Below are 56,079 nucleotides of genomic sequence, written 5' to 3'. Positions count from 1 at the left end.
GGGGCTTGTCTGCAGCCAGGAATGGCGCGCCGGACTTCGCCGCCGCCTTCTCGACCTCGTGCATCAAGGCATCATGACCCGATTGGGCCAGATGGCGGCGCAGGGCGGCGGAGTCAAGGGTCCGGCCCGAGAAACGCAGTCGAACCAGCTCCTGGGCCAGCCCGTCCAGGGCCGGATCGCCGAAGCCGTAGCGCGCCACCGCCTCCATGTGATCGTCCAGCCGCTCCGGGTCGTCGATGGCGCCGTGGGCCAGGGCGGCGGCGATCGGCTCGACCGATCGGAACAGGGCCTGCATGGCCTGCGCCCCCTCCACCGTCTGCCCCTGCAGGGGCGGCGGACCGCGCCAACGCCCGCCCGGCCCCGGCCGTCCGCCCGACTGCGGCGGCCGCTGCTGTTGCTGACGCGGGAACAGGGCGTCGAAGCGATCGAACAGGTCGCGCCTGTATTGCTCGGCCAGATCCTTGTCCTGCACCGCGTTGGCCGCCTGACGCAGACGCCCCTTCAGCCCCGCCTTGCGTTCGGGCGTGTCCAGCGGTTCGGCCTCCACCTCGCGGCGGAACAGCACCTCGGCGAAGGGCCGGGTCGTCGCCATCGCCTGACGCAGGGCGGGCGCCCCGCGATCGCGCAGGATGTCGTCCGGATCCTGCCCGCCTTCCAGCAGGGCGAAGCGGAACGATTTGCCCGGCTTCAACAGCGGCAGCGCCCGCTCGATCGAGCGATAGGCGGCGCGCAGGCCCGCCGCGTCGCCGTCGAAGCTCAGCACCGGCTCGGCCGAGACGCGCCACAGACGCTCCATCTGCTCCTCGGTCAGGGCCGTGCCCATCGGCGCGACCGCAGGCAGGCCCGCCCGCTGGCAGGCGATGACGTCCATATAGCCTTCGACGACGATGATGCCCTGCTCGCCCCGGCTCTCGGCGCCCATGATCCGCCGCGCCTCCGGCAGGCCGTACAGGGTCGCTCCCTTGTGAAACAGCGAGGTCTCCGGCCCGTTCAGATACTTCGCCCGGTCGTCCGGGTTCATCGCCCGGCCGCCGAAGCTGACGATGCGCCCGCGCGCGTCCAGGATCGGGAACATCAGCCGGTCGCGGAAACGGTCATAGGGCTGGCCGCCCCCTTCCGGCGCGATCAGCAGCCCCGCCTCGACCAGATCGCCCGGCCGCGCCCCGCGCTGGATCAGCGCCTGCTTCAGCCCCTCGCGGTCGTTGGGCGCATAGCCCAGGCCGAAGCGCTCCCACTGGTCCTCGGGCAGGCCGCGCTTTTCCATGTATTCGCGCGCCGCCTTGCCGACGCTGCGGCGCAGATTGGCGGCGAACCACTTCTGGGCCAGGTCCATCCAGTCGGCCAGCCCCTGACGCTTCTGTTCGCGCTCGGCGGCCTGGGGGTCTTCGGCCGGAAGCTGCATCCCCGCCTCGCCCGCCAGACGGCTGACCGCCTCGACGAAGCTGAGCCGCTCCGTCTCCTGCAGGAAGCTGATGACGTCGCCGTGCTTGCCCGAGCTGAAGTCGTGGAAGAAGCCCTTGTCGTCATTGACGAAGAAGCTGGGCGACTTCTCCTTCGAGAAGGGGCTCAGGCCGACGAACTCGCGTCCCTGACGCTTGAGCTTCACCGTCCGCCCGATGATGTCGGACGGCCGAAGGCGGGCCTTCAGCTCCTCGATGAACCGTTCGTCAAATCGCACGCCTGACCTATGCCGTCCGATGGCGGGCAAAGGCCAGCCCCCGTCCGCTCGCCGCCGCGACGGCCCCCGGCCAAAACGCCGCCTGGGGATAAGTCCGGGGACAACCGCCTGACTTCCTTCTGTCGCACGACTGGGCTTTAAGTCGTGCCAGCCTTGCCGGAGCCCTTGCGATCATGCGCCACCTTCGCCTGCTGATCCTGCTGCTGCCCGCCGTCTTCCTGACGCTCGGCGCCTGCCAGACGATCCCGCGCCCGGTCTTCGACGCCGCCGACCTGGCCGCCGCCAGTCCGCCCTGGCGCTATGATTTCCGCACCGAGGACGAGCGCGCCCGCTTCGTGCGCGAGACGATCAACGCCCAGAACGCCGCCCACGACGGAGCCTTCGACATCCTGGCCCTGTCCGGCGGCGGGGCCAATGGGGCCTATGGCGCGGGCGTCATGGTCGGGTGGAGCCAGGCCGGAAACCGGCCCGACTTCGAGGTGGTGACGGGGGTGTCGACCGGCGCCCTGATCGCGCCCTTCGTCTTTGCCGGCCAGCGTTTCGACCCGGCGCTGGAGCACGCCTATACCAGCGGCCAGACCGACCAGCTGCTGAAGTCGCGCGGCCTCTACGCCCTGCTGCTGCCCGGCGTGTTCAAGCCCGAGCCCCTGACCAATCTGGTGCTCAACAACATCTCGCCCGAGCTGCTGGCGGCCATCGCCGAGGAACACCGCAAGGGCCGCCGCCTCTATGTCTCGACCACCAGCCTGGACACCCAGACCCAGGTCGTCTGGGACATGGGCGCCATCGCCCAGCGCGACGACCCGGCCTCGCGCCTGCTGTTCGTCAATGTGCTGATCGCCTCGGCCAGCATCCCCGGCGCCTTCCCGCCCGTCCTGCTGGACGTCGAGCATCAGGGCCGCCGCATTCAGGAGCTGCACGTCGACGGCGGCACGGTGTCCAGCTTCCTGGTCGTGCCGCAGGCGCTGCTGCTCGACACCCCGTCCAACCGCCCCCTCGGCGACGCCCGGATATGGATCGTCGTCAACGGCCAGTGGGATCCTCGCTTCGAAGTGGCGCGCATCTCGGCGGTCAGCATCGCCGCGCGCAGCTTCGACACCATGATGAAGGCGCTGCAACGCTCGGATCTGACGGCCGTCACCCAGTTCGCGCACCGTCACGACATGACCCTGTCGGTCGCCGCCATTCCCGATGAGGTCGAGGCCAACACCCTGGACTTCACCCAGGCCCACATGACCGCCCTGTTCCAGGCGGGCGAGGCCCAGGCCATGGCCGGCCGCGCGTTCGAGCGGCGGGTCGATCCGTCAGAGGCGCGCCCCAGCCCCCGCCGTCGTACGGACCAGGCCCCCAGGGTGGTCCTCGGCCCGCCCGGCGGTTAGGATTTCATTAACCATATTGACCGGATTGCGACAACAACCATCTGATTACGAACAATATTTTTCGTATAACGGCGGAACTATCCACAGCTCCTGTGGATTCTTTCAGCGCCCCTGAGAAGCAGAGGCCGTTCCGACGGCGCCGCCGCAGACCGTGGCCGACGCCGTCCCAGATGAGTTTTCGCATGTTCATCGCCATCGCCCGCCCGGCGGTGGAGCCCCAAGGCCCCGACGCCGTCGCCGTCCCCGGCTCTCCCGCTGTCCCCACGCTCAAGCCGCGCGCGCTTCACGCCCGCCTGCTGGCCAACGCCGCGTTGAGGCGGCAGCGCGGCCGGCGGCGTCGGCAGGAGAATCGCAACGAGGACGCCGACTACTGGCTGCACGCCGCCTGCGTCGCCGTCGGCAAGGCGGCCGATCTGCGCCGCGCCGAGGCCGCGCCCCTGCCCTGAGCCTCAGCGCAGTTCGGGCAGACGCCGCGCCAGGGATTCCTTCAGCTTGCGCCCGCGCTCCGACAGGCTCTTGCCCCGCCGCCGCTCGCGCACCTCGAAGCCCCGCCCCCAGCGTTCGTGCATGGCGGCCATCAGGGCCGGGTGGCGGTCGTACTGGTGTACGATCGCGCTGATCCCCCCGTCCGGGTTGACGATCCGCCCCTCCGCCAGGGATAGGTCCGCGCTCGAGGTCAGGCCGATCGTGGCGATCCGGCCGTAGTTGGGGGACGCCTCCCCCTCGACCAGCCCCAGATGCAGGGCGATGTTGCAGGCCGCCTGATCCGCCCCGAAGGCGCCGCCGATCTCGGACCTCGGAATGGCCGCCAGCATCAGCAGGGTGCGGCAGAAGCGGATCATGCTCTCGCGCGGTCCCATCACCGTGCCGACGCAGACGCACGGCTTGTCGGCCAGCGCCCGCGCCACGTCCTCGCCGCCGACGCCGCGCAGATATTTCATATTGAAGGCGTGGCCCTTCAGCCCACCGTCATACTCGACGAAGAACTCGGACTTCAGCGGCGGCGGGTCGAAGGGCGGCGCCTGGAAGACCACGTCGCGCACATCGGTCATCAGCACGCTGCGCGCCCAGGGCCGCTCGCTCATAAGCCTGTCGAAGGCGGCGAACCGCTGCATCACCGGGTGCGGCCGCCAGGCGCCGTCGGGCAGGCGGGCGGGCGGGACCGACGCCACGTCGTGCTCGGCCAGAAAGGCCAGAAGCGCAGGCTCCTGATCCGTCACCAGCACCACCGGCCCAGCGTAGACCGCGCGCAGCGAGCGCACGAAGACCGCCACGTCGGCGGCCTCATACCCCGTGGCGTAGCCCAGGATCAGATCATGTTCGGCCGCCGCAATGGCTGGAGAAGCCCCCCTCTCCCCTGCGATCGCAGCAGAAACCCAGCCGAGATAAGCGGACTTCGCTGCGGGAGCCCCCATTTACGCCCTCATGGAATCCACGAAACGCTTGAACAGATAGAGGCTGTCGGTCGGACCCGACGAGGCCTCCGGGTGATGCTGCACGCTGAACACGGGTTTATCCTTCAGCGCAATCCCGCAGTTGGTGCCGTCGAACAGCGACACATGGGTTTCAACCACGGCCTCGGGCAGGCTGTCGCGGTCGACCGAGAACTCGTGGTTCATCGACACGATCTCGACCTTGCCCGTGGTCAGATCCTTGACCGGGTGGTTGGCGCCGTGGTGGCCCTGCTCCATCTTCAGCGTCTTGGCGCCCAGGGCGATGGCCAGCATCTGGTGGCCCAGGCAGATGCCCATCAGCGGCTTGCCGCTGTCCAGCAGCTTCCTGATCTCGGGCACGGCGTATTCGCCGGTCGCGGCCGGATCGCCCGGACCGTTCGACAGAACCACGCCGTCGGGGTTGCGGGCCAGAATCTCTTCCGCCGTGGTCGAGGCGGGGACCACGGTGATCTTCACCCCGGTCGAGGCCAGGGCGCGCAGGATGTTGCGCTTCACGCCGTAGTCGACGACCACCACCGACGTGTCGCCGGCCTCGGGCTGGGCGTAGCCGGTCGGCCATTCCCAGGCGCCCTCGGTCCATTCGAAGGCCTGGGTGGTCGAGGCGTCCTTGGCCAGGTCCAGACCGACCAGGCCCTTCCAGTCGCGCGCCTGGGCCGTCAGGGCCTCCAGGTCGAACTGGCCGTCGGGGGCGTGGGCGATGACGGCGTGCGGGGCGCCCTTCTCGCGGATCAGCTGGGTCAGGGCGCGGGTGTCGACGCCCGCCAGGCCGATGACGCCGCGCGACTTCATCCAGGCGTCCAGCCCGCCCGAGGCGCGCCAGTTGGCCGGATCGGTCGGCACGTCGCGCAGGATGACGCCGCGCGCCGCGCGCTCGGGCGCCTCGCCGATCTGCTCGACGTCTTCCAGGTTCACGCCGACGTTACCGATGTGCGGGAAGGTGAAGGCCAGGATCTGGCTCATGTACGACGGGTCGGTCAGGATTTCCTGATAGCCCGTCATCGAGGTGTTGAAGACCACTTCGCCCAGGGCCGAGCCGGTCGCCCCGACGCCGATCCCCGACAGGACCGTTCCATCTGCGAGCACGAGGACGCCGGTGGCGCCGGACAGGATTTGAGTCGTCATGGCGCAGGGCTCCTAGCAGTGAATACGGGCGGACAAACGGCGGCGTCGCTAAAGAGATGAAGGGGGCGTGTCAACACAGGCTTTCGACTATGCGCCCTGCGCGCGTCCCTGTCGCTTGCGAACCCACAGCCAGGCCAGGCTGGTCACGGCGAAGAAGCCGACGCTGGGCCAGATGTAGCCCCCCGCCGCCGCCGCAACCGCAAAGGCCGAGAACACCGCCCCGCCGACGGCCAGCAGACGCCAGCCCGGCTTGGTCGTCAGCTTCCACAGCGTCACCGAACACAGGGCGTAGAGGCACAGCGTCAACACGGAGGTCACGCCGATCAGCACGCCGAACTGCTGGCCCAGGGTCGGCTGGGCGCTGGCGATCACCATGGCGCTCATGATGACGCCGTTGATCAGGGGGTTGGACAGGGGCGTCTTGCCCTTCTGCGCCCCGCCGAACCAGCGCGGCAGCCAGCCCGCCTCGGCCGAGGCGCGGGCCGTCTCGCCCCCCATCATGGTCCAGCCCGCAATGGTGCCGGTCGCCTTGATGACGGCGCAGGCCGCCACCAGCCCGGCCACCGAGGCCCCCATGACCCGCGCCACCAGATCGGCGTAAGGGCTGGTCGAATGGGCCAGCACGTCGGCCGGGATGACGCCGAACACGGCCACGCTGGCCGCCACATAGACGATGAAGGCCAGCAGCACCCCGCCCAACGAGGCGCGGCCCACGTCGGTCGCCGGATTCTTGACCTGACTGGACAGGGCCGCCGCGCTCTCGACGCCCAGGAAGGCCCAGAAGATCACGGCCAGCGAGGCCGGAACCGTCTTCATCAGCGGCTCGCCCGCCGGGCTCCACGAGGCGGCGAAGGTCTCGCCGCTGAAGGCGATGACGCCGGCGATGATGGCCAGACCGATCGGGATCAGCCCCAGCACCAGGGTGATCGCCCCGAACCGCGCCGCCGTCTTCGACCCGGCCGCATAGGCCGCCGTGGTCAGCCAGATCAGCGCCAGATTGCTGAGCGCGCCCCACATCGGCTCCTTCAGCGCCGGAAAGAAGAAGGCCAGATAGCCGGTCCCCGCCACCGCCACGGCCACGTTGCCGGTCAGGCAGGCCGCCCAATAGGCCAGCCCCGTCTGATAGCCTAGAAACCGTCCTAGGCCGCGCCGGGCGAAGTCCGACAGGCCGTCGGCCTCCGGCTGCATCCGCCCCAGACCGCCGAACACCAGCGCCAGGGTCACGGCTCCGATCCCGCAGACGAGCCAGCCGATGACGCTCGAGCTGCCGGTCGGCGCCAGGGTGGCGGGCAACAGGTAGACGCCCGATCCGATCATGTTCCCCGCCACCACCAGGGCGGCCAGGCCCCAGCCTATGCGGTGCGAGGGTTCAGGCAGGATGTCGACTTGGCTCATGTCCGCCGCATAGACCGAAATGTCGCAGCCGTCGCCATGAAGATTGCGGCCTCTACTTCCTCCGTCATTCCCCGGCCAGCCGCGAAGCGGCGCAGACCGGGGAACCCAGCGGCGCCCGTCAGGGCGAAAACCCCGCGCTCAGCGCTTGCAGTGAAGATCGCCTCCGGCGCCGCTGGATCCCCCGGTCTCGCGATGCTCGCCGGAGGATGACGGAGTCGATTGCTCCAAGGCGTGCTAATCCCCCGCCGAAGTTCTGGAGTTCGCCCATGCCTGTCACCACGGTCGGCCTCGATGCCGACGACACCCTCTGGCACAATGAGACCATCTTCCGCCTGAGCCAGAAGCGGTTCGCCGAACTGCTGGCCGACCACGCCGAAGAGCCGGTGATGATGGACCGCCTGGCCCAGGTCGAGCGGCGCAACCTGCGGCTCTACGGCTACGGCGTGAAGGGCTTCACCCTGTCGATGCTGGAGACGGCGATGGAGCTGTGCGACGGCTCGGCCCCGCCCCACATCGTGCGCGAAATCCTGGCCGCCGGGCGCGAGATGCTGGTCCACCCGGTCGAGACCCTGCCCGGCGTCGACGAGACCCTGGCCGAACTGGCCGAGACCTACCGCCTGGTGCTCGTGACCAAGGGCGACCTGATGGACCAGGAGCGCAAGCTGGCGGCCTCGGGGCTGGGCGAGCTGTTCGCCGCCGTCGAGATCGTGTCGGAGAAGGACCGCTCGACCTATGACCGCGTCTTCGCCCGCCACGGCTCAGGCGCGGCCGAGGCGGTGATGGCCGGCAACTCCATGAAGTCCGACGTCCTGCCCGCCATCGAGGCCGGCGCCTGGGCGGCGCACATCCCCTACCACATCACCTGGGCCCACGAACTGGCCGACGCGCCAGAGGGCAACGCCCGCTACGTCAGCCTCAGCCGCATCGCCGAACTGCCCGCCTGGATCGCCGCGATCGACGACAAATAAGAGTCGGCGGGGCGGGCTCCCCAAGAAATCGCGCCCGCCCCATTCTGGCCCTTGCCCCCCGGCCCCTCCCTCTCTAAACGGGCCGCTTAACCGACAACCTGAACGGATCGGCCGCGAGCGCGCTCGCGCCCGTCCGTCTGCGCGCGTGGAGACCGCCGCCCTGACCAGCCACGAAGAAAAGGACGCCATGGTGCGCGCCGCGCTCGCAGAGCAGGGCGACAGCGGGATCACCCCGCGCCATACGCTGTTCTACTTCTACGGCGAGGAAGAGGCGCACGGCGACCTGTGCGAGGTGGCCCGCCGTGCGGGCTTCCTGACGCGGGGCCAGGGCGACATGACCGTCCTGGAGACCACCATGCCGGTCGACGAGGCGTCGTTTTCGCCAGTGTCGGCCATGATGCAAACCTGGGCCGCGGCCTTCCAGCTCGACTACGACGGCTGGGAGTGCGCGGTCGTGACGAACTGAGACGAACGCCGATGCCCAAGCGCACAGACATCCAGTCCATCCTGATCATCGGCGCCGGTCCGATCGTCATCGGCCAGGCGTGCGAGTTCGACTATTCCGGCGTTCAGGCCTGTAAGGCGCTGAAGGCCGAGGGCTACCGGGTCATCCTGGTCAACTCGAACCCGGCCACCATCATGACCGACCCCGAGGTGGCCGACGCCACCTATATCGAGCCGATCACCCCCGAGATGGTCGAGAAGATCATCGCCAAGGAGAAGCCGGACGCCCTGCTGCCCACCATGGGCGGCCAGACGGCCCTGAACACGGCGCTGGCCCTGAACGCCTCGGGCGCCCTGGCCCGTCACGGCGTCGAGATGATCGGCGCCAAGGCCGAGGTCATCGACAAGGCCGAGGACCGTCAGAAGTTCCGCGACGCGATGGACAAGCTGGGTCTGGAATCGCCCCGCTCGCGCGCCATCCACCATATTGAAGAAGCCGACGAGGCCCTGGCCTTCGTGGGCCTGCCCGCCATCATCCGCCCGTCGTTCACGCTCGCCGGCACCGGCGGCGGCATCGCCTACAACGTCGAGGAATTCCACGAGATCGTGGAGCGCGGCCTGGACCTGTCGCCGACCACCGAAGTGCTGATCGAGGAGTCGGTGCTGGGCTGGAAGGAATATGAGATGGAGGTCGTCCGCGATCATGCGGACAACTGCATCATCATCTGTTCGATCGAGAACATCGACCCGATGGGCGTCCACACCGGCGACAGCATCACCGTCGCCCCGGCCATGACGCTGACGGACAAGGAATATCAGATGATGCGCGCGGCCTCGATCGCCGTGCTGCGCGAGATCGGGGTCGAGACGGGCGGCTCGAACGTCCAGTTCGCGGTCAACCCCAAGGACGGCCGTCTGGTCGTCATCGAGATGAACCCGCGCGTGTCGCGCTCCTCGGCGCTGGCGTCCAAGGCCACCGGCTTCCCGATCGCCAAGATCGCCGCCAAGCTGGCCGTCGGCTATACGCTGGACGAGTTGAAGAACGACATCACCATGGTGACCCCGGCCAGCTTCGAGCCGGCCATCGACTATGTCGTCACCAAGATCCCGCGCTTCGCCTTCGAGAAATATCCGGGCTCCGAGCCGTCGCTGACCACGGCGATGAAGTCGGTCGGCGAGGTCATGGCCATCGGCCGCACCTTCCAGGAATCCATGCAGAAGGCCCTGCGCGGGCTGGAGACGGGCCTCAACGGCTTCGACGACATCGAGATCGACGGCGTGGCCGGGGCCGAGGACGACGCCGCGATCAAGGCCGCCGTCATCCGCGCCCTGGGCCTGCCGACGCCGGACCGCATCCGCGTCATCGCCCAGGCCTTCCGCCACGGCCTGACGGTCGAGGAAGTGCAGGCCGCCTGCGCCTATGAGCCGTGGTTCCTGCGCCAGATCGCCGACCTGATCCGCACCGAGGGCCACGTCCGCGTTCAGGGCCTGCCCACGGACGCGACCGACTTCCGCAAGCTGAAGGCCAAGGGCTTCTCCGACGCCCGTCTGGGCGTCCTGACCGGCAAGACCGAGGGCGAGGTCCGCAAGGCCCGCCGCGCGCTGGACGTGCGCCCGGTGTTCAAGCGCATCGACACCTGCGCCGCCGAGTTCGCCAGCGCCACCGCCTATATGTATTCGACCTATGAGACTGGCGCGCTCGGCCAGGTTCCGGCCTGCGAGGCCGAGGTGTCGGACCGCAAGAAGGCCGTCATCCTGGGCGGCGGTCCGAACCGCATCGGTCAGGGCATCGAGTTCGACTACTGCTGCTGCCACGCGGCCTTCGCCTTCGACGACATCGGCGTCGAGAGCATCATGGTCAACTGCAACCCCGAGACGGTCTCGACCGACTACGACACCTCCGACCGCCTGTATTTCGAGCCGCTGACGGCCGAAGACGTGCTGGAGCTGATCGACGTCGAACGCTCCAAGGGCGAGCTGCTGGGCGTGGTCGTCCAGTTCGGCGGCCAGACCCCGCTGAAGCTGGCCCACGCGCTTCAGGAAGACGGCGTGCCGATCCTGGGCACCAGCGTCGACAGCATCGACCTGGCGGAGGACCGCGAGCGCTTCCAGCAGATGCTTCAGGCCATCGGCCTGCAACAGCCGCCCAACGCCCTGGCCCGCTCGGCCGAGGAAGCCACGATCAAGGCCGAGGAGGTCGGCTATCCGGTCGTCCTGCGCCCGTCCTACGTCCTGGGCGGCCGCGGCATGATGATCGTCCACGACCGCGAGGGTCTGGACCGCTACGTCGGCGAGGCCATGCGCGTCTCGGGCGACGATCCCGTCCTGATCGACCACTATCTGAACCGCGCCACCGAGGTGGATGTCGACGCCCTGTGCGACGACGAGACCGTCTTCGTCGCCGGCGTGCTGGAGCATATCGAGGAAGCCGGCGTCCATTCGGGCGACAGCGCCTGCTCCATGCCGCCCTTCTCCCTGCGCCCCGAGACGGTGGCCGAGCTGAAGCGCCAGACCACCGCCATGGCCAAGGCCCTGAAGGTGCGCGGCCTGATGAACGTGCAGTTCGCCATCGAGGAGCCGCACAGCGAGAACCCGCGCATCTTCGTGCTGGAAGTGAACCCGCGCGCCAGCCGCACGGCGCCCTTCGTCGCCAAGACCATCGGCCAGCCGGTCGCCGCCATCGCCGCCAAGGTCATGGCCGGGGTTCCGCTGTCGTCCTTCGGCCTGGTCGACAAGGAACTGGACCACATCGCGGTCAAGGAAGCCGTCTTCCCGTTCGCCCGCTTCGCCGGGGTCGACACCATCCTGGGCCCGGAAATGCGCTCGACCGGCGAGGTCATGGGCCTGGACTGGAAGCGCGAAGGCGAGGCCGATCTGGCCCCCGCCTTCGCCCGCGCCTTCGCCAAGTCCCAGACCGGCGGCGGCACCATCCTGCCGACCGAGGGCACAGCCTTCGTCTCGGTGCGCGACGCCGACAAGCCCTTCATCGTCGAGGCGGTGAAGACCCTGCTGGGGCAAGGCTTCGCCGTCATCGCCACCGGCGGCACCCACAGCTACCTGACCGAACAGGGCCTTGAGGTCGGTCTGGTCAAGAAGGTGCTGGAAGGCCGTCCGAACATCGTCGACGCCATGAAGAACGGCGAGGTCCAGCTGGTCTTCAACACCACGGACGGCAAGCAGGCCCTGGCTGACAGCTTCTCGATCCGCCGCACGGCGCTGATGATGAAGATCCCCTACTACACCACGGCGTCCGGCTCGCTCGCCGCCGCCCAGGCCATCGCCGCCGTCCGCCACGGCGAAATGGATGTCCGCCCGATCCAGTCCTACAACTGAGATCAGGCTTCGAGCTGAACAAAGGCCCCCGGCGACCGCTCGCCGGGGGCTTTTTCGTGCCCCGCCTAGGCGCCGCCATCACCCCTTCCCCGGTTGCCCCATCCCCACCAGCGGCTAAGGTCGTGCGTGACATTGGAGGGGACGCCATCATGAAGAAGACCACGCTCACCGCTATCCTGGCCGCCGTTCTGGCGGCCGGTTCCGCGCCCGCCATCGCCCAGGACACGGGGCTGAAGGCGGCGGTCAAGGCGGACTATGACGCCAACCTGGCCAGTCTGTTCGACCACTTCCACCGCAACCCCGAACTGTCCGGCCTCGAAGTCCAGACCGCCGCCCGCATGGCGCAGGAGCTGCGCGCCCTGGGCTATGGCGTGACCACCGGCGTCGGCGGCACGGGCGTGGTCGCCGTCCTGCGCAACGGCCCCGGACCGACAGTCATGATCCGCGCCGACATGGACGGCCTGCCGGTCGAGGAGAAGTCGGGCCTCGCCAACGCCTCCACCGCCCGCCAGGTCGACAGCGACGGCGTGGAGAAGCCCGTCATGCACGCCTGCGGCCACGACGTTCACATCACCGCCCTGGTCGGCACGGCGCGCCAGATGCAGGCGCGCAAGGCCAACTGGTCCGGCACCCTCGTCCTGATCGCCCAGCCGGCCGAGGAGCGCATCTTCGGCGCCCGCGCCATGGTCGAGGACGGCCTCTATTCCCGCTTCCCCAAGCCGGACTACGCCCTGGCCTTCCACGTCTCGGCCGACACCCCGACCGGCAAGATCGAGGCGCCGCTGGGCATCACCTCCTCCAGCTCGGACAGCGTGGACATCGCCGTCCACGGCGTCGGCACGCACGGCGCCTCGCCGCACATGGGGGTCGATCCCATCCTGGTCGCCTCGCACATCGTGGTGGCGCTGCAGTCCCTGCGCAGCCGCGAGACCAATCCGCTAGAGGGCGCCGTGGTCACGGTCGGCGCCATCAAGGGCGGCATCAAGCACAACATCATCTCGGACCGCGTGGACCTGCAGCTGACCGTCCGCGCCGACAGCCCCGAGGTGCGCGCCCAGCTGCTGGACGGCATCGACCGCATCGCCCGCAACACGGCCCTGGCCCTGGGCGTGCCCGACGACAAGCTGCCGACGGTGGTGCGTTCGCCCCTTGAGAACACCCCGCCGACCATCAACGACGCCGAGACCGCCGCCCGCGTGCGCGCCGCCCTGACCGCTGGCCTCGGCGACGACGTGCTGATCGACAAGCCGCGCGGCGGCATGGGCGCCGAGGATTTCGCCTATTTCGTCACCCCCGAAAGCGGAGTGAAGGGCGTCTACTTCAGCGTCGGCGGCACTCCGCCCGCACAGGTGGACGACGCCCCCGGCCACCACTCGCCCCTGTTCCGCATCACGCCCGAACCCGCCGTCACCCTGGGCGTCGAAGGCTCGGTCCTGGCCGCCGAGGCTCTGATGCCCAAGCGTTAGGCAAGGGGCGCTGAACCCGGCGGCGTCGCGGCCGTTCCTCAGGCAGGTTCCGCTTCCCGAGGAGACGCCGCCGATGCCCCTGCCCCGCCTTTCCACCCTGCTGGGCGGCCTGCTGCTGTCCCGCCGGGGCCGCAGCATGGCCGCCCGCCACGCGGGCAAGATCGCCCTGGCGACCCTGGCCTGGCGGCTGTGGAAGAGCCGCCGCGCGCCGGTCCAGAGCGCCGGGACGGGCGGAGCAGGCGCCCGCGCGCCGCACCGGCGTCAGCGCTGGAGCGGACGGCGCCGCTGACGGCGCGTCGTCCCGCCGAGGAAACCCGGATCGGCCGACGGCGTTAACATCTTCATGCGTCTGTCCGTCATCCAGGTCATCGCCGCCCTGTTCGCGGCCGTCTGTCTCGTCATCGCCTTCATCGCCGCGGGCGTCGCGGTCGTATCGGGCGTCTTCATGCTTCTGGCCGTCGCCGCCCTGGGCTTCATCGCCTGGAGCGCCCTGCGGCGGGCCTTCAGCAAGGCGCGCGGGCCGTCATCCCCGCCCGCGCCGCCCTCCGGGCCGTAGGAAAACCGCCGAAACACGGCTGCGCGCTTGCGTCGCGCGGCATGGCGCCGTTTCGCCATCTTGAGTTTGGGCGTCGGGCGCCCTAACTTCCTTGCCCGGTCACGCAACGCCCCCGTGGCCGCAGCGGTACCGGAACGTCTCTCACCTGTCTTCGGGCGTAGCAAGAAACTCACGACACAATGGAAAAAGTGCCGATGACGGCCGAGGGATATCGCTCCCTCGACGATCAACTCAAGCAATTGAAGTCGGTGGAACGACCCAGCGTGATCGCCGCCATCGCGGAAGCCCGCGAACATGGCGATCTGTCTGAAAACGCCGAATACCACGCCGCCAAGGAACGCCAGGGCTGGATCGAAGGCTCGATCGCCGAGATCGAGGACAAGCTGTCGCGCGCCCAGGTGATCGACGTGTCCAAGCTTTCGGGCGACCAGGTCAAGTTCGGCGCCACCGTTACCTTCGTGGACGAGGACACCGAGGAAGAAGGCGTCTATCAGATCGTCGGCGAACACGAAGCCGACGTGAAGCTGGGCAAGATCTCCATCGCCTCGCCGATCGCCCGCGCCCTGATCTCGAAAGAGGTCGGCGACGTGGTCGAGGTCAACACGCCCGGCGGCGTGAAGGCCTATGAGATCCTCAAGGTCGAGTGGAAGTAACCTCCGCTGACATCGAGGCTGAAGGCAGGGCGCGCGGCTTGGCCGCGCGCCCTCTTTCCATCTGGGTCGTGTCCGACGGCCGCACCGGCATCCAGAACCAGGCCTTAGGGCTGGCCGAGGCGGTCGCCCGCCTGACCCCGGCCGAGATCACGGTTCAAACCGTCCGCTGGCGCCCCGCTTTCGACCGCTGGCCGTCGGCGCTGAAGACCCCCGCCATGCTGGCGCCGGGGTCGTTCGATCCGCGCGACGTGACCGAATGGCCCGACCTGTGGATCGCCACCGGCCGCGCCAGCCTGCCGCTGTCGGCGCGCGTGCGCGGCTGGAGCGGCGGCAAGACCTTCATCGTCCAGACCCAGGATCCGCGCTGGCGCAACGACCGCTACGACCTGATCGTCGCCCCCGCCCACGACGGGTTGAGCGGCCCCAACGTCCTGTCGATCACCGGCAGCCCCCATCGCATCACCCGTGAAAAACTGGCCGAGGCCGCGCCCGCCTTCGCCGCACGCATCGCCCCCCTGCCCCATCCGCGCGTGGCGGTGATGGTCGGCGGCGCGTCCGCCGCCTTCGACCTGCCGCCCGCCCACGCCGCCGAACTGGCCGAGCGGCTCGCCAAGGCCGTATCGGCCGCGAACGGCGCCCTGCTGCTGACCTATTCGCGCCGCACGCCCGAAGCGGCCAAGGCGGCGATGACCGAGCGCCTGTCGGCCCTGCCCGGCTGGATCTGGGACGGCGAGGGCGACAATCCCTTGTTCGCCATGCTGGACGGCGCCGACCACATCCTCGTCACCGAGGACAGCGCCAATATGGCGACCGAGGCCGCCTCGACCGGCAAGCCCGTCCACATCCTGCCGATGGTCGCGAAGAAGACGCCGGGCAAGTTCGCCCGCCTGCACGCCGATCTTCAGGCGCGCGGCGCCGCCCGACCCTTCGACGGGTCGCTGGCGCCCTGGGCCTATGAGCCGCTGAACGAGACCGAGCGCGCCGCCCGCGCCGTGCTGGCGGCGACGCGCCGCGCCTAGTCCCCGCCGCCGTCGCCTCCGCCGTCGGAACCGTCGCTGTGGTGGCTGTTCACGCAGGAAACGCCGTCCGTCAGCGGCGCAGCCTCTTCGGTCTTCTTGTCCGCTCGCTTGACGCCGCTCAGCCCCATCAGGGCCACGCCCAGACCCGAACCGATGGCCACGCCCAGCGCCAGCCACATCGCCAGATTGTCGGTCGCCGCGCCGATCCCGGCGCCGATCGCGATGCCCGCGCCGATGCCGACCGGCATCCAGACCGCCTTGTTCACCTGTTTCATCTCGTCCCCTCGTTGAAAACCCGAACTAGCCCAGCGACAGCCGGGCCATGTTCTGATCGCCGCGCTGACAGGTCGGCCCGCTCTCGGAACGGATCGACACCCCCGCCGCCGCCAGTTCGGCCAGGAAGACCTGTCCGGCGTCCGGCTGGGCCTCGCGCCCCTCGGCTGCGGGCGCGCCCGGCGCCGGTCGGCACAGGCTCACCGCCGGAGCCGCCCGCCAGCGCGCCAGGGCCCAGACCATGCGGGCGCGCGCCTCGGCGTCGCCCAGGTCGACCGCCTTCGGCTCCTGCACCGGCGGCGTCACCCACACGTCCACCCCGTCGAACCGCGTCCGCAGGGCCGCCTCCAGCGCATAGGCGCTGTCCAGGTCCAGCCCCGCATCGGGCCGCAGCAGGACGATGGCCCGCCGCCCCTCGGCGTCAGTCATCACCGCATCGGTGGCGAAGGGCACGGCCTCGGCCAGGCGGTTGCGCAGGGCCGCCGCCGGATCAGGGGCCGCCGACTGGCTGGTCTGCACGGCGCGCGCCGCCGCCTGCGGATCGGCCACGACGATCTGGTCCAGGGTCGCCGACACCGGCACGTGCAGGGCGCCGGTCAGCCGCTCCTGCAGCCGCGCCTGGGCGTCGGCCACCAGCTTGCGCGTGCTGACCAGAGCCGAGACCGTCACGCCGCGCCCCTCGCTGCGCGCGTCCAGCAGGGTGATGCGCGACTCGGCGCCGGCGAAGATGTCCTCGACCGCCACCCGGGTCTCGGCCGTGGCCCGGCTCTCCAGGGCGATGCTGCGCAGCGACAGGGCCAAGGGCACGGCCAGCAGGACGAACACGACCATGACCGCCACCCCGCGCCAGGGCTTGGGCCGCTCCAGCAGACGCGGCCGGAAGCCGTAGAAGCCCGCCGTCACCGTCGCCGCCAGGGCGATGGCCACCAGGTTGGTCATGAACAGGAAGAAGGCGCCCCCCGCGATCGACAGGTCGCCGGTCCCCAGGCCGAAGCCCACCGTCGCGACCGGCGGCATCAGGGCGGTGGCGATGGCCACGCCGATGATGGTCTCGCCGCGCTGGCGGATCACCGCATAGGCGCCCGCGATGCCGGAGAAGACCGCGATCAGCAGGTCGAAGAAGTTCGGCCGGGTGCGGGCCAGGATCTCGGCCGTCGGCTCCTTCAGCGGCGACAGCAGGGTCAGCAGGATCGCCACGAACAGGGCCAGCCCCACCCCGACGCCCAGCGCCGTCAGCGACTGCTTCAACTCGTTCCAGTCCAGCAGGGCCAGGGAGAAGCCCATGGCCACGATCGGCCCCATCATCGGCGACACCAGCATGGCCCCGATCACCACCGCCGGCGACGACAGCATCAGGCCCAGGGCCGCGATGGCGGCCGAGATCACCGTCATCATCAGATAGCGGCCGCTCAGCCCGCCGTTCTCATAGACGGCGGCGGCCGCCTCGGCGTGATCCACGCCGCGCCGGGCGCCGACCAGCAGGCGGCGCAGCAGGTTTCGCGTCTGGGCGGCGGCGGGCGTTTCGGCGGTCATCCCCGTTTCATATCCCTCCATGAAGCGTGACGGAACGACAGGCGTCGCGAAATCGGGAATCAGCGCCTAAATAGGAGCCATGACCCAAGCCAAAGCCCCAGCCCGCACCGTCCGCGTCGCCATCATCGGTTCCGGCCCCGCCGGCTGGACCGCCGCCATCTACGCCGCTCGCGCCTCGCTGAACCCGGTGATCATCGCCGGCCTGCAGCCCGGCGGCCAGCTGACCATCACCACGGACGTCGAAAACTATCCCGGCTTCGCCGAGACCATCCAGGGCCCCTGGCTGATGCAGCAGATGCAGGCCCAGGCCGAGCACGTCGGCACGGAGGTCATCCACGACATCGTCACCCAGGCCGACCTGTCCCAGCGCCCCTTCCGCCTGACGCTGGACTCGGGCGCCGAGATCCTGGCCGAGACGGTCATCATCTCCACCGGCGCTCAGGCCAAATGGCTGGGCCTGGACTCCGAGGCTGAGTATCAGGGCTTCGGCGTCTCGGCCTGCGCCACCTGCGACGGCTTCTTCTATCGCGGCAAGCAGGTGGTGGTGGTCGGCGGCGGCAACACCGCCGTCGAGGAAGCCCTGTTCCTGACCAACTTCGCCGAGACCGTCACCGTGGTTCACCGCCGCGACGAGTTCCGCGCCGAGAAGATCCTGCAGGACCGCCTGTTCGCCCATCCCAAGATCAAGGTGATCTGGGACGTGGCCGTCGAGGAGATCGTCGGCGTCGTCGACGGCGTGGCCCGCAACGTCACCGGCGTGCGCCTGAAGAACGTCAAGACCGGCGAGATCAGCGAAATCCCCGCCGACGGCGTCTTCATCGCTATCGGCCACGCCCCCTCGTCCGAACTGTTCAAGGGCGAGCTGGAAACCAATTCCGGCGGCTATCTGCGGGTCAAGCCGGGCACGGCGGCGACCGCCATCGAAGGCGTCTGGGCCGCCGGCGACGTCACCGACGACGTCTATCGCCAGGCCGTGACGGCGGCGGGCATGGGCTGCATGGCCGCCCTCGAAGCCGCCCGCTTCCTCGCCGAGGAAGACCACAAGGCCGCCCAACACCCCATCAGCCACAAGGAAGCCGAGAAGATCGGCGCCTGGTGAGGCCTCAGGCCCCGCCCTCATCCGACAGGGCGGGCGCCGCCCGCGGCAGGCGCACCGTCGCCCGCAGCCCGCCTTCGGGGCGATCGCCCAGGACCACGCCGCCGCCGCTGCGCTCGATGATCGACCGACTGATCGCCAGGCCCAGCCCCGCCCCGCCCGTGGCGCGGCTGCGCGACGCCTCCAGCCTGTGAAAAGGCGAGAACACCGCTTCCAGCTGATCTGGCGGCAGGCCCGGCCCTGAATCGTCGATGATGCAGACGACCGCGCCCTCCTCGGACATCACGGCGACCTCGGCTCGATCGCCGTACAGCACCGCATTGTCGATCAGATTGGACAGCGCCCGGTCCAGTTGGTCCCGATCGCCGTTGACCAGATACTCGCCGTCCGCCGCCAGACTCACGTCCCGCCCCATTGCGACCTGCCGCGCCGCCATTTCGCGCGCCAGATCCGCCAGGTCGACAGGCTCGACGGTCCACGGCGCATCCTCGCCCCGCACATAGGTCAGCAGTTGGGCGATCAGCCGCTCCATGCGCGCGATGTCGGCCGCCGCGGCCTCGTGCGGCGCGGCCGCCAGCCCCTCGACCCTCAGACGCAGGCCGGTCAGCGGCGTGCGCAGGTCATGGGCGACGGCGGCCATGATGGCGGTGCGCTCCTTCAGCGCCTCGCCCAGACGGTCGCGCATGGCGTCCAGCGCCCGGGCCGCTTCCTGGGCCTCGCGCGGGCCGCCGACGAAGGCCGCCGCACGACGGTCCCCCCGCGTCGCCTCGGCCAGCCGCTGGAAGGGCGCAGTCAACCGTCCGGCGCCCCACAAGGCCAGCGGCATCAGGACAGCGGCGGCGATCAGGAAGGCCAGCGCCATGCGCAGACGCTGCGGCGTCAGCCAAGGCGACGGCGGCGTCGCCACGATCCAGCGCCCGTCCGCCTGACGCGCCGCCGCCTCGAAGGGCGCAAAACTCATTCCCGGCGACAGGGCCATGCTCGTCAGCAGAGCCTTCATCCCCTCGGAGAGCGGCCCTGACGGCGCGGACGGCCCGCCCGCCGGGGCGCGCTCGGGGCTCAACGGCCGCACCCGCACCTCAGCGTCCAGCAGCACCGCCAGCCCGGCCTGAGCCACCAGGGCCTGCCCCTCGTGCGCCGCCTTGAACGGCGGCGCGGCGACGACGCGACGCCGCCAGCCGGTCTCCGCGTCTCCCGTCACAGCCGCCTTGGCCTCGGCCAGCGTCACCCGTGCGGGCGGCGGGGCGGGAAAGGCCAGGGCGATGACGAAGGCGACCGTCAGACTCAGCAGGATAGCCGCGACGGTGAAGCCCGCCGCCAAGGTGCGAATGGACAGGCTTCGGATGCTCATCCCCGCACCGGCGTGCGGAAGCGATAGCCCGCCCCGCGCACCGTCTCGATCAACGGCGCCTGTCCCGGCCGGTCCAGCTTGCGCCGCAGGCGGCTGACCGCCAGATCGACCGCTCGGTCGAAATTCTCGGCCAGCGGCCCGTGGGTGTTCTCCAGAATCTGATCGCGGCTGAGGATGCGCCCAGACGATCGCAGGAAGGTCAGCAGCAGGGCGAACTCGCCCCCTGTCAGCTCGACCGGCGCCCCCGCCGGGTCGGTCAGGCGCCGCGTCTCGACCTCCAGCGTCCAGCCCTCGAAGATCAGCGGTCGATCCATCGCCTCGTCCAGAAGGGTCGGGCGACGCAACACTGCGCGGACGCGGGCCAGGAGCTCGCGCGGCTCGAACGGCTTGGGCAGATAGTCGGCGGCCCCGACCTCCAGCCCGACGATGCGGTCGGTGGTCTCGCCCATGGCGCTCAGCATCAGCACCGGCGCCCGCCCCTGCAGCCGTCGACAGATCGACAGCCCGTCCTCGCCCGGCATCATCACATCCAGAACGACCAGGTCCGGCGCGGCCTCGGCCAGGCGCGCGTCCATCGCCGCGCCGCCGTCGGCGGTCCGCACGGCATAGCCGGCGCCCGACAGATAGTCCTGCAGCGCCGCCCTCAGGCTGGCGTCGTCATCAACGATCAGAATGTCGGCCGTCGCGTCCATGCTCCCCCTTTTCTTCTTCCCCCTTGTATCTCTCGTGTGTCGGAGCGCCCTCGGCAAGCGCACGCAGCCGACATGAAGGCGATACGAACGCCCACGAGCCTGTCTTCCCATCTTCGGAGACGCCCATGCTCGCCCTCGTCCTGCTGCTGACCTCGACCGCTCCCTCCCCGGTCCCCGATCCGATGTGCGCCCGCGCTCTGCGTGCTGCGCCCGATCTCAGTTGCGCGGCGGCGGATCACGGCGTCGCCCTGGCCGCCTCGCCAGCGGAAGCGGAACGGCTGGTGAGCTACGCGCGCGCGGGCGAAGCCCGCTTCAGCACCCGCTTCGACCGCGACATCGCCCCCTATGTCGTCGTCTCGACCCCGCCCCTGCCCGACCGGGCCGCGCTGAACGCCGCGGGCTTCTCTCACATCCTGCCCTGGCCCGCGCCACGGGCGTTTGACGAGGCGGCGCGCCGCAGCGTCGAACAAGGCGCGCGCAGTTTCGCCGCCTCCCAGAACATGAGCCCCGCCCAGACGCAGGAAGTGGTCGCCCGCGCCCTGTCCCAGATTCCGGACGCGAAAGCCCAGGCCGCGCTGGACGCCGGCATGGTCCCGCACGAACTGGGCCACCTGTGGTTCACCGCCGCCTTCTGGCCCGAGCGCCCCGAGACGGACACCAAGACGGACCCCGGCGCCCCGCGCCATTACGGCGGCCCCGGCCCCGACTGGCTGGACGAAGCCGCCGCCGTCATTCTGGAAGACGAGCCGACCGCCGCGCAGCGCCGCGCCCACTTCCGCGCCCTGATGAAAGGAGAGGCGGTCCCCGCCGTCGGTCCCATCGAGGGCCGCGCCATACTGCTGGACCTGCCCGGCTTGCTGGCGCGCGAGCATCCCGGTCTGGCGCGCGCCGTCGCGGTCGCGCCCGAACTGGCCGTCAAAGGCGGCGTCGGCGTCAGCTTCACCCCGGCGGGCGCCGGTCCTCTCCCGGCCGCGCTCGAGCGCGTCTTCTACATCCAGACCCGTGTCTTCGCCGACTATCTGATCCGCATCTCAAACCGCCCGGCCATCCTGGCCGTCATCGCCCAGGCGATGGCGGACGGACGCAGCTTCGAAGACTGGTTGGCGTCTGACGGCGCAGCCCATGGCCTACCCTCGACCCTCTCCGCCCTCAGCGACGGCTGGCGAGATTACGCCTTAGGCGTTTAGGCGATCGCCCGTCCTCAACCCTGAGGCTTGCCGACCTCTTCGACCGCCATGGGGGTGACGCCCGCAGGCGGCGGGGCGGTCACGGTCACGCTGGGGACGGCGCCGCTCTCGAAGGCCTTGAGCCGTTCGTTGATGGCGGCGATCTCATCCTTGCCGGCCTGGCGGCGGCCGCCCAGGCTGGCGACGCCCACCACGCGGGTCTGGCCGTCGATCTCGACCGTGCGCAGTTCGCCCGACTTGGCGCCCTCCAGCGCCGCTTCCACGCTGTCGGCGGCCGTGGCCAGCAGAACGCGCGACTGGGCGAAGCGGGCCTCGTCGATCGACGGCTCGCGGCCGGAATAGGCGGTGACGAAGGCGGCCGTCTCACCGGCCGCGCCCTTCCAGCGATAGAAGATGTGCGCCCCGACCTGGGTGATCTTGGCCAGGCTGGGCGACCACCAGGGGTGGACGTAGTCGGCGTGGTAGTGGGTCGCCGTGCCCACGCGCTCGGACACATGGCCGTTCAGGGCGCGCGCCGCGACCCGCTCGGCCCGGTCCCAGGCCCAGCGCACCGGGCCCCGCGCCAGGGAGCCGTCGCAGGTGAAGCTGAACTGGCAGCCCGTGGTCCGCTCTGCGCCCTGATAGACGACGCCGCAGACGCTGGCGGGATAGTTGGGATCGCGCACCCGGTTCAGCACGACCTGGGCCACGCCCTCCTGCCCCTCGGTCGGCTCCAGCGCCGCCTCGTAATAGACCGCCTGGGTCAGACAGCGCAGGGCGCGCTTGCGCGACGCCTCGTCCGCCGGGCGGAACAGGAAGGGCCGCGCGGGCTGAAGCGCGCCCAAGGCGTTGGGCATGGCGGCGTTCAACTGCTGCGCCGCGACGCCCACCGCGCCCTGATCCAGGCTGGGCTTGCCGCCCAGGGTCAGGCTCTCCCAACCGGGGGTCAGGCCGTAAAGTTCCGGCAGGCCCAGAGCCGGGTCGTGCCGACGCGCGATCGCCAGTTGCCCCGCATCCATCCGCGCCGTCACCGCCGCCAGGCCGTCCGGCCCCAGGTCGCCGCCCGTGGCGCGGGCCACGGCTTCGGCGGTGCGGTCGATGTCGGGGCGCGGCGTCGAACTGGCCGACATGGCCACGCCCATCGCCGCCAGGGTCACGGCCATGGCGGCGGGCGCCGCTGCCACAGCCCGGCGTCCGGTCGTCTTCAGCGGCGTAAGGCGGCCGAGGTTCATGCGGTGTCCGTATAGCGGCGTCTGACGGCGCCGGAAATCAGCGATCTGCATGACCGCCCAATCCGGCGCTTTTCAGACGCGAAGATTACCGTTCCGTGAGGCGGAAGCGGCGATCTCCTCGCCGCTTAACGATCGCCCAGGCTGGAGCGCAGCATCCAGGCGGCCTTTTCATGGGCGGCCAGACGCTGGGTCATCAGGTCGACCGAGGCCTCGTCCCCCACCTCGTCGGCGGCGTCCAGGGCCGCACGCGCGGTCGAGATGACCACGCCGTGGTCCTTGATCAGCTCCTTGAGCATCTCGGACGCATCCTTCTCCGGATCGCCGTCCTTGATCGAGGTCAGATTGGCGAAGGCCGAGGCGCTCTGCGGCGCCAGTTCGCCCAGGGCGCGGATGCGCTCGGCGATGTCGTCCAGGGCGGCCCAGATCTCGCGGTACTGCTCTTCCAGCAGGTTGTGCAGGCTGAAGAACTCCGGCCCGCGCACGTTCCAGTGATAGCCGTGCGTCTTCAGATAGAGGGCGTAGCTGTCGGCCAGGGCCTTGGACAGTTCGCGCGCGACGTCGGCGCGTTCCTTGGGCTTGAGACCGGTGTCGATGGCGTTCATGACGGCTCCCGTTGGCAGTGCTGTGTGAAGATCAGCCTTGCAGTTAGGTCGCCGAACGCACGATCCAAGAGGTCGGCGGCGACGCGTCGCAGGAATCTTCGCCCCTGTAACGCGACGGCCGCTTGAGCGTTGCCCCTACCGGTCAAGGAGGGGGCATGGCGCGTGCTTAGCGCTGGCGCGCCTTGCGGGCGGCGTAGCGCGCGTCGCGGGCCGCCTTCTGCTCTTCCTTGGTCAGTTGCTTGCGCTCCTTGCGGGCGGCGCGCTTGGCGGCGTCGACCTCTTCCTGGGCGGCCATTTCGGCGGCCAGGCGGGCGGCTTCCTTCTCAGCCTTCTCGCGGCGCGCCTCGGCCTTGGCCAGTTCGTGCTGCTGGCGGATCGCTTCCTTCTCGGCGGCGCGCTTTTCGGCGAGTTTCTCGAACTCGGGATCCTGAACGGTCGGCTTCGGCTTGAACCGGGCCAGCAGGGCTTGTTTGGCGTCTTTCTGGGCGGACAGGCGGTCGTTGAAGCCAGTGTTCTTGAGGTCGCGCATGCTGAGAGGCGGGTGTCCTTGATAGGGAATGGATATGACGAAAAAGGCCGATCGCCAGGGCGACGGCCGCAGATCGGGCCGGAAGGCGCATCTCGACGCGCTCGACCCGGCGCGAGGCCAAAGCCGAATTTCACGCCGAAATCAAGCTCTACGGCCCGTTTTCATGGGATTTAGCGGCGATGGGGCCGCCAGAACGCAGAATACGGCCGCTCGACGCGGCCGCATCCATGTCGATGAATCAGTGCGGCTTCTGGGCGTGGCCGACGGCCGCGCCGGCGGCGCCGCCGACCGCCGCTCCGACCGGACCGGCCACCACGGCCCCGGCGATCGCGCCGGTGGCGGCCTTCTGTTCAATGCTGTGGCCGCAGGCCGACAGCGCCAGGGCTCCGGCCCCGGCCAGCGCCAGGACGGCCAGACGGGAAGCGATGCGGGTCATGGGTCAACTCCTTGAAATAGCACAGCTTGCAACGCGAGAGTCGCAGGCGGGTTCCCATCTATGGCGCGACTCTGACGAACAAGATGTCACACCCTGATCAATAGCTTATTCGCACCCCACGCACATCAGCGCCAATCTTCCATCAGCATACAAATACAGTCTTCATAAGAAATTCTAAGGCGCAATTTCGTCACGATTAAAAACAATCCAAATAATGACTGAATGTCATTTTCCCTATGCTGAGGAAATTACAATTCTAGCGAATCAGTCACATTGAGGCCATGATCGGATGGATAAAGGCCCGCCTTCGAGGGCCGGCGTTCAGTCGGCGTTCGCCCGACCTGCTTAAGCGCGACGCGTCCTTGTCGCCGGGGTTCGGGATCTACGGGGGCGGCATCCTCGCCCTGTTGTACAGGACTACGCCTTTGTTTCTCTCCTCGCAGACGCGTGCGCTGATGCACGCCGCCCGCTCATTCCGCCTGCGCCCCACGACGGCTGCGGCGGCGTTCGGCGGCGTCGTCGGCCTCGCAGTCGGAGGGGCCTATCTGGGCGGCCTGGCCGCCCAGGCCTCGACCGTGCGCGCCCAGGCCGAGCGCCTGCAGGGCGCCGGCGCCGGCGGCTACACCCAGGAAGCCCTGGCCCAGGCGGCTGGCGGTCTGGACGCCAGCGCCCTGACCATCGCCCATCGCCATGACCCCTATTCCGTCGCCGGCTCGGCCCAGCGCGACCGCCAGGCCGAACTGCTGACCGCCCGCCTGGAGCAGCTTCAGGGCCAGGACGGCCTGCGCCGTGAGTCCGCGACCAAGGTCTCCGCCGCCCGTCCTTTTCGCCTCGACGGCGCCCTGGACCAGTCGCGCGACCTCGATTGCCTGACCCAGGCCGTCTATTATGAAGCGCGCGGCGAAGGCCGCGACGGCATGAAGGCCGTGGCCCAGGTGGTGCTGAACCGCGCCCGCCACCCCGCCTTCCCCAACACCGTCTGCAGCGTCGTCTATCAGGGCGCCAATCGCAGCACGGGCTGCCAGTTCAGCTTCACCTGCAACGGCGCCATGCGCGGCCGCGTCAATCGCGCCGCCTGGAACCGCGCTCGTGAAGTGGCGACCAAGGCTCTGTCGGGCCAGGTCTTCGCCGCCGTCGGCAACGCCACCCACTTCCACACCACCGCCGTCTCGCCGTCGTGGCGCAACAGCCTGGTGCGCGTGAACCAGGTCGGCGACCACCTGTTCTACCGCTTCGGCGGCCGCTCGGGCGGCAGCCAGGCCTTCGCCTACAACCCGCGCCCGTCGGGTCCGGCCGAGCAGGCTCCGCGCCTGATTCAGGCCAGCCTCGACCCGGTGGAGACCGCCCGCAACGCCTCGGGCGCCGTGGCCTACACCGCCGTCCTGGCCCGCGAAGCCCTGACCTCCGGCGGCAAGACGGAAGAGCGTCCGGTCGCCGCGCCGCGCGCCTCCGCGACGCCCGCACCGACGGCGACGCCCCCGGCCGCGCCGAAGCCCGCCGCCGCACCCGTCACGGTCAACGCCGAGGCCTGATCGCGCGCCTCAAGGGTGCGTCTGGCGGTGGGTCGTCAGATTCTGCTGCAGATTGCCGTAGCGCCCCTGCTGGCTCAGGTTGACGTCTGCGTCGCCCGGCTGACCGGACTGCACGCCGTTCGCTCGGTCGCGCCGATCAGCGGCGGCCTCATCCTTCAGCTGGGCGCCGCGATCGGCGAAGCTGCGTTGCTCCCTGGGCGGCTGTGGGGCCCTGGTCATGGCGTCTCTCCTTCGAGGTCGCGCCCTCCCGCCCCATGAAAACGGCCCCCCGCCGGGCCCGTTCCCCGAAAAACCCCGGTCCGCGTCCGCTCAGCCGGCGTCCAGGCCGATGTCGAGCTGCATGACCGAATGGGTCAGGGCGCCCACGGAGATGACATCCACCCCCGTCGCGGCGATGCCTGCGACGGTGCTCAGGTTCACCCCGCCCGACGCCTCCAGCACCACCGGCCCGAAGGCGCTGTCGCGCACCCGCCGCACCGCCTCGGCCATGTCGTCCAGGCTGAAGTTGTCCAGCATGACGACGTCCGGCCGCTCGGGCAGCACCTCGTCCAGCTGATCCAGACTGTCGACCTCGACCTCGACCTTCATCAGGTGGGGGGCGAAGGCCCTGGCGCGGCGCACCGCCTCGCCCGCCCCGCCGCAGACGGCGACGTGGTTGTCCTTGATCAGGATGGCGTCATCCAGACCGAAGCGATGGTTCAGCCCGCCGCCGCAGGCCACCGCGTGCTTCTCCAGCGCGCGCAGCCCCGGCGTCGTCTTGCGCGTGTCGGCGATGCGGGCGCTCGTTCCCGCCACGGCCTGCACATAGGTCCGCGTCAGGGTGGCGATGCCGCACATCCGGCCCAGCAGGTTCAGCGCCGTCCGCTCGGCCGCCAGCAAGGCGCGGGCGTTGGCCTCGACCGCGATCAGCACGGCCCCGGCCTCGAACGCCTCGCCGTCGGCGACCTTCACCGTCACCGTCGCCTGCGGGTCCAGCGCGTGGACGGCGATCCGCGCGACCGCCCCGCCGGCCATCACCCCCGCCTGACGCGCTGAAAACACGGCGCTGAAGCGGGCGTCCTCGGGGATGCAGGCCTGCGCCGTCACATCGCCCGTGCGCCCCAGATCCTCGGCCAGCGCCATGCGCACCACGGGCTCGATCAGCAGGTCCGGCAGGGTTCGGGTCACGGAAACGTCCTTCGTCATTCAGATCACGGCCGCCAGGGCGGCGAGCGTCGCCGCCTCGGCCTCTTCGTCGCGCGCCGGCGCCGGCGCTGCGCGCATCCGCGTGTGCTCGGCCCTCGGCAGACTGTCGGGGAAGTCGCGGCGATAGTGGCCGCCCCGGCTTTCGCGCCGGTTCAGCGCCCCTTCGGCCACCAGCCGCGCCGCCGCCAGGCACGCCGCCGTCGGATGCGCCTTCGCCAGGTCGTCGATCAGGGCCAGCAGCGCCGTCAGCCCCGCCTCGTCCCGCACCACGCCCGCATGGCGCGTCATGGCGGCGCGCAAGGCCGCCAGCGCCTCGGGCGGCAGATCCGTCATCGCCTGCGCCGCCGCCAGCGGCCGCCGCTCGGGCTGGACCTCGGCCGCCGCCGCCCGGCCCGCGCGCCGCCCGAAGGCGCCCGCCTCCAGCAGGGAGTTGGACGCCAGCCGGTTGGCCCCATGCACCCCCGTCGCCGCGCACTCGCCGATGGCGAACAGGCCGGGGACCGAGGTGCGCCCCTCGTCGTCGGCGACGATGCCGCCCATGTGATAGTGGGCCGCCGCCGCCACCGGAATCGGGCTGACGCGCGGGTCCAGCCCCGCCCTCATGCAGGCGGCGAAGACAGCCGGAAACTCATGCGGAAAGGCCTCGCCCACCGCCCCGGTCGCGTCGAGGAAGGCGCCGCGCCCCTCGACCCGCGCCGCGTGAACAGCGCGCGCCACGATATCCCTCGGCGCCAGATCCGCGTCGGGATGATCGCCCAGCAGGAAGGCGCCGTCGCCATCGACCAGCCGCGCGCCCTCGCCGCGCAGGGCCTCGGTCGCCAGCGGCGCCGGGTCCAGTCCCACATCGATCGCCGTCGGGTGGAACTGCACGAACTCGGGGTCCAGCACCTCGGCCCCGGCCTGCCAGGCCAGCGCCAGCCCCTCGCCGCGCAGGGCGGACGGATTGGTCGTCGCCTCGAACAGGCCGCCGACGCCGCCGGTCGCCAACACCACGGCAGACGCAAACACTTCATCCAACCGGCCGCCTCGGCGTTCGATCACCGCGCCGCGCACCCGTCCGTCGACGTCGCGGATTAGGCCGCGCAGCCTTCCGTCTTCCCAGATCTCAATGGCCTTCGTCGCCCGCGCGGCGGCGACCACGGCCGACAGTATGGCCCGACCCGCGCCGTCGCCGCCGACCCGCGCCACGCGCGGCAGGCTGTGCGCCGCCTCCAGACTGACGGAAAAGCCGCCGTCGGCGTCGCGGTCGAAGGGCGCGCCCAGCGCCGCCAGCCACTCGACCGTCTCACGTCCCCGCATCGTCAGGGCGCGCGCCGCCTCGGCCTCGACCAGGCCCGCGCCCGCGCCTTCGGTGTCCTTGGCGTGCAGGGCCGCGCTGTCCTGCGGCGACAGGGCCGCCGCCATCCCGCCCTGCGCCCAGGCCGAGGAGCAGGCGTTCAACAACGGCTCGGGCGTCACCACCAGCACCTTGCCGTCCGCCCCCAGCGCCCCGGCCGCCTCCAGCGCCGCCGACAGGCCCGCCAGCCCGCCGCCGATGATCAGAGGCCCGTCATGCCGGATGCGCGCCATTCGCCTAGCGGCCTCCCAAGCCGAAGAACCGCAGGCCCATCTCGAACGCCGGTTCGACCGCCCCGCCCGTCAGCGGCAGCAGGGCGCCGATCGCCGCCGCCGCGCAGACCACGGCCGTCAGCAGGTAAAGGGCCAGGCTGCGCCCCGCCTCGGGCCAGCTCAGCTGTCCCCACGCCGCGCGCCAGACGCCGCGCTTCAGATGGCCGAACACCGCCAGCCCCAGAAAGACCGCCAGGATGAACCGCCCCGTCGACACGCCCCACCACACGGCCAGGCCGCCGATGAGCAGCAGCACCACCTGCTCCAACCGCGGATGCACCCGCGTGAGCACCGGCCCCAGCGCCTTGGACCCGTCCAGCGGCGGGGCGGGCAGCAGGTTCAGTAGATTGATCATGGCGATGAAGAAGGCGCCCATCAGCCATTCCGGCGACTTCATCGCCAGGCCCACGGCCACGAAGGGGATCATGGCCAGCAGGCCGAACGCCGGCCCCGCCAGCGACACCAGCACCCCGTGCCACTCGCTCTTCGGCTCACGCTGGCCCTTCGCCAGTCCGCCCAGGAAGGGGATGATGTAGATGCGCGCCGGCCCCATGCCGACCCGGTTCATCGCCAGCACATGGCCGTACTCGTGCACGAACAGGCCGAACAGCACCGCCCCCGCCACCACCCAGCTGCCGGTCAGGAACCACAGGAAACCCGCCATCAGCAGGGTCGAGACCACCGCCCAGACCGGGTGCTGGCCCTTGTCCTCCTGCGGCGCCTCATGGCGCGCGCTGTAGCGGGGGGCCTCGCGCGCAGGCGCAGGCGCCGCCTCTTCCGGCCGCGCATCCCAGGGTCCGGGTTTACGGCCGCCGGAGGGAAGGGTGTTGTCTGTGTCGCTCATGGATTCGAACTGGGCGCACGACGACCGACCCGCAACGGGCCGCGTCGCCGCAGGGCCGTCAGATCAGCTCCACATCGACATGATGCCGCGCCTTGATCAGGTCGTAGCGCGCGGGCTTCGACGGCGGCGGCAGGTCGATCATCCGCTGCACCGCCAGGCGCGCCTTCTCCAGCATGTCTTCGGGAACCGTCACCTCGAACTGCATGTGCAGCAGGCAGTCGCGGATGTTCTCCAGCGTGATGCGCTTCATGTGCGGGCACAGGTTGCACGGCCCGACGAACTCCACCTCGGGCACGTCGCCCTTGATGTTGGAGGCCATCGAGCATTCGGTGATCAGCACCACCCGCTTGGGCCGACGCTGCTCGACATATTCGGTCATGGCGGCCGTCGAACCGGCGAAGTCAGCGGCGCGCAGGATCTCTTCAGGGCATTCCGGGTGAGCCAGCACCTCGGCGTCCGGCCAGGCGTCGCGCATATCGGCGATGTCCTGCGTGGTGAAGCGCTTGTGCACCTCGCAATGGCCCGCCCAGGCGATGATGCCCACCGTCGTCTGCGCCGCGACATTGCGCGCCAGATATTCGTCGGGGATCAGGATGACCTTGTCGACGCCCCATTCCTTGGCCGCCCATTCGACGACCTGCACGGCGTTGGCGCTGGTGCAGCAGATGTCCGTCTCGGCCTTCACATCAGCCGTGGTGTTCACATAGGTGACGACCGGCAGGCCCGGATGCCGCTCCTTGATCAGCCGCACGTCCGCCCCCGTGATCGAGGACGCCAGCGAACAGCCCGCGCGCAGGTCGGGGATCAGCACCGTCTTCTCCGGCGACAGGATCTTGGACGTCTCGGCCATGAAGTGAACGCCCGCCTGAACGATCACCTTGGCGTCCGAACGCGCGGCCTCCTTGGCCAGCCCCAGGCTGTCGCCGACATAGTCGCCCACGCCGTGAAAGATCTCGGGCGTCATATAGTTGTGGGCCAGGATGACCGCGTCGCGCTCGCGCTTCAGCCGGTTGATCTCGCTGATCAGCCGGGCCTGCTCGGGCCATTCCAACGGCGTGACGTGGTCCTTGACCTTCTCCCACACCGGAGCGGTTTCTTCCGCCAGTTCCTTCGACAGACCGAAAGCGCCGTCCGCCATCGTCCCTACTCCCTATCGGCCGTCTGCGCGGCCCCGACTTATGCTCAAACTTAGCATAAGCAGGCGCAATGTAGGCTCTTCCGCACACGGCGCAAGGGAAATCGGCTCAGTCTTCCAGGGTGAACAGAGCGTCCAGCGGCACGCCCAGCGCCTGCGCCAGCGTCAGGGCCACCAGCACCGAAGGGGTGAAGACCCCGTTCTCCACCGTATTCACCGTCTTGCGCGACAGCCCGGCCCGGTCGGCCAGTTCCTGCTGCGTCAGGCCCGCCGCCGTGCGGACGGCCTTCAGCTTCACGAACAGACGCGGATCAGCCACCGGCGGCCCGCCGGTCCAGCTGCCAGTAACGCAGCCCCGCCGCCGAGGCCGTGACGAACATCAGCCCCGGCATGGCCGCCACCGCCGCCTGCGGCTTCCACAGGCCCAGGGCGAAGACGACCACCATCCCCGCCAGCGCCACGCCCAGGGCTGCGTTCAGCGCCGAGCGCCGGAAGGACAAGGTCAGTTCGTCCTCCAGCAGCCGCTTCATCTTCTTGTCGCCACGAATATCGAAACCCGTGACCATCATCAGGTGCACCGCCGACATCATCGGCGACAGCGCCACCATCATCCAATTCAGCGCCTCGCCCTGACCTCCGGCGATAGCCCAGGCCGAGATCGTGCCCTGATAGACAAGAAAGAGCGACGCAAACGGCATGAACGCCATCGACACGGCGCGCTTCTTCTGGACGGTGTCGCGATAGCCCTCCTTGGAGCGCTCCACCCGTATGGTGTCGGAATCCGGTCCATTGTGTGTTCCCAGCACCATCGAAACGACGACAGCGCAGAGTCCGAGCAAGGCCAGGATAGCCCCGACGGTCACCGTCCGGCCTTCGCTACGCTTGACCATCAGGACACCGCAGAAGGCCGCCGTGAGGCCCACGCCGCCCAGAGCCGCGATCATCTGCAGCCGCCGCACCCGACGTCGCTCGTTCGCCTTCGCTCTTTCGAGTTCGTCGCTCATCCGCCCCTCACATGACACCTACAGGTTACATATCACCTACGGGTTACATATCACCTACGGGTTACATCGCAAGACCCCAACCTTCCTTCTCCCGCAAGGGGAGAAGGCTAGAACGCAATTTTCGTTCTCATGCGCCGCAGCATCGCCTAGACCGGGACACGCTTCATCCTCCCCTGCGCCGCCTGACCGAGATCATCGTGCAAGACACCGTCCGCCGCATACTGACCGCCCGCGTCTATGACGTGGCTGTAGAGACCCCGCTCGATCCGCTGAAGCGGCTGTCGGCGCGGATCGGGCGCCCCGCCCTGCTGAAGCGCGAGGATCTGCAGCCGGTCTTCTCGTTCAAGATCCGGGGCGCCTACAACCGGATCGCGGCCCTGAGCGAGGCCGAGCTGGCGCGCGGCGTCATCTGCGCCTCGGCGGGCAATCACGCGCAGGGGGTGGCGCTGGCGGCGGCCAAACGCGGAGCGGCGGCGACCATCGTCATGCCGACCACCACGCCGGGCATCAAGGTGGCGGCGGTTCAGGGGCTGGGCGGCCAGGTGGTGCTGCACGGCGAAAGCTTCGACGACGCCTACGCCCACGCCCGCACGCTGGAGAAACAGACCGGCGCGACCTTCGTCCATCCCTTCGACGACCCCGACGTCATCGCGGGGCAAGGCACGGTCGGGCTGGAGATCCTGCGCCAGCACCCGGACCCCATCGACGCCGTCTTCATCCCCATCGGCGGCGGCGGGCTGGCGGCGGGGGTGGCGGCCATCGTCCGTTTCCTGCGGCCCGAGACGCGGCTGATCGGCGTCGAACCCGCCGAGGCCCCGACGATGAAGAGCGCCATCGAGGCCGGGCGCGTGGTCGATCTGGATCAAGTCGGCCTGTTCGCCGACGGGGTGGCGGTGCGCCGCGCCGGGTCCGAGACCTTCCGCCTGTGCCGCGACCTGCTGGACGAGATCGTGCTGGTGGACACGGACGCCATCTGCGCGGCGGTCAAGGACATCTTCGACGACGTGCGCGCCGTGGCCGAGCCGTCGGGCGCCGTGGCCCTGGCCGGGCTCAAGGCCTGGGCCGCGCGCCATCCCGGATCGGGAGCGTTGGTGGCGATCAACTCGGGCGCCAACGTCAACTTCGACCGCCTGCGCCACGTCGCCGAGCGGGCCGAGATCGGCGAGGGCGCCGAGGCTCTGTTCGCCGTCTCCATGCCCGACCGGCGCGAGGACTATCACCGCTTCCTGCGCAGCCTCGACGGCCGTTCCATCACGGAGTTCAACTACCGCTGGTCCGGCGACGGCGCGGCCCAGATCTTCGTCGGCGTAGCCCTGCGCGACGGCGCCGCCGAGCGCGAAAGCCTGCTCAGGCGCCTGACCGCCGACGGCTATTCCGTCGTGGACATGAGCGACAATGAGACCGCCAAGCTGCACGTGCGCCACATGGTCGGCGGGCGCACCATCGGCCTGCCGCACGAGCGTCTGCTGCGCTTCGAATTCCCCGAACGGCCGGGCGCCTTCCTGCGCTTCCTCAACAGCCTGCAGCCCGCCTGGGCCCTGACCCTGTTCCACTATCGCAACCACGGCGACGACGCGGGCCGGGTGCTGGCGGGGGTCAGCGTCCCGCCGGATCAACAGGCGGCCCTCAGCGCGGCGCTGGACGAACTGGGCTACCCCTACGTCGACGAGACCGACAACCCGGCCTGCCGCCTGTTTCTGGACGGGGCGGCCTGAACCGTCCCCGTCACTCTCGCGCTTGCCCCCGCGCCTACGCCCGGCTGATCGCCTCTGCGATTTCCTCGGCGGGGCGGCCGGCCAGATCCTTGGCGATCTCGCCGACCAGGCGCTGCTCCAACGTCTTGTGCCAATGCTTGCGCAGCTGACCCAGGGTCTTGGGCGCGGCGACGACGGCCAGGGCCTCGATCTTGTTGGTCAGGGCCATGTGGTTCAGCGCCTCGGCCACGCCCATGGCGAAGCCGTCCTCGGCCTGGGTGTCGTTGTCGGGGTTGGCGTCGCTGGAACGGCGGCCCGGCGCGCCGGACAGGCGTTCGGGGATCTCGGGCGTCGCCATCGGCTTGAGCTGGATGTCGAGGTTGTGGCCGGTGTTGCGGAACAGGCTCAGCTTCTCGCCGTCGGCGACGGCGACCAGGGCCCCGTTGGGCAGGTTCATCATCAGACTCCCGAAATGAGCGCCGAAAGGGAGGGCGCTGTCAGTCTAGCGCAAACGCCCCTTGCACCGTTCCCTCCTGCGACGCTTCGTGCGCCAGCAGCCACCGCTTGCGCTCCAGCCCGCCCGCATAACCGGTCAGGGTTCCATCAGCCCCGACGACCCGATGGCAGGGCACGATGACGCCGATCGGATTGGCGCCGTTGGCCAGACCCACGGCGCGCACGGCGGCGGGCTTGCCGATGGCCTGGGCCAGTTGGCCGTAGCTCCAGGTCCGTCCCGCCGGAATGGTCCGCAGCGCCGCCCAGACCGCGCGCTGGAACTCCGTGCCGCCCGTCTTCACGGCGAGGCCGTCCAACGCCGTCAGATCGCCGTCGAAATAGGCGATAATGGCGCTCCGAACGGCTTCGGGCGCCCGCCCCGGCGTCAGCCGCGCTTCGCCGTAGTGGCGGGCCAACAGCTTCATCATCCGCGCCTCATAGTCGGTGAAGTCGAAGGCGCGCACGGCGCCGTCCGCGTCCGTGACCAGCAGCACCTCGCCGACCGGCGTGGCGATGCGGTCCAGGGTGAAGGTCTCAGGCTGCGTCTTTTTCATCGTCGTTCTCCATGATCGTCATGCCGTCGATCCCCGCCTCGCGCAGGTGCAGCACGCCATAGGCCCGCCAGGGCCGCCATTGCTCGGCCCGCCCCGCCAGCCGCTCGTCCTCAAGCCGGTCGCTGGCCATGTCTGCCGCCTCATCAAGCCAGACGCCCGGCAGATGCAGCCCCGGCCGCGCCTTCACCAGCGGCGCCAGCACAGGGTCCGCAGACAGGTCGCGGCGGATCGCCTCGGGATCGGCCGACAGGTCGAACAGCCGCCGCACCCGCGCCAGCACCCCCGGCAGGGCCTTCAGATCATCCAGCGCCGCCGTCACCGCGAGCCGGTCGCTCCCCTCGAACCGGGCCGAAACCTCGCCCGCCGCCCCGTCTGTCGCCGGGGCCAGAACGCGGCGCCAGACCCCGCCCTCGACCGTCTCGCCCTTCGCCTTCAGGGCGGTCAGCATGGCCTCGACCTCATAGGGCGGACGATAGGGCAGGCTCAGCCGCACGCCTCCATCCCACGGCCGCTCGGCCCGCGCCCGCAGCGCCGACGGCGGCCGTCCATACAGGGCCTGAAACGTCTCATTGAAGCGCCGCACGCTGCCGAAGCCGGACGCCATGGCGACCTCGGCCATCGGCAGATCGGTCTGGTGGATCAGGGCCTTGGCCAGCAGGACGCGGCGCGTCTGGGCCACGCTGACCGGGGCGGCGCCCAGGTGCTGGCGAAACAGACGGCGCAGGTGTCGCTCGCCCACGCCCAGACGGGCGGCCAGGGCGTCGACGTCGCCCTCGTCCAGAGCCCCCGCCTCGATCAGGTTCAGCGCCCGGCTGACGGTGTTGGACGTCCCGCGCCACGCGCCCATGTCGGGCGCGGTCTCCGGCCGACAGCGCAGGCAGGCGCGAAACCCGGCCTCCTCTGCCGCCGCCGCGCTGGCGACGAAGCGCATGTTCTCGCGCTTGGGCGTCCGCGCCGGACAGACCGGGCGACAATAGATCCCGGTGGTCTTCACGCAGGTGAAGAAACGCCCGTCGAAGCGCGGGTCGCGCGTCAGGACGGCCCGATAGCAGGCCTCCTGATCCAGCATGTCGCGGGCGTTTTCCATACCCGCAACATGCGCCCGCCGCGCCGCCCTGTCTCGCGGTTTTCGGACATGACGGCGCCGCAGCTCAACGGCTCACCCCTCGCGCGTCGTCGCGAGCCGCCAGACATAGGTCGCGATATTGACGACGAAGCTGATCGCCATCACCGCGAACACCCAGGTCAGCACCGTACCCAGCGTCAGGGCCGTGCCATCCAGGTCACGACTGGCCTCGCTCACCGCGCGCAGGGCGTCCAGATTGATGTTCGTCGCCCCGCCCTCGACGCGGGCGCTCGCCGCGCCCTGGGTCAGGGTGAGCCACCAGCCCGCATCAAACAGCCGCCACAGCACCCACAGCGCCGCGCCCGCCAGCGGGATCTTCAGCAGCCAAGTCAACCGCCCCTCGCGCCCGCGGATCAGGCTGACCGCGTCCACCGCCATGCCGCCGACGGCCAGGGCCAGGATGGGGCCGTACAGGGCCGCCCACACCGGCGCCGCCTCGATCCCCACCGCGCCGCTTCTCAAGGAGAACTCGCCCAGGCCCGGAAAGCGGATCACGCCGATCCACCACATCACGAAGACGCCCCCGACGATCAGGGAAGCCAGCGCTTCCAGCCCCGGCTTGTCGTTCGCCGTCACGCCCCAGACGCGCGCGCCCTTCGGCAACCATTCGGCCTTGGCCTTCTCAGATCCCGACAGGGACGCGCCCCATTTCGCCGGATCCGCCAGACCGAAGGCCGACAGGTCGCGCACCCGCCATTTCGTCAACCACTTCGGCTTGATGTCGTAATGCTCCATGATCGCCCCGGCCAGGGTCAGCGCCCCCAGCAGGGTCAGCCCTCCGGAGAAGAAGCCGTGGAAGGCCTGGCTGATCGCCCGCCCGAAATCGGCCGGCGCGCCCAGCACGCTGATCAGCAGCCCCAGCGCCTGCACCGCTGCAATGACGATCAGCCCGGCCTTGGCCCCGAACAGCCAGTAGGGAAACAGCTCCGGGCCGATCAGGCTGTCCGGTCCCTTGCGATAGCGGGCGGCGACGATCAGCGGGTGGCCGATCTCGTGCAGGATCGCCTCCTTCTCCTCGTCGTTCAGCGCCCGGCCCAGCTCCTCCTCGCGCGCCTCGACGCGGCTCAGGATCAGATCGCGCAATTCGGCGACGATGTCCTCGCGGTCCTCGGTCGGCAGTTGCGCCGCCACGGCCTCCAGATAGCGTTCGATGATGTCCATCGCGCCCTCTCCCATCTCTTTTAGAGAATCCGTTCCAGCGAGGCGTTGATGCCGCGCCATTCCTCGGTCAGGGCGGCCAGCATGGCCTCGCCCGCCGGCGACAGGACGTAGAAGCGTTTCTTTCGCTTCTCCTCCTCGCGCCACTCGCTGGTCAGCAGCCCCTGTCCCTCCAGCCGCCGCAGCAGGGGGTAGAGGGTGGATTCCTCCATCTCCAGCCCGTCCGCCGCCAGCGCCTGCCGCAGGGTGTAGCCGTAGCGTTCGGTCCGCAGGCAGGCGAGCACCGCCAGGACCAGCGTCCCGCGCCGCAGCTCCAGCCGCATCGTCTCGAACAGTTCCCGGTCCACGTCGCCGCCTCACCTGCCGTCACATAGTGTGTGATACACAGTGTATGCGGCATACCGTATGAGTCAACGACCTTCGCTATCTGATTTGCGTCAGGACCGCTTAGCGCCTTCCAGGTCGTGCTTCAGCCGGTCGATCAAAGACAGGGCGTGACCAGCGTATTCGCTGATCCAGCGGTCATGAATGCGTTTGATCGGCAGGGCGTCGAGGTGGTTCCACCGCTCGCGCCCCTCCCTTCGCGCCACCACCAGACCTGCGCCTTCCAGCACCTTCAGATGCTGCATCACGGTGCAGCGGTCCATGTCGTCGAAACGCTCGCACAATCCGCCGGTGGTGACCGGGCCTTCCTTCAGGCAGTCCAGCATCTGCCGACGACGAGCATGGGCCAACGCCTTGAAAACACGATCATCTTCTGTCTCGTTTGACATGTTATTTTTTTATAACATAAACTGACCTCCTGCAAGCACGAAGGGTTCGAACATGTCCTTGGGTTTCACGGTTTCGGGGCGCATCGCCAAGCCGCCTCACGAGGTGTTCGACGCAGTGGTCAACCCGAACAAGCTGAGCCGCTATTTCACCACCCTGGGCGGCGCCAGCGCGCCGTTGACGCCAGGGGCTGTCGTCATCTGGTGGGGCTCCGTTCCCGTGGACGTCGAGGAGGTCACGCCCGATCAGCGCATCGTGCTGCGCTGGGATGCGGACACGGCTGACGGACAGCCTGCCTTCAAGACCCGCATCGTCATGGAGTTCGAGCCGCTGGACGACGGCTCGACCTTCGTCACCATCGCCGAGTCTGGATGGCTCGACGACGCGGCGGGGAAGAAGGCCTCCTTCGCCAACTGCGAAGGCTGGGCGGCCATGCTGTCGGCGATGAAGGCCTGGCTCGAATACGGCATCAACCTGCGCGAGGGCTTCTATCCCTCCGAGTTGCGCGGCGCCCTTCCCACCAGCGACAACCGGAAGTGAGCCTCCCCATGACCATCAAGATAGAAGGCGGCGTCAACATCGCCATGAAGGTGCCTGGCCACCAGCATCAGGCCGTGGTCGCCTTCTATCGCGACGTGGTCGGACTAGAGAGCATCGACGAGAAAGCGCCCGCAATCGGCTTCAAGCTCGGCCCGAACCAGCTCTGGATCGATGCCTCGGACACCCTGACCCAGGCCGAGGTCTGGCTCGAACTGTTCTCCCCGGACCACAGCGCCGCCCTGCGACGGCTGGAGGACGGCGGCGCCGTACGCTGCGACCTGATCGAACCGCTGGGCGAGGCGTTTCGCGGCGGCTGGATCATGAACCCCGCCAACATCGTGCACGTGGTCCGCGAACCCGACGCCTGGTGACCTCTACAGGACATCGACCCATTCGCCACAAGGCGCGCACCTGCTATCGGCGGCGAAAAGGCCTCCCGGCGATCGCGACGGCGTGCGCTTTCCATCCATTTCTTCCTGACCCAAGCCCCCCAACCTGATCTCCGTCGCGTTCCGGCTCGAAACCCAAAGAAATGACGGCGCGGCGCCGCTTCCCTTCCCCTCGGCTCCACGGTTAAGGTCGGCGTTCCGTAGGGGGAGTATTCTCATGCCGTATCGTCGCCGCGCCGCCTGTTCTCTGCTGGCGCTCAGCCTGGCCCTGGGCGCCGCGCCCGCCCTGGCGCAACAGAATCAGCCCGAACTTCTGGCTGTCGTCGGCCACGACAGCGGCGAGCGCATCACCCGCTCGGCCGACGTGCGCCGCTATTTCGAGGCGCTGCGGACCGCCAATCCCGACCGCATGGTCATGGGCGACTACGCCCAGTCGTGGGAAGGCCGCCCCCTGTTCTGGGCCGCCGTCGGCTCGCCGCGCAACATCGCCCGACTGGACGCCATCAAGGCCGCGACCAACGCCCTGGCCGACCCGCGCAAGACCTCGCCCGAGCAGGCCCGCGCCCTGATCAACGACACCCCGGCCATCGTCTGGATGGCCTATTCCGTCCACGGCAATGAGATCAGCCCCGCCGACGCCGCCCTGATCGCCGCGCGCCGCCTGACCGACAGCCTCGACGCCGAGGCGCAGGGCTGGCTGGAGAACGTCGTGGTCGTCTTCGTCCCGACCCAGAACCCCGACGGGCGCGAGCGCTTCATCAACAGCTTCGAGGCGGGCCTCGGCGCCCAGCCCAACGGCGATCCCCTGTCGGCCGAGCGGGCCGAGCCGTGGCCGTCCGGCCGCTTCAACCACAATTTGTTCGACCTGAACCGCGATTGGTTCATCCAGTCCCAGCCGGAGACGCAGGGCCATTCGGCCCTCATCCGCGAATGGCGGCCGCAGGTGGTGGTCGATTCCCACGAGATGGGCACCGACTCCAGCTTCTTCTTCCCGCCCGAGGCCCAGCCGCTGAACCCCTGGATCTATCCGCCGATCCTGGACGCGCGCGAGCGGTTCGGCCGCAACACCGCCGGGCGCTTCGACCAGGCCGGGCTGGACTATTTCACGCGCGAGACCTTTGACGCCTTCTATCCCGGCTACGGCGACGGCTGGCCCGCCTATTTCGGCGCCGTCTCCATGACCTATGAGCAGGGCTCGTCGCGCGGCCTGATCGCGCGGCGGTCGTCGGGCGAGATGCTGACCTACGCCGACACGGTCAAGGGCCACCTGACCGCCACCCTGTCGACCATCGAGACCGCCGCCCGCGACCGCGAGAAGCTGCTCAGCGACTTCTACGCCTTCCACCGCGACGGGATTTCGGGCGGACGCGGCGCCTATGTCCTGTCGCGCTCCGCCGCCGCCGACCCGGCCGCCGCCGACAAGCTGGCGGGCCTGCTGGTCCGTTCGGGACTGGAAGTCGGACGCGCCACCGCCGCCTTCTCCGCCTGCGGCCAAAATTATCAGGCGGGCGACTATGTGGTGAACCTGTCCCAGCCCCAGCGCCGCATGGCCGAGACCCTGCTGGCCAAGGACGTGCCGCTGGACCCCAAATTCCTCGCCGAGCAGGAAGCCCGCCGCGCGCGCGGCCTGGGCGACGAGATCTACGACCTGACCGGCTGGTCCCTTCCGCTTCTGTTCAATGTGCCGAGCCAGCGCTGCACCGGCGCTCCGTCGGTGCAGACGGCCGCCGTCGGCCCTGAACTGATCCGTCCCGCCGCCGTGGCGTCCGGCGACGCGGCCTACGGCTACGCCATCCATCCGGGCACGGCGGGAATGCGCTTCCTCACCGCCGCCCTGACGGACAAGCTGCCGGTCCGCTCGGTCGAGGAGCCCTTCACCCTGGACGGCCGCGCCTATCCGGGCGGAACCTTCATCGTGCCGCGCGCCGGGTCGCCCGCCGACCTCGACGAGCGCGTCCGCCGTCTGGCCGCCGGCAGCGGCGCCCAAGTGACGCCCCTGGCCACCTCCTGGGTCTCCAGCGGCCCCAGCGTCGGCTCGGACAAGGCCACCGTCATCGCCGCCCCGCGCGTCGCCATGGCCTGGGACGACCCGACCGAGCCGGAATCCGCCGGCTCCATCCGCCATGTGCTGGAGCGCGAATACGGCTGGCCCGTCACGGCCGTCCGCACCCGCCGCCTGGCGAACGCCGACCTGTCCCGCTACCAGGTGCTGATCCTGCCGTCGGGCGGAAACTATGAGCAGATCCTCGGCGAGAGCGGCGTCGCCAACCTGCGCGCCTGGGTCCAGGCGGGCGGCGTCCTGATCGGCGTCGGCTCGGCCAGCCGTCTGCTGACCGATCCCGATTCCAAGCTGCTGGAGAGCCGCCGCGAAAACGCCGTCTCCGGCGACGGCGACAAAGACAAGAAGGACGGCGGCAGCGAGATCGCCACCGACGCCGAATACATGGCCCTGACCGGCCACCACGGCGGCGCGCCCGATCCGGTCGCCGGCGTCCTGGCCAGCGCCGTGGTCGACAACGAACACTGGCTGGGCGCGGGCGTCGCCCCGACCCTCAGCGTCATGGTGCGCGGCTCGGACATCTACACTCCGCTGGCCCGCGACCAGGGGACCAACGTCGTGCGTCTGGCCGGACCGGATCAGGTGCTGGCGTCCGGCCAGCTGTGGGCCGAGAACCGCCGCCAGCTGGCCTACAAGCCCGTCGCCATGGCCTCCGAAGTCGGTCGCGGCCAGGTCGTCGCCTTCACCCAGGACGTAACCATGCGCGCCTTCCTGGAAGGGCTGAAGCCTTTGTTCCTGAACGCGGTATTCCGGGGGCCGGCGCATACGTCAGGGACGAAGGGCGACTGACATCCCTTCTCCCCTTGTGGGAGAAGGTGGACGGCGAAGCCGGACGGATGAGGGGTCTGTTTGAGGTTTGACGAGAGGCCGAGGCTGAGGTCTCGCAACCCCTCATCCGACCTCACTCCGTTCAGCCACCTTCTCCCACAAGGGGAGAAGGAACAGCACGCCGGCTTTGACAACCCGCGTCCCCACAGGCTTTGCTGCATCCGCCAGCAGGGGAGCTGACCACGCATGACCAACCACACGCCGCGCCCGCCCGCCGACGACGGCGACTGGACTCTGCTGCAAAGCCGGATCGACCGCAGCTTCTGGCAGTGGGACCGCCGCACCGAGCCGGACGCGCCCGTCCTCAGCCGCTTCGTCATCCTGCGACCGCCCGAACGCCTCGACTACGACACCTTCGACGAAGCCGAAGCCATGTTCGAGGCGATGGAGGAGTGAGCCGCGCCGCCCTCGCCAGACTCTCCCTCCAGCGTCGCGCGACCAGTCACTGGATTCGCGTCGCCAGCGCCGGGGCGCCCGTAACGCTCCAGGCCCGGGGCGCGATCAAAGGCCTGTCGCACTTCGCCTCGATCATCCGCCCCTCCTGCGTGCTGTAGCGCACAGGCGAGGCGGCCGCGCAGCGCGCTTGGACGGCGAAGAACATGGCCGTCGCGTCCGTCATCGGATCATGACCCTCGACCTTCGCCAGCAAGGGATCGCCCGACAGGACGCCGCACTTGTCGCCCGTATCCAGCCGCACGCCCTTTTCGGTCCGATAGAAGCCTGTGCTCCCCCCGGTGCAGTTCTCGCCGTTCAGGTGGAACAGGGCCGCCGCGCGGTACTCGTCCGGCGAAGGCTTTTCCTCCAGGGTGACGCCCAGCGTCGCCAGCCGCGCGGCGACGCCGCCCCAGCGCGTCGCCCCTGGACCGTCCATCAACAAAGCCACCGCGCGTTCGCCCTCGGGCCGGGCGCGGAACTCGGCGACGCCGTAGCCGTCGCCCGCCATGCCCTGATCCAAAATGTCCTTCCACAGGTCGAAAACGTCCCGCGCGCCTGACGACGCTTGGCGCGTCTCCAGATCGGCCAGCCACTGCACCACCGTCCCGCAATCATAGACCGCCGACCCCGAGCGCAGCCGCGCCGGGTCGTAATCGCGGTCGCCCAGCGCCTTCCGGCACCCGTTCAACCGTTGCGACAGGGCCTCATGCGCCGCCGTCTCCGTCACCGCGCCGGTGGAGACCGCCGCCGCCCAGGCGCCGTATTCAGCCGCACCCTCATGCAGCCAGGGCGCGGCCTCGCCGTCCCGGTTCTCCAGCCGATGTCCGTTCCACAGATGAAAGGTCTCATGCCTGACGAAGGTCGCCAGGCCGGCCGCCACGTGCGCTGGCGGTTCGTCCCAGGCCGCCCCGTGAAACCGGGTCGAGATGACGCCGCTGTCGCTCACGTCGCCGCGGAAATCCACCGGCCCCGGGCTGTCGGTCGTCACCAACAGCACCGGCTCATACGGCAGATCCCGTCCCAGCCGCGCGCCGAAAAAGGCTTGGGCCGCGAAGAAGCCGTCGCGCATGATCCCAGCCAATGTCGGCGACACGGTCTCGCCGATCGCCAGCCTGGCGCCTGGATAGGTCTCGACCTGGCTTTGAGGGCCGAGATAGACAGAGCCCTTCTCCGCCTTCGACATCGGCAAGGCCGTCTCGCCCGCCGCCGGGCGCGCGGTCAGCTCGGCGTCCATGCCCCGCAACGCCACGGCGGGTCCGTACAAGATGCTTCCCGATCCGATCTGCGCCAGGGCAAGGTAGCCGCGGTCGCGCTCGGTCGTGTCGGGCGTGATCAGAATCTCGAAGGACTGGAACGGCGCCTCGCCCTCGACCGCCCCATCCGTCAACGTCAGGCCCGGCGTCGTCACAGTCCACTCGGTGCGGACGATGTTTTGATTGAGAAACGCCACGCGCGTCGTCGGCTCGGCCAGGCGCCAGGTCACGGCCACCCCGCCGGGCGCCGAGCGCGCCTCGACCGTCGCCGCCTGCTGGGCCTGGGCGGGCGCCGCGGCGGCGCATGTCATGGCTGCGACCGTCGCCATTGCGGCGGCCGCGCGCAGAATCGTCTTGCTCATGGTCACTCCCCTTACGCCCCGTGGGAAAGCTTGACCTCGGCGCGGCCGCGTCGTCAACCGATGTTCACTCTGCGGCTTCGACCTCTCCGCCCTGGACGATGCGGACCACGGCCAGGTCAGCCGTGACGTTGCCCAGGGTGCGGAAGATGTCCGGCACCACCTCGACCGCCAGCAACAGCGGCAGCAACTCCAGCGGCACCCCCATAGCGATGCAGATCGGGGCGATGGAGGCGAAGAAGCTGGCCTGCCCCGGCAACCCCACCGTGCCGATCGAGATCAGCACCGCCGTCAGCATGGCCGCCAGCAGTTGTCCCGCCGAGGGCTCCAGCCCGAACAGATGGGCGCAGTAGATGGCCACGCCCAGATTGGCGACCGGGCTGGTGATGCGGAACACCGCCACCGCCAGCGGCAGGACCAGGCCCGCCGTCGACCGCTTGACGCCCAGTTCGTCGACCGCCCGCTCGACCATGACCGGCAGGCTGGCCAGCGACGACTGGGTCGAGAAGGCCACCACCTGCGCCGGGGCCGCCGCCCGCGCGAACCGGCCCAGGCTCACCCGCCCGAAGAGGACCGCCAGCGGGTAGAAGATCAGGCCGATGCCGATGCAGGCGAGCGAGATCAGCGCCACATAGTGCAGCAGCACCCCCGCTGCGCTGGCCCCCGCCGTCAGCCCCACCCCGATCGACAGGGCGAAGACGCCCAGCGGCGCCGCCTTCAGCACCCAGCGGACGATGACGATCATCGTCTCGCCCACCGCCTCGAAGAAGGTGATCAGGGGAACCCGCAGCCGCTCCGGCAGGCCCGACGCCGCAAAGCCGAAGAAGACCGCGAACACCACCATGCCCAGAATGGCGTCCTCGGCCGCCGCGCGGATCGGATTGGCCGGGGCGATGGTCTTCAGGAACTCGCTGAACGGCGCGCCCGCGCCCAGGCCCTCTGCGCCTTCCGGCTTGATCGCCAGCAGCAGGCGCGCTCCCTCCGGGTCGATGGGCCAGACGGCGTGCAGTCCATAGGCCGCCGCGACGGCATAGATGGTCGCGAAGACGATCAGCCCGCCGAACCACGACACCGCCTTCAGCGCCAGCCGCCCGGTCCGCGCCGCATCGGCGATGGAGGCGATGCCCGTCACCAGCAGGCTGAACACCAGCGGGATGATCGTCATCCTCAGCGCATTCAGCCACAGCTGGCCCAGCGCCTGGATGAAGTCCGCCGTCACATGACCGCCCGGCAGGCCCCAGGCCTGCGCCGCCGCCCCGGCCAGCAGGCCCAGCACAAGCGACAGCAGCACAAGCGTGCTGAGAGAGGTCAGAAAGGAGCGCGCCGATTTCATGACCGCCACGCTAGCAGCCGCCGCGCCGGGCGCCAGCGGAAAACGCCCTAGACTCCGCGCCCTACTTCGGCGCGCCCGAGTTGGCCGGGTCCAGCGGCAGACCCGCCGCCTGGCGCGCCTTCATCACCCGCAGCCAGCCGTGCATGGCCTCCGAATCCAGCCCATGCATCATCAGCCGATAGCCCGCCTGCAGCGTCGACAGCGCCACCAGCGGATGGCCGTTCTTTACGAAGGCCATGTGGTAGCTCGTCCCCAGAATGCGGGCGATATAGATGGCCATCACCTCATCCAGCTGCAGCGAACTGGACGCCCGCACGAAGTCGTCTCTCGGCAGCATCAAGGCGTAGATGGGGGTGTAGAACTCCACCGCCGTCTGCACGTCGACGAAGTTGTGCCATTTGCGCGGAAACTCCTCGAACGGCGGGAATTCGTCCGAGATCATGGAGAAGTCGATGCGTTCGGGCGGCGTCAGCTCCCGCCCCTCCGCGCGCAGGGCGGCGTTCATCTCGATGACGAAGTTGAAGATGTTCAGGTCGTGCTGAAGGAACAGGTCCGGCTCGATGTCCTTCAACCGCGTCGGCGTCAGCGGCCACTTGGTCACCTTGTCGCCCACCCCCGCGTTCTCGCGCACGAAGGCGGTCAGTTCGGACCCGACGTGGAAGTGGCGCAGGATCACCCGGTTGCCCTCGGGCGTCACAAAGGTCCGCAGGCCCCAGTGGATGGTCTTGTGCAGCAGGCCGTTCAGGTTCGGGTATTTGGGCGAGATGACCCGCAGCACCTTCACCAGACAGAAGAACAGGAACACCAACGGCCGCGCCACCGGGAACAGCCAGCGCCGCGACCGCGACCGCGCCCCCAGCAACAGATCGCGCTTGGCTCCGTCGTCGATCGGCAGGCTGTGGTCCAGATACAGCGCCATCCACGGATCAGGATCCTTGGGATCGAACCGCGCGGGGTCGAACGGATCCTCCCCCGGCTTGTAGTACCTCACGCCGCGATCTCCTCGATCTGCAGGGCGTAGAGTCGCGCCGTCACCCTGGCCGTCGTGACGATGCGTTCTGCGATGAAGGGATCGGGCAGCACCATGCCCAGCATCTCCTCGAACTCCTTCATATGCTCGGCGTCGTTGTCGCCGTGATAGAGCAGGAAGCGCACCGCCTCGTCGGGCAGGGCCAGCCGCTCCTGCACCTTCAGCCCCCACGGCCGCGCCTTGATCGAGCCCAGCCCCTCGATGATGAACATGGCCCCCAGCAGGCCGAAGGGATCGGGCTTCGACGCCTCATGGAACATCCACGCCGACAGGGCCTCGGACCCCACATTCTTCGGCGCCGACTGGATGTCCTCCAGCGCCCCGCCCGCCGCCACAAAGTCGGCTTCCAGCAGGCGGAAGTCGCGATGCTCCGTCACCGCATGGCGCATCAGGGTCGAGCGCAGCTCCAGATGGTCCTCGCCGATGTTCGACGCCGCCCGGCTCATCCACAGCGCCCCGTCCTTCACCTGCTGGCGCAGGTTGATCAGGAAGGCGTGGTAATCGGCGACCTCGAACCGCCCGCGCGTCAGCTTGCGGATCAGCGGCGTCGCCTCCAGCCGCTGCTCGAAATCGGCGAAGACCACCGCCAGCTTCCTCAAGGTGTCGGCCACCGCCGCCTCGGCTTCGCGTTCCGCCATCACACAATCTCCAGCATCATGAAGCCGATCATCGCCCGCCCGCTCTCGGGCACGATGCACAGCACTCTGTCTCCGCGCCTTCCGCGTCCCGACTTCAGGAAGGCGTCCAGCATGACCCAGATCGAGGCCGAGCCGACATTGCCGCTGTCGGCCAACGTCGTGAACCACTTCTCCTCCGGGATCATGGCCTTAGTGCTTTCCAGCAGGCCGACGATCTCCTCGCGCAGCGACCGCGCGGAGTAATGACACAGCAGATGGTCGACCTGATCGGGCACGATCCGCCCGGCGTCCACCTTCTCCAGCCAGACGCCGATCCAGGCGCGGATGACGATCTTCAGCAGGTCGAAGTCCTGCAATAGGGCCACCGCCCCCGCCGCATGAGCCGCCGCCGGGCCGGCGTGGCTCCAGGCGCTGGTCATGTCGGCGCGCGCCTGCGGCGTCGATCCGGCCCACATGCAGGGATCGAAGCGCCCGGCCAGGGACGTCATGTCGATCCACTCGACCTTCAGGCTCAGCCCCTCGGGTTTCGGCCTCGGCTCCATCACCACGGCGCCCGCCCCGTCCGACAGGGTGAAGCGCAGGAAGTCCGCCTCGATCCGCGCCCGGCCCTTCTCATCCACCAGCGCCGTGCCCTCATAGAAGGCGGGCCGGAACCAGCGCGACGAGAACTCGCCTGCACAGGCGGCGGCGACGTCCGCCTCGCCCGCGCGCACGCTCAGCCACGCCCCCTTGGCCGCCATCAGGGCGCTGGCGCAGACCGACTGATAGCTGAACGCCTCCAGCGGCCCCGCGCCCAGTTCCGCCTGAACCGCGCTGGCGTGACCGGGCACCAGATAGTCGCCCTGCGTCGCCGCCGCGCCCAGATGCTCAAGGTCGCCGAGGCTCAAGCCCGCCTCGTCCAGCGCCGCCCGCACCGCCTCGGCGCACATGGAGGCGTTGGAATGCAGCGGCTCCCCGTCCACGTTCAGGGCGTAGTGCCGCCCCTCGATCCCGTTCCAGCGCAGGGCGCGGCGCCCGACGGCGGACGCCCGCCCGCCGATGCGGCCGATGAAGTCCTCCATCCGATCGTTGCCGATCCGCTCGCCGGGCAGGACGGCGCCGGTCCCGGTGATGAAGACGTCGCGAAGCTCACTCATGGTTGCGGACCTTGGCGACCCGCCCTGCTTCGCACAACCCGGAAACTGCCGTTTCAAAAGCAGAAAGGGCGGCGAACCGAAGTCCGCCGCCCTCTCCTCAACCTGAAATCAGGTCAGACCTTAGAAGGACTTCGTGAGGTTCACGAAGGCCGTCCGGCCCAGGTAGTCGTAACCCGAGTACAGCGGGGCGTTGCCGACCCGGTTGTACACGCCCGACGAGATCGTCGGCGGGTCTTCGTTCAGCAGGTTGCGAACGCCGGCCGTGACCGTCCAGCCTTCACCCGTGTACTGAACCGAGGCGTTGTGCAGCCAATAGTCCGGCACATCGAGGTCGTACTGGGTCGTGGCGGGATCCAGACCATAGTAGTCGTAGCTGTCCATGCCTTGGATCCACTCGACGCCATAGCGCACGCGCCACTTGTCCCACGCATAGGAGACGTCAGCATTCCCGGTGAATTCCGGGTTGTTGATCATGCCCTTGTCGTCTTCCAGCGGGTCGTCCGCGAACAGCTTGCTGGAGATTTCCGTGTACTGAGTGATCGCCAGATTGAACAGCGCCGTGCCCGGTCCGACATCCTTGCGATAACGCAGGGTGTAATCCAGGCCCTTGACGACGTCAGTCGCCAGGTTGACGTAGCCGTTCTCGACCGTGAGCTGGTTGTTCTTGGCCGCGTCACGCGAAATCAAGCCGCACATGCCGGTCTTGTTGGCGAAGTCTTCCGGACGAGAGTCGTAGCACTCCGACAGGATGTTCGAAGCGCCATAACGCGCCACGCCGTTTTCGACTTCGATCTCATAGTAGTCGACAGCGAAAGCCAGGTCGCCCCAGCCTTCCGGCAGGGTCGGTTGCAGAACCATGCCGACCGTCAGGTTGGTCGAGGTTTCAGCTTCCAGGTTGTTGGCCGCACCGCCGACGCTGTAAACCGCCACGCTGCTGGTCGCCTGGAAGTTGTCCGGCAGGCCTTGCGAGGCGCAGTTGGCGACACGGTTCTCGTTGACGCCCTCTGCACCATAGCTGTTGCACGGGTCAGCGCTCGCGTTCTGGAAGCCCGACGTGGCGCCCAGGAACTGTTCGAACAGCGCAGGCGCGCGGTACGACGTGCCATAGGTGGCGCGGAACGTCAGCATGTCGATCGGACGATAGACCAGGCCGACCTTATAGGTCGTGTCGTCGCCGTACGAATCGTAGTCCGTGTAACGGAACGAAGCGTTCAGCGTCAGCTCCTGAGCGAACGGCGCGTCACGCAGCAGCGGCGCTTCGACTTCACCGAACACTTCCCAGACCGAGTCCGAACCGCGGGTCGGCTGCGAGCTGGAGTAGTTGTACAGGTTGGCGTTGATCGAATCGAGCGCAGGCGTGTCGTCGATTTCCGAGTCGCGCCATTCCGCACCGAAGAAGCCCATGACCTTGCCGGCCGGCAGGTCGAACAGCGGACCGTCGACGCCGAAGCTGACGATCTTCTCTTCGAACTCGGTGACGCCCTTGACCGGACGGAACACGTAGTCGACCCAGGTCTTCGGCAGCACGCCGCCGATGGTCTGCGAGCTCAGAGCCGGCGCGGCGACGCAGCCCGGGTTCGAAGCCAGGTTGCGGCACTGGAACTGACCCGGCGCGGTTTCGACCACGTCCAGGCTGGCGATCATGCGATCCTGCAGGAACTGCTGGCTCGTGTATTCCGAACGCGACTTGGAGTAGCTGGCCGACAGGTCGTAGCGCCAATCGGGGATGAAGAAGTCCCCCTTGATGCCGACGACGTTGCGGTTGAAGCGCTGCTCTTGATGCGAGCGGTCGTTGCCGAAGCCGATGAAGGCGCGAACGCCGATGTCCTTGCCCTGGTTCAGGCCCTGGTCAGCGGAGAAGACGCTGTTGCGCAGGTCGCCGGCGGGGATCAGCGGGCTGCCCTTGGCGTAGTCCAGCGCCAGCTGACGGTAACCCGTCTGCGACGATTCACGGTTGTTGAGCAGGAATTCGCCATACAGCTCGGCGTTGCCCAGAGCGTTCAGCTGATAGGCGCCTTCACCGTACAGGGTCACGATCTCGACCGGCGAAACCAGCGACTGGTTCAGCATACGATCATCGAAGGTGTCGCGAACGTTGAGGTTCACGCCCGTTCCGCCGACGCCTTCAAACCCGGCCATCGGCCCGGTCGTGACGCCCGAGTTCGGACGGAAGCGGTTGAACAGACCCGCACGCGCGCCAGTGGCGGCCGTGCCGGCGATTTCGCGGAAGGTGCGGTTGCCGGCGCTGTTCAGCGGGCCTTCGACTCCGACGCCGATCGTGTTGATCGACGAACCGTTCGAGCCGGTCGAGGTGATCGGATAGCACTTCGACTTGCCGGTCAGGGGGTCGATGTAGTCGCGGCTGACGCCGGCGGCGGTCGGACGACGGCCATCGGTCTGGCAGCGCGTGAACTCACGGTCGCGCAGGGTCAGTTCGTCGCGTTGATAGTACTCGATCGAGCCGGCGGCCCGCCAGCGATCGCCGCGCGTACCGCCCGTCAGCGACAGACGGGTCGAACCGCCATTGCCGTTGGCTTCCAGCGGCTCATTGCGCTGAGCTTCGAGGATCAGACCTTCGAAATTCTTGCGGGTTTGGATGTTGACCACGCCGGCCACGGCGTCCGAGCCGTACACCGACGAGGCGCCGTCGCGCAGGACTTCGACGCGGTCGATCATGGCGGTCGGCAGCACGTTCAGGTCAGCCGAGCCGACCGAGCCGCGCGAACCGGCGGGCGAGACGCGACGGCCGTTCAGCAGCACCAGGGTGCGGCTCGGGCCGAGGCCGCGCAGGCCGATGGTGTTGGCGCCGGGGCCGCCGTCCGTGACGTAGCCGCCGAACGAGTTGTTGATCTGCGAGGTGCCGCCCGTGACGGCCGTGCTCTGCAGAGCTTCCGTCGTCGAGGCGAAGCCTTGCAGCGTCGCTTCTTCGCGCGTCACAACCTGCGTGGGCGAAGGCGCGTTATAGTTGTCGCGACGGATACGCGAGCCGACGACGACGATTTCGTCGACCTGGGTCGCTTCCTGGTCAGTATTCGAAGCGCTTTGAGCAAGCGCCGTCCCCGGAATAAGCATGGCCATCGACAGTGCGGCGGCCCCAGCCGCCATCGTCGTGCCCAGCAGGTAGTCTTTACGAGTGCGCATAAGCCTCTGTGTACCTGTTAATCGTTACTGAACATCACGTCGTTCTGTGAGCGACGCTGAAAACCAATGTTCGTCATTACGCTTCTTGGCTGCTGCAATGGCTATGGCTGGGCCGTCACAGCATCAACCAATTTCTTTCAAAAAATCATTGTTAGGGGAAATTATGAGGCATTTTTGACGCGCAAAGGCCGAGTTCGGACCGTTATTTCGTCCATTTCGGACACATTGTGCTCAAATATGTCCTTAATACGTCGAATTCGCCCCACTTGCGGCGACATGCAAGCGTGACTGTGGCGCATGTAAGTTCAACCTGTGGTGGCGCACTGGCGGATTCTGGCCCCGCCCCGCCCCCGCCGGGCCTAGCGCCTTGCACACGCGCGCATTACCTTGATGTTCATGGCCCGTTCTCCCGCGAAACCGACCAAGCCCGTTCACACGCCCAATCCGGGCCTCAGCGAGGCGCCCGTCGTCTTCGACCACGGTCGCGCGCCCGCCTTCGCGCCAGTGAACGGCCCGCGCCTGACGCCCGAGGAGGCGCCCGCCGCCCCCGCCGACTGGGTTCCTCACCGCCCCGACCGCCCGACCAACAAGAAGCGCGTCCCTTTCCGGCTGGAGACCAAGTACCAGCCCGCCGGCGACCAGCCGTCGGCCATCGCAGAGCTTGTGGCCCAGGCGGCCGAGGGCGACCGCGAGCAGGTGCTGCTGGGCGTCACCGGCTCGGGCAAGACCTTCACCATGGCCAAGGTGATCGAACAGACCCAGCGCCCGGCCCTGATCCTGGCCCACAACAAGACCCTGGCGGCCCAGCTCTATTCCGAGTTCAAGGCCTTCTTCCCCGACAATGCGGTCGAGTATTTCGTCAGCTACTACGACTACTACCAGCCCGAGGCCTACGTCCCGCGCACCGACACCTATATCGAGAAGGACAGCTCGATTAACGAGCAGATCGACCGGATGCGCCACGCCGCCACCCGCGCGATCCTCGAGCGGGACGACGTCATCGTCGTCGCCTCGGTCAGCTGCATCTACGGCATCGGCTCGGTCGAGACCTACACCGCCATGACCTTCAACCTGAAGGTCGGCGACCAGATCGACGAGGCCAAGCTGCGCGCCAACCTCATCGCCCTGCAATACAAGCGCAACGACGTCCATTTCGAGCGCGGCATGTTCCGCAAGCGCGGCGACACGCTGGAGATCTTCCCCGTCCACCTGGAAGACCGCGCCTGGCGCATCAGCCTGTTCGGCGACGAGATCGAGGCCATCGACGAGTTCGACCCCCTGACCGGCAAGAAGACCAATGCGCTGGACGAGGTCACCGTCTACGCCGCCAGCCACTACGTCACCCCGCGCCCGACGCTGAATCAGGCGATCACCGGCATCAAGGCCGAGCTGAAGGAGACGCTCGACTGGATGGTCGAGAACGGCAAGCTGCTGGAGGCCCAGCGCCTCGAACAACGCACCCGCTTCGATCTGGAGATGATGGAGGCCACCGGCTCCTGCGCCGGCATCGAGAACTACAGCCGCTGGCTGACCGGCCGCGCGCCGGGCGAGCCGCCGCCCACCTTCTTCGAATACATCCCCGACAACGCCCTGCTGTTCGTCGACGAGAGCCACGTCACCGTCGGCCAGATCGGCGCCATGTTCCGCGGCGACTACCGCCGCAAATCGACCCTGGCCGAGTACGGCTTCCGCCTCCCCTCCGCCATCGACAACCGCCCGCTGAAGTTCGAGGAATGGGACGCCATGCGGCCCCAGACCGTCTTCGTCTCGGCCACCCCCGGCGCCTGGGAGCTGGACAAGACCGGCGGCGTCTTCACCGAACAAGTCATCCGCCCCACCGGCCTGATCGACCCCCCGGTCGAGATCCGCCCCGTCTCCGGCGCCACCCGCAACCAGGTCGACGACGTCATCGACGAGGTGAAGGCCACCGCCCGCGCCGGCTACCGCTCCCTGGTCACCACCCTGACCAAGAAGATGGCCGAGGACCTGACCGAATACATGCATGAGCAAGGGGTGCGCGTCCGCTACATGCACTCCGACGTCGATACGCTGGAGCGGATCGAGATCCTGCGCGACCTGCGCCTCGGTTCATTCGACGTGCTGATCGGCATCAACCTGCTGCGCGAGGGGCTCGACATTCCCGAGTGCGGCCTGGTCGCCATCCTCGACGCGGACAAGGAGGGCTTCCTGCGTTCCGAGACCTCCCTGATCCAGACCATCGGCCGCGCGGCGCGCAACGTCGACGGCCGCGTCATCCTCTACGCCGACCGCATGACCGGCTCGATGGAGCGCGCCATCGCCGAGACCGACCGCCGCCGCGAGAAGCAGCAGGCCTACAACCTCGAACACGGCATCACGCCCGAGACGGTCAAGCGCGACATCAAGGAGATCCTCGAGAGCCCCTATGAGTCCCGCGACCTGGACCGCCTGACCCGCCCCGGCGTCGCAGAGGAGGCCAGGCCCTTCGTCGGCTCCAACTTCCAGGCCGCCCTCAAGGATCTGGAAGGCCGCATGCGCGACGCCGCCGCCAACCTCGAGTTCGAGGAAGCCGCCCGCCTGCGCGACGAGATCAAGAAGATGAAACTCCTCGACCTCGAGTTCGCCAACGAAGCCCTGACGGGCGCGGGGGAAGAGGTCGACAGGTCAGCCCCCAAACGCTGGCGGAAAGAGGCGGCGGCCGAAAAGGCGGAGGCGTTCAGAAAGGGGCGGTAGGGGACCAACCTCAAGTTGGAAGCGCCCGCCTCTGCGACGCGACCGAAATGTAAAGAAAAATGTGGGGCGAGAACTTAGGCCATCAACCCAACCGAACGAAGCACTCTCTCTGCCCGTTCTTTGCGCGCCACAGCTTGGGCCACTACCAGACTGTTACCAATGTCATGCACGGCAGCAGGTGGCTTGGAAGTCCGAACGCCATGGCAGGTGATCGCGGTAACGTTATCCAAAACCAAGGCCACATTCAGATCCAGTTCGAACTGGTCCTTATCCTTCTTCCCTTTGGTCATTTAGGTTCGCTCCCAAACTAACCTCTTTCGAGGCCGTTTCCGCAATTACTAGCGTCTCACGAATGGCGATTCCGTCAAGGGGCGCGAGCCCAACGGGAACAGCTTCTCGCGAAGGCGTTTCAACAAGTTTACCGAGTCGCTTCCGCTCCCCACGAACACCGAAGTAGCGATCGATATTCCGAGGAGCTACGCCTTGGTACTGCTGATAAACAACATGTTTTTCAGCAGTTGCCGAAGCCGACAATGAGTCATCATGCAGCTTGGTGGCGAGGCTTTTAGCGTATGGCTCCACATACACAACTCGTGAAATTCCGCTGGCAACGATATGTCGCGCACAGTTGTGGCACGGGAACGTGGTGCAATAGAGCGTGGCCCCTACAAGACCATCGTTCGCATTTCGCGCCACCGAAATAATCGCCTCCATCTCTGCGTGAACCGCCCGAGAGAATTCGATCAGATCTTTAAGGCGAGTGGACGCGACCACACCCTTCACTTCAGCCGAGCGCTCCGGCGAAACTAGCCCTGCCTTTTCAAGTGCTAGAACAATTTCGTCGTAACGCTCACCCTTCTCCGTATCATTATGACAGACACGGCCTTTCCATTTGTAGCAGCGGTGATCGTTTTGACTATCTTCCGCCTCATATAGACCGCCCCCGCCCTTCGGCACATCGTTGCACCCCTGACCAATCAACTCCCCGTCAGAACTGTATATTACCGCGCCCACCTGACGAGAAAGACAAGCAGATCCTCGAGCAGCGACGATAGCACCATACATGGCCGTTTCATCGAGCTGCGGCGTATGTATTTTCGTTCCGAATATAATCTCGAGATATCTATCTAACGTTTTCTTCAGCTGCTCTTGATTGTCAAGATCATTTCTTACAAAGAAATCGGCCAAAAAAGAGGTGTCCCTCACACGTTGACCAGCATTTGATCCGTGGTGCTCATCTACCTCAAAGATTTTATCGACGCCGCTACGCTTTACAGATCCTTTTTGCGTTCTTTTCATCCTAACAGATTCAGGAGCAAAAACACAAAAAGTGTAAAACAAATCGCCATAAACGCGACGAAGTATATTTAATTCATCAGGATGCTTTATAGAATCAATTATAGTAACCCGCCTACGCGGTTTAGCATTTTTGAATGGTGACTCAACATCATTATCGGAAGCAACTAGCGCTTCTCTTCCATTACTTATCGTTTCAACAACTCTTTTAGCCAAATAGTCATATCCATACTTTTCCCGCAGCGCATTACCGGCACTTTGAAGCCCCTCTATACGGGACACCGCGCCTGACATATCTACCGCCATGGATACCTTTATGGCGTCGATCTCAATAATTTTACTTATCTTAACAATTTCAACTTCATAGGCGTATGTTTCCTTCATTATTTCTGACAGGATGGTCGCGGTAGTAGTCACACCGGAGCCTACCGGACCGACAAGGGCAAAGACGAGTTCTTGCGTCTGCCTAGAACCAAGCGAAACGTCACCACCGCCCGTCTTCGTTGCCACTGGCCGAGGAATTAAAGTCTTTGCGAGTGCGTTGGCCGCCATACGTACCTAGCCAGTAAAGTGAAGCGAGCGCCGGGCTCAGAAATTTAAGAGATCAAGACTCAATGAGTGACGTTACACAGAAAACCGCACTGAGCAACCAACGCGACGCTCCCCTTCAAACCTCCTCGCCCCAACCCCGGCAATTTCCTACCTTTCCCCCTCCGCCACCCCCTTTCAGCCCGCCATACTTCCCCGCCATGCCACCCTGCCCTCGTTCCGTCGCATGGAGGGCTCGTGAGGCCTGCGACCTTGCGGGCGGCGGGAGCGGATGGAGCGGGGTTCTTGTCGGACCGTGCGGCGTCCGTCGCGGCGGCCGGTCGAGGGCGGGAGCCCAGCGGCGCGTCGGGCGGAGCGCGCCGGGCGGTCCAGGATGCGAAGGGCGGCGACGCGGGCGAACGCCGGCGCCGACGCCCGGCTTGCCACCCAACGGGCGCTGGCTGCTTTCGCGGCCTCAAGCAGCCCGAAGGGCGGTAGGCCAGGCATCAAGACAAGAAGCCGACGGAGCCTGGTGACGGGGCGTTCGACCCGTCCGTCAGAGAGGTTCCGGCCAGGGTCGCGGGGGTTACGCGGACCGTTCCGGGAGGCCTGTCGCAAGCAGGCCCCCGCCCGCCGCGGGCGCCGGGGGTAGCCGATAAGACCGGCGCCTGCCCCGAGCTCGTGGAAGCCCGTCCGCGCGGAGCGTCTGTCGGCGTCGAAACGGTAACACACATCACACTCCGGGCGTCGGCCCGGCGCTCCGCCCAGCCCTCCCACCGCCCGCCGAAAGGCGCGGCGGCCAAACCCGTGCGCCCAATCTCCCTCCCCTTCATGGGGAGGGTGGCTGAGGCCCAGCCGAAGCCGGGTGGGGGCGACGCCGCAAGCCACACGCCGCGCCCAGCCCCTGCCCTCCCCCCCC

Annotated in this window: 52 protein-coding genes (1 of these 52 only partly in view); 19 read left to right on the top strand and 33 right to left on the bottom strand. The window is 68.5% G+C overall.

Going from position 1 to position 56,079, the window contains the following annotated elements:
- Positions 1-1,678, bottom strand: the 5' portion of a protein-coding gene (gene dnaG, locus BJP32_RS08205; RefSeq protein ID WP_076223631.1) for a DNA primase. Its footprint begins 203 nt before the window's first position; the window shows 1,678 of its 1,881 coding nt (coding positions 1-1,678); the start codon lies at positions 1,676-1,678; its stop codon lies off the left edge, out of view.
- Positions 1,679-1,851: 173 nt separating this feature from the next.
- Between dnaG and BJP32_RS08200 the strand changes: the two genes are divergently transcribed.
- Both BJP32_RS08200 and BJP32_RS08195 read left to right on the top strand, forming a co-directional pair.
- Positions 1,852-3,057, top strand: coding sequence for a patatin-like phospholipase family protein (locus BJP32_RS08200; protein WP_076223630.1), 1,206 nt, complete (start codon positions 1,852-1,854; stop codon positions 3,055-3,057).
- Positions 3,058-3,239: 182 nt separating this feature from the next.
- Positions 3,240-3,503 (top strand): hypothetical protein, encoded by a 264-nt coding sequence (locus BJP32_RS08195; RefSeq protein WP_076223761.1) that lies wholly within the window; start codon positions 3,240-3,242, stop codon positions 3,501-3,503.
- Between the two features lie 3 nt (positions 3,504-3,506).
- Here the strand turns inward: BJP32_RS08195 and BJP32_RS08190 are convergent, their stop codons facing one another.
- From BJP32_RS08190 to BJP32_RS08180, 3 genes are all read right to left on the bottom strand, one after another.
- Positions 3,507-4,472, bottom strand: a complete 966-nt coding sequence (locus tag BJP32_RS08190; protein ID WP_076223629.1) for a hypothetical protein — start codon at positions 4,470-4,472, stop codon at positions 3,507-3,509.
- Positions 4,473-5,633 carry a glutamine-hydrolyzing carbamoyl-phosphate synthase small subunit gene (gene carA, locus BJP32_RS08185; RefSeq protein ID WP_003166068.1) on the bottom strand — a complete coding sequence of 387 codons (1,161 nt, stop codon included), beginning with the start codon at positions 5,631-5,633 and terminating at the stop codon, positions 4,473-4,475.
- An 87-nt stretch (positions 5,634-5,720) separates the two neighbouring features.
- Positions 5,721-7,028 carry an amino acid permease gene (locus BJP32_RS08180; protein ID WP_076223628.1) on the bottom strand — a complete coding sequence of 436 codons (1,308 nt, stop codon included), beginning with the start codon at positions 7,026-7,028 and terminating at the stop codon, positions 5,721-5,723.
- Between the two features lie 266 nt (positions 7,029-7,294).
- Between BJP32_RS08180 and BJP32_RS08175 the strand changes: the two genes are divergently transcribed.
- The 8 genes from BJP32_RS08175 to BJP32_RS08140 all read left to right on the top strand — a co-directional run bounded on the left by BJP32_RS08175 (position 7,295) and on the right by BJP32_RS08140 (position 15,467).
- Complete coding sequence (locus tag BJP32_RS08175; RefSeq protein WP_076223627.1) at positions 7,295-7,996, top strand: HAD family hydrolase; 702 nt, start codon at positions 7,295-7,297, stop codon at positions 7,994-7,996.
- A 145-nt stretch (positions 7,997-8,141) separates the two neighbouring features.
- Positions 8,142-8,462: a ribonuclease E inhibitor RraB gene (locus BJP32_RS08170; RefSeq protein WP_003166071.1), complete on the top strand. Its 321-nt coding sequence runs from the start codon at positions 8,142-8,144 to the stop codon at positions 8,460-8,462.
- Between the two features lie 11 nt (positions 8,463-8,473).
- A complete protein-coding gene (carB, locus tag BJP32_RS08165) occupies positions 8,474-11,773 on the top strand; it encodes a carbamoyl-phosphate synthase large subunit (protein ID WP_076223625.1) in 3,300 nt (1,099 codons plus the stop codon).
- 149 nt (positions 11,774-11,922) lie between these two features.
- Positions 11,923-13,239 carry an amidohydrolase gene (locus BJP32_RS08160; RefSeq protein WP_076223623.1) on the top strand — a complete coding sequence of 439 codons (1,317 nt, stop codon included), beginning with the start codon at positions 11,923-11,925 and terminating at the stop codon, positions 13,237-13,239.
- Positions 13,240-13,312: 73 nt separating this feature from the next.
- The gene (locus BJP32_RS08155; RefSeq protein WP_076223621.1) at positions 13,313-13,528 is read left to right on the top strand and encodes a hypothetical protein; all 216 of its coding nucleotides are present in this window, start codon (positions 13,313-13,315) and stop codon (positions 13,526-13,528) included.
- A gap of 54 nt (positions 13,529-13,582) precedes the next feature.
- A complete protein-coding gene (locus BJP32_RS08150; RefSeq protein WP_003166074.1) occupies positions 13,583-13,795 on the top strand; it encodes a hypothetical protein in 213 nt (70 codons plus the stop codon).
- Positions 13,796-13,974: 179 nt separating this feature from the next.
- The gene (greA, locus tag BJP32_RS08145; RefSeq protein ID WP_003166075.1) at positions 13,975-14,448 is read left to right on the top strand and encodes a transcription elongation factor GreA; all 474 of its coding nucleotides are present in this window, start codon (positions 13,975-13,977) and stop codon (positions 14,446-14,448) included.
- Complete coding sequence (locus BJP32_RS08140) at positions 14,439-15,467, top strand: mitochondrial fission ELM1 family protein (RefSeq protein WP_076223620.1); 1,029 nt, start codon at positions 14,439-14,441, stop codon at positions 15,465-15,467. The genes greA and BJP32_RS08140 overlap by 10 nt, the downstream gene beginning before the upstream one ends.
- Here BJP32_RS08140 and BJP32_RS08135 read toward each other — a convergent pair.
- Together BJP32_RS08135 and BJP32_RS08130 are read right to left on the bottom strand one after the other, a co-directional pair.
- Positions 15,464-15,742 carry a hypothetical protein gene (locus tag BJP32_RS08135; protein WP_076223618.1) on the bottom strand — a complete coding sequence of 93 codons (279 nt, stop codon included), beginning with the start codon at positions 15,740-15,742 and terminating at the stop codon, positions 15,464-15,466. The genes BJP32_RS08140 and BJP32_RS08135 overlap by 4 nt on opposite strands.
- Positions 15,743-15,767: 25 nt before the next feature.
- Positions 15,768-17,273 carry a TIGR00341 family protein gene (locus BJP32_RS08130; protein WP_076223617.1) on the bottom strand — a complete coding sequence of 502 codons (1,506 nt, stop codon included), beginning with the start codon at positions 17,271-17,273 and terminating at the stop codon, positions 15,768-15,770.
- Positions 17,274-17,352: 79 nt separating this feature from the next.
- On the opposite strand from BJP32_RS08130, the gene trxB reads away from it, so the two are divergent.
- Positions 17,353-18,372 (top strand): thioredoxin-disulfide reductase, encoded by a 1,020-nt coding sequence (gene trxB / locus BJP32_RS08125; protein ID WP_076223615.1) that lies wholly within the window; start codon positions 17,353-17,355, stop codon positions 18,370-18,372.
- Positions 18,373-18,376: 4 nt separating this feature from the next.
- Here trxB and BJP32_RS08120 read toward each other — a convergent pair whose 3' ends face one another.
- On the bottom strand, positions 18,377-19,720 hold the full coding sequence (locus BJP32_RS08120) for a cell wall metabolism sensor histidine kinase WalK (protein WP_076223614.1): 1,344 nt from the start codon (positions 19,718-19,720) through the stop codon (positions 18,377-18,379).
- Positions 19,717-20,412, bottom strand: a complete 696-nt coding sequence (locus BJP32_RS08115) for a response regulator (protein ID WP_076223612.1) — start codon at positions 20,410-20,412, stop codon at positions 19,717-19,719. The genes BJP32_RS08120 and BJP32_RS08115 overlap by 4 nt, the downstream gene beginning before the upstream one ends.
- Before the next feature lie 125 nt (positions 20,413-20,537).
- Between BJP32_RS08115 and BJP32_RS08110 the strand changes: the two genes are divergently transcribed.
- Complete coding sequence (locus tag BJP32_RS08110) at positions 20,538-21,599, top strand: hypothetical protein (RefSeq protein WP_076223611.1); 1,062 nt, start codon at positions 20,538-20,540, stop codon at positions 21,597-21,599.
- A 14-nt stretch (positions 21,600-21,613) separates the two neighbouring features.
- Here the strand turns inward: BJP32_RS08110 and BJP32_RS08105 are convergent, their stop codons facing one another.
- The 4 genes from BJP32_RS08105 to BJP32_RS08090 all read right to left on the bottom strand — a co-directional run bounded on the left by BJP32_RS08105 (position 21,614) and on the right by BJP32_RS08090 (position 24,377).
- The gene (locus BJP32_RS08105) at positions 21,614-22,861 is read right to left on the bottom strand and encodes a cell wall hydrolase (RefSeq protein WP_233126776.1); all 1,248 of its coding nucleotides are present in this window, start codon (positions 22,859-22,861) and stop codon (positions 21,614-21,616) included.
- 74 nt (positions 22,862-22,935) lie between these two features.
- A complete protein-coding gene (locus BJP32_RS08100) occupies positions 22,936-23,412 on the bottom strand; it encodes a Dps family protein (RefSeq protein WP_003166082.1) in 477 nt (158 codons plus the stop codon).
- Between the two features lie 166 nt (positions 23,413-23,578).
- Complete coding sequence (locus BJP32_RS08095) at positions 23,579-23,941, bottom strand: DUF6481 family protein (RefSeq protein WP_003166083.1); 363 nt, start codon at positions 23,939-23,941, stop codon at positions 23,579-23,581.
- Between the two features lie 238 nt (positions 23,942-24,179).
- Entirely contained in the window at positions 24,180-24,377 is a 198-nt protein-coding gene (locus tag BJP32_RS08090; RefSeq protein WP_076223609.1) for a hypothetical protein, read from the bottom strand.
- 455 nt (positions 24,378-24,832) lie between these two features.
- Between BJP32_RS08090 and BJP32_RS08085 the strand changes: the two genes are divergently transcribed.
- Positions 24,833-25,909 (top strand): cell wall hydrolase, encoded by a 1,077-nt coding sequence (locus BJP32_RS08085; RefSeq protein WP_076223607.1) that lies wholly within the window; start codon positions 24,833-24,835, stop codon positions 25,907-25,909.
- Positions 25,910-25,918: 9 nt separating this feature from the next.
- On the opposite strand, the gene BJP32_RS08080 is transcribed toward BJP32_RS08085, so the two are convergent.
- The 7 genes from BJP32_RS08080 to BJP32_RS08050 form a co-directional block, all read right to left on the bottom strand.
- Positions 25,919-26,128: a hypothetical protein gene (locus BJP32_RS08080; protein ID WP_003166084.1), complete on the bottom strand. Its 210-nt coding sequence runs from the start codon at positions 26,126-26,128 to the stop codon at positions 25,919-25,921.
- 90 nt (positions 26,129-26,218) lie between these two features.
- Positions 26,219-27,094 (bottom strand): carboxylating nicotinate-nucleotide diphosphorylase, encoded by an 876-nt coding sequence (nadC, locus tag BJP32_RS08075; RefSeq protein WP_046652215.1) that lies wholly within the window; start codon positions 27,092-27,094, stop codon positions 26,219-26,221.
- Positions 27,095-28,663: an L-aspartate oxidase gene (locus BJP32_RS08070; protein WP_046652216.1), complete on the bottom strand. Its 1,569-nt coding sequence runs from the start codon at positions 28,661-28,663 to the stop codon at positions 27,095-27,097.
- Positions 28,664-28,667: 4 nt separating this feature from the next.
- Positions 28,668-29,546, bottom strand: a complete 879-nt coding sequence (locus tag BJP32_RS08065) for a metalloprotease (protein WP_076223606.1) — start codon at positions 29,544-29,546, stop codon at positions 28,668-28,670.
- Positions 29,547-29,604: 58 nt separating this feature from the next.
- Entirely contained in the window at positions 29,605-30,684 is a 1,080-nt protein-coding gene (gene nadA / locus BJP32_RS08060; protein ID WP_076223604.1) for a quinolinate synthase NadA, read from the bottom strand.
- A 106-nt stretch (positions 30,685-30,790) separates the two neighbouring features.
- Positions 30,791-31,000 carry a helix-turn-helix transcriptional regulator gene (locus tag BJP32_RS08055; protein WP_076223603.1) on the bottom strand — a complete coding sequence of 70 codons (210 nt, stop codon included), beginning with the start codon at positions 30,998-31,000 and terminating at the stop codon, positions 30,791-30,793.
- A complete protein-coding gene (locus tag BJP32_RS08050) occupies positions 30,993-31,685 on the bottom strand; it encodes a hypothetical protein (protein WP_076223601.1) in 693 nt (230 codons plus the stop codon). Before BJP32_RS08050 ends, BJP32_RS08055 begins: the two co-directional genes overlap by 8 nt.
- Positions 31,686-31,879: 194 nt before the next feature.
- On the opposite strand from BJP32_RS08050, the gene ilvA reads away from it, so the two are divergent.
- Positions 31,880-33,400: a threonine ammonia-lyase, biosynthetic gene (ilvA, locus tag BJP32_RS08045; protein ID WP_369822398.1), complete on the top strand. Its 1,521-nt coding sequence runs from the start codon at positions 31,880-31,882 to the stop codon at positions 33,398-33,400.
- Between the two features lie 34 nt (positions 33,401-33,434).
- Here the strand turns inward: ilvA and BJP32_RS08040 are convergent, their stop codons facing one another.
- The 6 genes from BJP32_RS08040 to BJP32_RS08015 all read right to left on the bottom strand — a co-directional run bounded on the left by BJP32_RS08040 (position 33,435) and on the right by BJP32_RS08015 (position 37,485).
- Complete coding sequence (locus tag BJP32_RS08040) at positions 33,435-33,836, bottom strand: host attachment family protein (RefSeq protein WP_223850887.1); 402 nt, start codon at positions 33,834-33,836, stop codon at positions 33,435-33,437.
- Positions 33,837-33,876: 40 nt separating this feature from the next.
- Positions 33,877-34,428, bottom strand: coding sequence for a methylated-DNA--[protein]-cysteine S-methyltransferase (locus BJP32_RS08035; RefSeq protein ID WP_076223598.1), 552 nt, complete (start codon positions 34,426-34,428; stop codon positions 33,877-33,879).
- Positions 34,409-35,515, bottom strand: a complete 1,107-nt coding sequence (locus BJP32_RS08030; protein WP_076223597.1) for a bifunctional transcriptional activator/DNA repair enzyme AdaA — start codon at positions 35,513-35,515, stop codon at positions 34,409-34,411. Before BJP32_RS08030 ends, BJP32_RS08035 begins: the two co-directional genes overlap by 20 nt.
- A gap of 72 nt (positions 35,516-35,587) precedes the next feature.
- Positions 35,588-36,715 carry a hypothetical protein gene (locus BJP32_RS08025; RefSeq protein ID WP_076223595.1) on the bottom strand — a complete coding sequence of 376 codons (1,128 nt, stop codon included), beginning with the start codon at positions 36,713-36,715 and terminating at the stop codon, positions 35,588-35,590.
- A 20-nt stretch (positions 36,716-36,735) separates the two neighbouring features.
- Complete coding sequence (locus BJP32_RS08020) at positions 36,736-37,035, bottom strand: PadR family transcriptional regulator (RefSeq protein ID WP_076223758.1); 300 nt, start codon at positions 37,033-37,035, stop codon at positions 36,736-36,738.
- 114 nt (positions 37,036-37,149) lie between these two features.
- Complete coding sequence (locus tag BJP32_RS08015; RefSeq protein ID WP_076223593.1) at positions 37,150-37,485, bottom strand: helix-turn-helix transcriptional regulator; 336 nt, start codon at positions 37,483-37,485, stop codon at positions 37,150-37,152.
- Between the two features lie 52 nt (positions 37,486-37,537).
- Here BJP32_RS08015 and BJP32_RS08010 point away from each other — a divergent pair, with 52 nt between their 5' ends.
- From BJP32_RS08010 to BJP32_RS07995, 4 genes are all read left to right on the top strand, one after another.
- Complete coding sequence (locus tag BJP32_RS08010; RefSeq protein WP_076223591.1) at positions 37,538-38,023, top strand: SRPBCC domain-containing protein; 486 nt, start codon at positions 37,538-37,540, stop codon at positions 38,021-38,023.
- An 8-nt stretch (positions 38,024-38,031) separates the two neighbouring features.
- Complete coding sequence (locus BJP32_RS08005; protein ID WP_076223590.1) at positions 38,032-38,394, top strand: hypothetical protein; 363 nt, start codon at positions 38,032-38,034, stop codon at positions 38,392-38,394.
- Between the two features lie 235 nt (positions 38,395-38,629).
- Complete coding sequence (locus BJP32_RS08000) at positions 38,630-41,260, top strand: M14 family metallopeptidase (RefSeq protein ID WP_076223588.1); 2,631 nt, start codon at positions 38,630-38,632, stop codon at positions 41,258-41,260.
- Positions 41,261-41,485: 225 nt separating this feature from the next.
- The gene (locus tag BJP32_RS07995; protein ID WP_076223586.1) at positions 41,486-41,695 is read left to right on the top strand and encodes a hypothetical protein; all 210 of its coding nucleotides are present in this window, start codon (positions 41,486-41,488) and stop codon (positions 41,693-41,695) included.
- A 46-nt stretch (positions 41,696-41,741) separates the two neighbouring features.
- Here the strand turns inward: BJP32_RS07995 and BJP32_RS07990 are convergent, their stop codons facing one another.
- The 6 genes from BJP32_RS07990 to BJP32_RS07965 form a co-directional block, all read right to left on the bottom strand.
- Entirely contained in the window at positions 41,742-43,349 is a 1,608-nt protein-coding gene (locus tag BJP32_RS07990) for a hypothetical protein (RefSeq protein ID WP_076223584.1), read from the bottom strand.
- Between the two features lie 64 nt (positions 43,350-43,413).
- Positions 43,414-44,679, bottom strand: a complete 1,266-nt coding sequence (locus tag BJP32_RS07985) for a dicarboxylate/amino acid:cation symporter (RefSeq protein ID WP_076223583.1) — start codon at positions 44,677-44,679, stop codon at positions 43,414-43,416.
- A gap of 61 nt (positions 44,680-44,740) precedes the next feature.
- The gene (locus BJP32_RS07980) at positions 44,741-45,670 is read right to left on the bottom strand and encodes a hypothetical protein (protein ID WP_003166096.1); all 930 of its coding nucleotides are present in this window, start codon (positions 45,668-45,670) and stop codon (positions 44,741-44,743) included.
- On the bottom strand, positions 45,667-46,407 hold the full coding sequence (locus BJP32_RS07975; RefSeq protein WP_143255446.1) for an iron-containing redox enzyme family protein: 741 nt from the start codon (positions 46,405-46,407) through the stop codon (positions 45,667-45,669). Before BJP32_RS07975 ends, BJP32_RS07980 begins: the two co-directional genes overlap by 4 nt.
- Positions 46,347-47,483, bottom strand: coding sequence for a beta-ketoacyl-ACP synthase III (locus BJP32_RS07970; RefSeq protein WP_076223580.1), 1,137 nt, complete (start codon positions 47,481-47,483; stop codon positions 46,347-46,349). Before BJP32_RS07970 ends, BJP32_RS07975 begins: the two co-directional genes overlap by 61 nt.
- Before the next feature lie 120 nt (positions 47,484-47,603).
- Positions 47,604-50,624, bottom strand: a complete 3,021-nt coding sequence (locus BJP32_RS07965; protein WP_076223578.1) for a TonB-dependent siderophore receptor — start codon at positions 50,622-50,624, stop codon at positions 47,604-47,606.
- A gap of 396 nt (positions 50,625-51,020) precedes the next feature.
- Between BJP32_RS07965 and uvrB the strand changes: the two genes are divergently transcribed.
- Entirely contained in the window at positions 51,021-53,336 is a 2,316-nt protein-coding gene (uvrB, locus tag BJP32_RS07960; RefSeq protein WP_076223756.1) for an excinuclease ABC subunit UvrB, read from the top strand.
- Positions 53,337-53,410: 74 nt separating this feature from the next.
- Here the strand turns inward: uvrB and BJP32_RS17125 are convergent, their stop codons facing one another.
- The gene (locus tag BJP32_RS17125; protein WP_143255444.1) at positions 53,411-53,626 is read right to left on the bottom strand and encodes a hypothetical protein; all 216 of its coding nucleotides are present in this window, start codon (positions 53,624-53,626) and stop codon (positions 53,411-53,413) included.
- Positions 53,604-55,184, bottom strand: coding sequence for an anti-phage dCTP deaminase (locus BJP32_RS16910; protein WP_083673936.1), 1,581 nt, complete (start codon positions 55,182-55,184; stop codon positions 53,604-53,606). The genes BJP32_RS17125 and BJP32_RS16910 overlap by 23 nt, the downstream gene beginning before the upstream one ends.
- Between the last annotated feature and the right edge of the window lie 895 nt (positions 55,185-56,079).

The sequence above is a fragment of the Brevundimonas sp. ZS04 genome (assembly GCF_001956865.1).
Taxonomy (GTDB): Bacteria; Pseudomonadota; Alphaproteobacteria; order Caulobacterales; family Caulobacteraceae; genus Brevundimonas; species Brevundimonas diminuta.
This window is presented reverse-complemented; position numbering and strand designations above follow the sequence as displayed.

Excerpts from the sequence above, each read along its gene's own strand:
- BJP32_RS08200 (WP_076223630.1), top strand. The coding sequence starts at position 1,852 with ATGCGCCACCTTCGCCTGCTGATCCTGCTGCTGCCCGCCGTCTTCCTG.
- BJP32_RS08195 (WP_076223761.1), top strand. The coding sequence starts at position 3,240 with ATGTTCATCGCCATCGCCCGCCCGGCGGTGGAGCCCCAAGGCCCCGAC.
- BJP32_RS08190 (WP_076223629.1), bottom strand. The coding sequence starts at position 4,472 with ATGGGGGCTCCCGCAGCGAAGTCCGCTTATCTCGGCTGGGTTTCTGCT.
- carA (WP_003166068.1), bottom strand. The coding sequence starts at position 5,633 with ATGACGACTCAAATCCTGTCCGGCGCCACCGGCGTCCTCGTGCTCGCA.
- BJP32_RS08180 (WP_076223628.1), bottom strand. The coding sequence starts at position 7,028 with ATGAGCCAAGTCGACATCCTGCCTGAACCCTCGCACCGCATAGGCTGG.
- BJP32_RS08175 (WP_076223627.1), top strand. The coding sequence starts at position 7,295 with ATGCCTGTCACCACGGTCGGCCTCGATGCCGACGACACCCTCTGGCAC.
- carB (WP_076223625.1), top strand. The coding sequence starts at position 8,474 with ATGCCCAAGCGCACAGACATCCAGTCCATCCTGATCATCGGCGCCGGT.
- BJP32_RS08160 (WP_076223623.1), top strand. The coding sequence starts at position 11,923 with ATGAAGAAGACCACGCTCACCGCTATCCTGGCCGCCGTTCTGGCGGCC.
- BJP32_RS08155 (WP_076223621.1), top strand. The coding sequence starts at position 13,313 with ATGCCCCTGCCCCGCCTTTCCACCCTGCTGGGCGGCCTGCTGCTGTCC.
- BJP32_RS08150 (WP_003166074.1), top strand. The coding sequence starts at position 13,583 with ATGCGTCTGTCCGTCATCCAGGTCATCGCCGCCCTGTTCGCGGCCGTC.
- greA (WP_003166075.1), top strand. The coding sequence starts at position 13,975 with ATGGAAAAAGTGCCGATGACGGCCGAGGGATATCGCTCCCTCGACGAT.
- BJP32_RS08135 (WP_076223618.1), bottom strand. The coding sequence starts at position 15,742 with ATGAAACAGGTGAACAAGGCGGTCTGGATGCCGGTCGGCATCGGCGCG.
- BJP32_RS08130 (WP_076223617.1), bottom strand. The coding sequence starts at position 17,273 with ATGACCGCCGAAACGCCCGCCGCCGCCCAGACGCGAAACCTGCTGCGC.
- trxB (WP_076223615.1), top strand. The coding sequence starts at position 17,353 with ATGACCCAAGCCAAAGCCCCAGCCCGCACCGTCCGCGTCGCCATCATC.
- BJP32_RS08120 (WP_076223614.1), bottom strand. The coding sequence starts at position 19,720 with ATGAGCATCCGAAGCCTGTCCATTCGCACCTTGGCGGCGGGCTTCACC.
- BJP32_RS08115 (WP_076223612.1), bottom strand. The coding sequence starts at position 20,412 with ATGGACGCGACGGCCGACATTCTGATCGTTGATGACGACGCCAGCCTG.
- BJP32_RS08110 (WP_076223611.1), top strand. The coding sequence starts at position 20,538 with ATGCTCGCCCTCGTCCTGCTGCTGACCTCGACCGCTCCCTCCCCGGTC.
- BJP32_RS08105 (WP_233126776.1), bottom strand. The coding sequence starts at position 22,861 with ATGCAGATCGCTGATTTCCGGCGCCGTCAGACGCCGCTATACGGACAC.
- BJP32_RS08100 (WP_003166082.1), bottom strand. The coding sequence starts at position 23,412 with ATGAACGCCATCGACACCGGTCTCAAGCCCAAGGAACGCGCCGACGTC.
- BJP32_RS08095 (WP_003166083.1), bottom strand. The coding sequence starts at position 23,941 with ATGCGCGACCTCAAGAACACTGGCTTCAACGACCGCCTGTCCGCCCAG.
- BJP32_RS08090 (WP_076223609.1), bottom strand. The coding sequence starts at position 24,377 with ATGACCCGCATCGCTTCCCGTCTGGCCGTCCTGGCGCTGGCCGGGGCC.
- BJP32_RS08085 (WP_076223607.1), top strand. The coding sequence starts at position 24,833 with ATGCACGCCGCCCGCTCATTCCGCCTGCGCCCCACGACGGCTGCGGCG.
- BJP32_RS08080 (WP_003166084.1), bottom strand. The coding sequence starts at position 26,128 with ATGACCAGGGCCCCACAGCCGCCCAGGGAGCAACGCAGCTTCGCCGAT.
- nadC (WP_046652215.1), bottom strand. The coding sequence starts at position 27,094 with ATGACGAAGGACGTTTCCGTGACCCGAACCCTGCCGGACCTGCTGATC.
- BJP32_RS08070 (WP_046652216.1), bottom strand. The coding sequence starts at position 28,663 with ATGGCGCGCATCCGGCATGACGGGCCTCTGATCATCGGCGGCGGGCTG.
- BJP32_RS08065 (WP_076223606.1), bottom strand. The coding sequence starts at position 29,546 with ATGAGCGACACAGACAACACCCTTCCCTCCGGCGGCCGTAAACCCGGA.
- nadA (WP_076223604.1), bottom strand. The coding sequence starts at position 30,684 with ATGGCGGACGGCGCTTTCGGTCTGTCGAAGGAACTGGCGGAAGAAACC.
- BJP32_RS08050 (WP_076223601.1), bottom strand. The coding sequence starts at position 31,685 with ATGAGCGACGAACTCGAAAGAGCGAAGGCGAACGAGCGACGTCGGGTG.
- BJP32_RS08040 (WP_223850887.1), bottom strand. The coding sequence starts at position 33,836 with ATGAACCTGCCCAACGGGGCCCTGGTCGCCGTCGCCGACGGCGAGAAG.
- BJP32_RS08035 (WP_076223598.1), bottom strand. The coding sequence starts at position 34,428 with ATGAAAAAGACGCAGCCTGAGACCTTCACCCTGGACCGCATCGCCACG.
- BJP32_RS08030 (WP_076223597.1), bottom strand. The coding sequence starts at position 35,515 with ATGGAAAACGCCCGCGACATGCTGGATCAGGAGGCCTGCTATCGGGCC.
- BJP32_RS08025 (WP_076223595.1), bottom strand. The coding sequence starts at position 36,715 with ATGGACATCATCGAACGCTATCTGGAGGCCGTGGCGGCGCAACTGCCG.
- BJP32_RS08020 (WP_076223758.1), bottom strand. The coding sequence starts at position 37,035 with ATGCGGCTGGAGCTGCGGCGCGGGACGCTGGTCCTGGCGGTGCTCGCC.
- BJP32_RS08015 (WP_076223593.1), bottom strand. The coding sequence starts at position 37,485 with ATGTCAAACGAGACAGAAGATGATCGTGTTTTCAAGGCGTTGGCCCAT.
- BJP32_RS08010 (WP_076223591.1), top strand. The coding sequence starts at position 37,538 with ATGTCCTTGGGTTTCACGGTTTCGGGGCGCATCGCCAAGCCGCCTCAC.
- BJP32_RS08005 (WP_076223590.1), top strand. The coding sequence starts at position 38,032 with ATGACCATCAAGATAGAAGGCGGCGTCAACATCGCCATGAAGGTGCCT.
- BJP32_RS08000 (WP_076223588.1), top strand. The coding sequence starts at position 38,630 with ATGCCGTATCGTCGCCGCGCCGCCTGTTCTCTGCTGGCGCTCAGCCTG.
- BJP32_RS07995 (WP_076223586.1), top strand. The coding sequence starts at position 41,486 with ATGACCAACCACACGCCGCGCCCGCCCGCCGACGACGGCGACTGGACT.
- BJP32_RS07990 (WP_076223584.1), bottom strand. The coding sequence starts at position 43,349 with ATGAGCAAGACGATTCTGCGCGCGGCCGCCGCAATGGCGACGGTCGCA.
- BJP32_RS07985 (WP_076223583.1), bottom strand. The coding sequence starts at position 44,679 with ATGAAATCGGCGCGCTCCTTTCTGACCTCTCTCAGCACGCTTGTGCTG.
- BJP32_RS07970 (WP_076223580.1), bottom strand. The coding sequence starts at position 47,483 with ATGAGTGAGCTTCGCGACGTCTTCATCACCGGGACCGGCGCCGTCCTG.
- BJP32_RS07965 (WP_076223578.1), bottom strand. The coding sequence starts at position 50,624 with ATGCGCACTCGTAAAGACTACCTGCTGGGCACGACGATGGCGGCTGGG.
- uvrB (WP_076223756.1), top strand. The coding sequence starts at position 51,021 with ATGGCCCGTTCTCCCGCGAAACCGACCAAGCCCGTTCACACGCCCAAT.
- BJP32_RS17125 (WP_143255444.1), bottom strand. The coding sequence starts at position 53,626 with ATGACCAAAGGGAAGAAGGATAAGGACCAGTTCGAACTGGATCTGAAT.
- BJP32_RS16910 (WP_083673936.1), bottom strand. The coding sequence starts at position 55,184 with ATGGCGGCCAACGCACTCGCAAAGACTTTAATTCCTCGGCCAGTGGCA.